Raw genomic sequence first — 57,671 nt, 5'->3', positions numbered from 1 at the left:
TCCCTAATCGATTCGGCCGATTTTTCCCGCGCTGTGCAAAAATACCTACTTTCGGATACTCCTTATTATTACGTGGATGCCTTGCTGCATATTGAATTTGGTCATCCTTTACTTTATGAAAATAAAAGATGATCTCAATATGTGAAAAGCTCTCAATCCCTTGTATACTTTCTTCAGAAAAGAAATCTGTTAATAGAATAGTAGATTGTGTTTTTCCCCAATCGTCATCCTTTATCATCTTTCTTTCATTTTGTACAAAAGCGATAGGCCGAAGTGAAAACATTTACATCTCCTCTTTTTGTAACCCCTTACATTATAGAATATTTTCTGAATCTTTTCCATATATATTTAGTTTACATAATATTATTATCTTATTCCAATTACATAAAACTGTATTTTTTTTCATTATCATTTCCTTCCTCCGGTAAGGCTAATAATTTTCATTACATGCCCCTTCCTTTGTTATCTCCTGTTTTTAATAGTAAAAATATACTCATCTTTTATTATGTAATTTCAACATAATAAAAGAGACTTCAAGAATAATAATCTTTTTATCTCTCCTTATACGATTCCAGTTAAACGATAAACACCAATTACTACAAAAACAGCTAATGTTTTAATAATCGTGATAGCAAAAATATCGCGATAGGATTGTTTATGCGTTAATCCCGTTACTGCCAATAATGTAATAACTGCTCCATTATGAGGTAATGTATCCATACCTCCTGAAGCCATTGAGATGATTCTATGCATGACTTCAAAAGGAATATCATATTGCTCAGCTGCTGCAATGTATTTTTCTGCCATCGCACTTAATGCAATTCCCATTCCCCCTGATGCTGATCCAGTAATTCCAGCAAGAACATTTGTAGTAACAGCTCCATTCACAAGTGGATTCGTAAATGTTGTCGAAATTCCATCTCTAATCATTCCAAACCCTGGAAGGGTTGCAATCACGCCGCCAAATCCGTATTCGGCACCTGTGTTCATAGCTGCAAGTAATGCACCGCCAATACTTGCGTTTAAACCAGCTTGGAATCCTGTAACTAAACGTTTCCAATTTAAAATAATCGTTGTAACAATTCCAATTAATAAAGCTAATTCCACAGACCAGACTCCTAGTACAGCCGAAAGTTCTACTTTACCAAAATCTTTTAATCCTACCATTGCAAAATCAAAACCTTTTGGATACCATATCGGGATCCATACTGTAAAAAATTTATTCATAACTCCTACCAATATGAGTGGAACAAATGCAAGTACTTGTCGAAGAGGAGTAATTTCAGAAACTTGAATGGCTGTTTTTGTATTTTGTTTAGGTTCTAAACTAGCTGCCATTTCTGAAGTTCCATCTCCAAATCCATCATATCCTTCTCCATTTTTAGCAGCTTGCTTACGTCTTCTTTCCAAGTAAAGCATACCGACTACAAAAACAAAAATTGCTCCGATTGTGCCGAGAACTGGTGCAGCATAAATATTTGTTTTAAAAAATGTAGTTGGAATCACATTTTGAATTTGTGGTGTTCCTGGAAGAGCATCCATTGTAAACGTAATGGCCCCAAGAGCAATTGTCCCTGGTATGAGTCGTTTTGGTATGTTTGCTTCACGAAATAAATTCGCTGCAAATGGATAGACTGCAAATGCAACAACAAATAAGCTAACCCCACTATATGTCAAGATTGCCCCCATAAGAACAATTGCAAGCATGGAACGTTTCACACCAACAAATTGAATAATTGTCTTTGCAATAGATTCAGCAATACCAGACATTTCTACTACTTTCCCAAAAATTGCTCCCAGCAAAAAAACTGGAAAATATAACTTAATAAAGCTAACCATTTTCTCCATAAAAACATTAGAGAAAAAAGGAAGTACATGGCTCGGTTCGGTTAACAATACTGCAAATAATGCACAAATTGGTGCAAATAATATAACTGAAAACCCACGATAAGCAACAAACATAAGCATACCGAGCGCTAATAAAATAATAATTAATTCCATCTTCTCCCCCCTCTTTTCATTTCCATGGAAATATTTTAAAAATTTTCAGACTTTTAAAGAACTACTAACCATCGGTTCATATTGGTAATCAAAAGAAATTTGATATAATTTCTTCACTTCATGATAGGATGGAATGCGCGGGTGATTGCTCGGACTTCCGCTAGCCAGTGCATCTTTTGCCATTTTTGAAAGAGCATTTATAAATTCAGTTTGATCAATCCCATACCCCTTTAAATTAGGAATATGAAGATCAAAACAAAGTTTCTTTATTTCCAAAATGATATGATTTGCAGCTTCTTCATCAGAATACGAACGTAACTCTGCATTTATATGTCGCCCGATGTCTGCAAAACGTTTAATAGCACAAACTTTTGTAAAATCTAAAACAACCGGTAATAACATCGCATTCGATATCCCATGAGGCACATGAAACAATGCTCCAATCGGACGGGACATTCCATGAACTAATGTAACTGAAGCATTCGAAAAGGCAATCCCCGCTTGTAATGATGCAATCATCATCGCTTCTCTAGCTTCCATATGATCGCCATCTTCATAAGCAATGCGCAAATTATTTCATAATACTTTTCATCGCTGAAAGTGCTAGCACATCTGTAAGCGGTTGTGAAAATCGAGAAATATAAGCTTCAATTGCATGACATAATGCGTCTATTCCTGTTGCTGCCGTAATAGGAGGTGGTACAGAACGTGTTAATTCCGGATCAATAATTGCTACTTGTGGTATAAAGTTTGGATGCTTAATCATCATCTTCACATCTGTTTTTTTATTTGTAATAACAGTAACACTTGTTACTTCAGAACCAGTTCCAGATGTTGTTGGAATCGCAATAAGCGGCAACGATTCATGTTTTATACTTACATGATTTTGTACGTAATCTTCAATCTGGCCTCCATTTGCAGCTAGAACAGCTACAGCTTTTGCTGCATCAATACAACTCCCGCCACCAAGCCCAATAATAAAGTTACATTTTTCCCCCATGCAAATCCTTAATGCCTCTGAAACATGGACATCTGTCGGTTCAGCATTTACATTGTTATACGTAACGACTTCTATCTTATTTGCTTTTAGCTGCTCTATACATATATCTATATAGCCAAGTTTTCCCATAATAAAATCACTAATAATAAAAGCCTTCCTTCCTAACTTGCTAGCTTGTTCCCCTAATTTTTCAAGCGAATTTCTTCCATATAAAACAATCTTTGGCATCCGAAATTCTGCTACTTCTTGCAAATGTCTCACCTCTTTTTCATTGATTCATCATTTATGATGTGAAATTTTTTCAATCCTATCGTTCCTCTTACTAAACAATCGTGATTTATATGTTAGTAGATTCCTGTTAAAGGATAAAACGCTATTACGGAAAAGATAGCAAATAAGGCGAAAATCAGTGCAAATAATCTAACAGAAAAACCAAGGTAAGCAACAAACATAATTAAAATAACTACCTCCAACTACACTTATATATTTAACTGAAAATTCAATCTTTTATTAGTAAACCTTTATCCAATCACGCTCCCTCCTTGCTTTACTACAAAATGTTTATAATAGAAAAACATACTAATTAGTATTCGATTCTATATAGAAAAATCCCTTTAAACGAATTTGCATCATATATTTCCCTTTATACATAGCACCTGCAATTTTTCGACATCTTTTATAATATACATTGCACTTAAAAATTTTATATATAGGAAATATACAAACAATACAAATATGTTATATGATAAAATAAAAGTTTTCTTCCTCTCACTCTTTACATACTGATGCATCATCTACCCTTACTTTTAAAGTACAGATATTACTATAGGATGATATAATTTAACAGAAAATGGTGAAATAGATGTCAATCACGCTCATTTTTATAATCGTTTTTACAATTATTATTCATGCAGTTGAAACAAGCTCATACAGCATTCGACTTGCTGGTGTTCGTTTAAAGAAAATCGCTGTTGCATTATCTGTAGTGGGGATGGTTTTGCTCATCTCTCGAACTTCTAACTTACTGCAAGCTTTTTTAATAGGTGGAATTGTAGATCAGGCTAAACTCGATTCTTCGATTCATTTAGAAAAGATGATTCGCCTCGTTCTATTATCCGCTTCTTTTGGAACATTTCTTGCCATCATTTTATATCCAACGTTAACAAAATTATTTGGATATGTGATTCAAAATTTTGAAGCAGATGGCTCATTTATGCGAATGATGAAAACAAATAATATACAAAAGCTAAAATACACAAAAAAGTATGTTCGTTTTCCAAAATTTGAAATGATTCACCGTATGCGTATTGGTGGAATTCCGAAACGTATTATGCTCATTAATATGTTTGCAACCGCCATTTATACAGCTGGTGTTCTTTCTGCTTTATATGCATCGTTTTTAAATCCAACGTATGCAACAAATGCTAGTACAGCTTCTGGCCTTGTGAATGGATTTGCTACTATTTTATTAACAGTACTATTAGACCCACGCATCGCTCTTTTAACAGAACGCGCCCTTCAATCAGAAAATGGTGCGGAGATGATGAATAAAATATACGGTTGGCTTATGATTTCTCGACTTTTTGGTACATTATTAGCACAGCTTTTATTCGTACCGGGAGCGTATTGGATATTATGGATTATTGAATTAATGCATTAAACAAAAAGGTGCTTCTCATATTTGGAAGCACCTTTTTTTCACTTTAAAAAGTCAATAATAGCCTCTGCAAATAAATCGGCCTTTTCATAATGCGGTGTATGACCACATTCTTCAAAAACAATGACTTTTCCACTTTGTACATTCTGATGAAATGCTTGCATTTGCTTTCCACAGGTTACTACATCATGCTTTCCTACCATAAGTAACATAGGGTTTTTCACAGTTTTTAAATTTGGTAATAATGATGTATGAAATGCACCTTCTTCTTTCAATCTGGCAAAATGAATCTCAGAGCGCCTGTAAAACTGTTCCCATTCTTCTTCACTATACAGACTATAATCTGTTTCATCCTCCCCATAATCATATATTTCCATTCTTTTCTCTCCTAATTCATTGCTTAACTTTGAATACGCTTCTAATAATTCAGCTGAATTCATATCACTTTCCGAAATAGCTATACATTCTTTCCCTATCTTTTCCTTGCCGTACTTGATTAACAGGGCACCCGTCTTTTTTAATAAAGCTCTACTTGTTAAAGAAAAATCAAAAGTAGGTCCTTCAAAAATAATTTTTTGAATAGATTGCGGGTATAACGTTGCGTATAACAATGCTAGAAAGCCCCCAAATGAATGTCCAATAACAGACCATTTCTCAATATGCAACATTTTCCTCAATTCTTCACAATCCTCAATGATATCTTGTAATCCAAATGGTTCTTGTTTTTCCATTTTCTCTGAGCGTCCTGCCCCGCGTTGATCAATCGCAATCAGTTGAAACGAATCTTGCAATCTATGTGCTTGATGATACGTAAAATCAAAACACATCTCTCCAGGCCCTCCATGTAAATATACAATAGGCATATTCTCAGAAGAACCGTATATTTCAACATATAATAATTTCCCTCTAATATTCATTTGCTTCCCTTTTGGAAAGAAATGATGTTTCGTTTCCACCTTACAATCCCCCCTTTTTACATTTAGAGAAAGCATTAAAATGTTTCATTGACTGAATTTTCTAACCAAATCACCTTAAATAATCCCCATTACATTCAAAAAGACAATGACAATTGCAATTGGTGCAACAAATCGAAGTAAAAATATCCAGCAAGTAAATAATCCTTTCGCATAATTCCCACCAACAAAGAACTCGGCTTCCAGTACCTTTTTCTCCATTTTAAATGATACAAAAATACTGATTAATAATGCACCTAGTGGCATTAAAATGTTACTAGATAAAAAATCTACTGCATCAAAAATATTCTTATTACCAATTGTGATATCGCTCCATACTCCAAACGACAGTGCTGACGGTATACCTACTAGAAAAATAGCCCCTCCAATCATCCAAGATAATTTCTTTCTTTTTTCTTGCTTGCCATTCGTTATAGCTGAAACAACTGTTTCTAGTAAAGAGAACGCCGAAGTTAACGTCGCAAATGTAAATAAGGCAAGAAATACCGTTAAGAAAAAACTCCCAAATGGAATTTGACTAAATACAGATGGCAATACGATAAATAGTAACCCTGGTCCTTCAGCTGGTTCCATTCCTAGTGAAAATACAGCAGGAAAAATAGCAAGTCCAGCAAAAAGAGAAACAAATAAGTTTAACCCAACAATTGTTACCGCTGATTTAGGCAAGCTTTCTTTTTTATTTAAATAGGAGCTATACGTAATCATAATAGAAATACCAATACTAATCGCAAAAAATGATTGCCCCATCGCAAACAAAATGCTTTCTGATGTAATTTTTGAAAAATCAGGTTGTAAAAAGAATGTAACTCCCTTCATTGCATCATCAAGTGTTAAAGATCGTATAATTAAGGCAAGAAATAAAATGAAAAGCGTTGGTAACATATACTTACTTGCTTTCTCAATCCCATTTTGTACTCCTTTTGATACAACCCCAATCGTAATAAACATAAAAACAAAATGACCAGTAATGGCCCAAGTAGGGTCTCCAATTGTTTCTGTAAATAGCAAACTATAATTTTGTTGCGAAGTAATAAGTTGTCCCGTCACTCCTCTGAATAAATAGATTAATACCCATCCACCAACAACACTGTAAAAAGAAAGTAGAATAAAACAAGTACCAACACCAAGGCGACCAATCCAGTGCCATCCCGTGTTTGGTGCAATGCTTTGAAATGCACCAATTGCCTGTTTTTGCGTACTACGACCAATCATAAATTCCGCTACTAATAAAGGGAGCCCGATTAATACCGTGAACAATATAAAAATTAAAAAGAATGCACCCCCTCCGCTCTTTCCAGCTATATAAGGAAACTTCCATATCGCTCCTAACCCAATAGCAGAACCTGCTGCTGCCATTATAAATCCTAACTTTGACGTCCATTGCTCCGTCTGTTTCATCTTCTTTCCCCTCCTAAATCATTTTATGTTAATAACCAAATTTCATTGACCAATCTAAAAGCAACCTCCATTTTCTTCTCTGTAATAAAAAATGGCTTAGCGTCTCTTTTTATCAAGAGACGCTAAGCCATTTACTTAACGCGATACCACTCTTATTGATTCCATTATGAATCCACCTTAGTAGCAATCATATGATTACAAACCCGTTATCGAAGGTTAACCGTTAAGATTTACTAAGAATTAGATTTCCGTTCCACCTTATTGCTCCTAGGCGAGTTCAGGATGTTATTTGACTATGTCACACCAACCCATAGCTCTCTGCACAAACACTTGACCTTACTACTCCTATTCAACGCAACTTAATATTCCGAATATATTTTCTTTTGAAATTAATACGAATTATATCGATTATATTTTAAACTGTCAATAAGATTTATATATTTTTTGTCAAAAAATGTTTTTAAATATGCACGCTGTACGTAAAGTCCTATCTACTTCTAAAATCTTTTATATCGCTCTTTCCTAACAATCCTCCATATCTCTTCACAACAAAGAGCAGAAATGGAACTAGGTTACTGCCTTTTTTATTCTTAATTTGTATGAATTCCTCTTGCTGCCCAAATTCGATCAATTTCTGCAGCATGTTGTCCTCCATAAAGAAGCGCATCCGCTTGTTTAATTGCTCGTCCTCCATCATGGAATGTCGCATTTGGTGTCAATGACCAATGGGATTGTAAAATGATTTTTGTCGCTACATCACGACCAAAGGCTTGCGCCATTTCATAATCTCCTTGCGCCCAAATTTCTCCGTCTGCATGTACCTCATTTTGCATATCTTTTGGATATACTTTGTTATTATCTAATCGACGAAGACATGTTGGATCAGAACTAGAATAAGCTGTTGCATCCCATTCTCCAACACAAGCTTTCCCATACTCTGTCACCGATACAGCATCTTCATATGTCGCACCTAAGAAATCACCAAATCCTTCCCCCATTGCTCCACCTTCTAAGGAACTTCCGAACCCTGGAACTTGATTATCTTGGATAGAGTGTCCATATTCATGCGCAATAATTCCGGCATCCTCTGCATCATCTACTCCACCTGTTCCAAATGTTAAAGCTTTCGTTGAGGGAGAATAAAAAGAGTTATCAGCCGTTGTTCCATTTACATTCGCTTTAATGGAGCGATTGTTAATATTCCGAAACCCCAATCCTTGAATATAACGTTGTAAAGTATCAATATGATAATATGCCATGACATCTTCAAAACTATCATTAGAACGTGTGTAATTGAATTGAAAATTTGTAGATTTTGTTTTTGCCTTAGAAGAAATTGTTACATAATCACCAATTAAAAAACCCGTTCCATCTAAACCTTTTAAAATAACCGTTTTCAATTGATTATTTAATTCTACTGAATCTTTATCATTGTTATCTTTCAAGCCTGTTAAGCTACCATTTGATACGACTGGATTCGGCAAAAATACTTTACCAGTTCCCTCTACTTTACGGTTTATATCCACCTTTTTTAATAGCTTTCCACTTCCTGCATCAATAAATGTTTCCCAAGCACCAAATGGTTTATTAGAATGGACAACAACTTTATATACCGGTATAGCAACTCCCTCTTCAATGATATATCCAAATTCTTTCGTCGTTGGTGCCCATACATTACTTTCATTTTCAGCACCATATATATATGATTTTGACTTTTGCTCAGCTTCTTGTTCACTCATCTTTTTCTTTATTTCTTTCACCTTTTGAACAGGCTGGTAATCAGAAACTACTAACACACTTTGTCCTGCCCCATTTATTGTCACCGTTATTTGTCGTGAAAATACAGGAGCATCATTTACAACTTGTTGAAATCTCACATATGAGGCTACTGACGTTTCAGTTGCTGAAATATATTGTAAATCCGATAAATCTTCCTTCAACGCATAATGCGTTGCATTTTCTTTCAAATATTCTATGGCCTTTTCTTTAGGGGAATACTTTTCTAGGCTTATTTGTTCTTTCTTCACTGCCGAAGCTGTAGATACCGTCCCTAACACAAGAGGTATAACCACCTCGAGCGCTATCACTTTCTTATTCATCAATAGAATCACTCTCCCTAATAAACGCAGAATGTACGAGTAATTCTATAAAAGCAATTCCATTACCTTTGTAAATGATCTTATAAAAAGAAAAAGTAATATTTTCTCAATGTTTTTTCGTGAAATAAGAAACTAAAGTCTCAATGAATATACCAAATCAAATATTAACGCAAAAAACCATAGCCAAAATACACGAATTTGACTATGGTTTCAACCTTTCTTATATTTTACTCTATACTAAAGAAGCAACATTAATTTCGGAATTTTCCACTCATCATGCGATTTAGCTAGCTGAATGCAACTGAATTCGCAACTTCTCCTCCCTTTCATTTATATTCTACCCCTTATCTCCTTTTACATCTCTTCTGGCGCACCAATTCCAAGTAAACGTAAGCCTTCTTTTAATACAATCGTTACCGCATACACAAGTGCAAGTCTGCTTTCTTTCTCATGATTGTCTTCTAAAATGCGTACATTTCCATAGTATTTATTAAACGCCTGTGCTACATTTAATATATACTTTGCAATATGAGAGGGTTCATTTTTTGTGAAAGCTGTTTCAATCACTTGTGGAAATTGATTTAATAATTTCAATGTATTCCAACTGTAAGCGTCATTTAATGCAAATGTTGCTGTTTCAAATTCTATATGTTCTTTTCTTAAAATAGAGCAAGCACGTGCATGTGTATATTGAACATATGGACCTGTTTCCCCTTCGAACTTCAACATTTTCTCTAATGAAAATTCAATATTGTGCATACGTTCGTTTTTCAAATCATGGAAAACGATTGCCCCTACACCAACTTGTTTCGCAACTTCTTCTTTCTGCTTTAAACTTGGATTTTTCTCTTCAATATGTTGCTGAGCAAGTGCAATTGCTTCTTCTAGTACTTCTTCTAGTAATACTACCTTTCCCTTACGTGTAGACATTTTCTTACCGTCTTTTAAAACAAGACCAAATGGTACATGCTGCATTCCCTCAACCCATGTGTAGCCTAATCGTTTTAATACGGTAAAAAATTGTGTGAAATGTAAGCTTTGTTCCGCTCCTACTACATAAAGCGCCTTATCAAATCCGTATGTGTTTTGACGATATACAGCTGCTGTTAAATCACGTGTAGCATAAAGAGTCGCCCCGTCAGATTTTCTAATTAAACATGGCGGCATATTCTCTTCATCTAAATTCACAACTTGCGCTCCATCTGATTCCTCTAATAACCCTTTCTCCTCTAGCATTTCAACAAATTCATCCATCTTATCGTTGTAAAAAGACTCTCCTTGAAAATTTGTAAACTCTACTCCAAGAAGTTCATAAATGAGAGAAAACTCTTTTAACGATTCATGGCGAAACCAATTCCATAAAAAGACAGCTTCTTCATCGTCATCTTCTAACTTTTTAAACCAAGTACGCCCCTCTTCTTCTAACTCTGGATTTCCTTTTACTTCCTCATGGAATTGAACGTATAACTGAAATAATTCACGAATTGGATCTTCTTTGACAAGATTTTCATTTCCCCACTTTTTATATGCGGTAATAAGCTTTCCGAACTGCGTTCCCCAATCACCAATATAGTTAATACCGACAACTTCATAGCCGCATTTTTCAGCAATATGGTTTAAAGCATTCCCAATCATTGTTGAACGTAAATGTCCCATAGAAAATGGTTTCGCGATATTCGGAGAAGAATAATCAATTACAACTGTCTTTTCCTGTCCAAAATGATGTTGCCCATATTCTTCTTTTTCAGCTAAAATGGTTTTTAATATATGATCACTGACAACAGAACGGTTATAAAATATATTTACATACGGTCCCGCCGCCTCTACTTTTGTGAAAAATGACCCTTTTAATTCTGAAGCAATTTCCTTAGCAATTTGTGCTGGTGCTTTTTTATATTGTTTTGCAAGCGTAAAACACGGAAATGCCGCATCCCCTAATTCATCTTGCTTTGGTGTTTCGATTAAAGCCGTAATTTCTTCTAATGACAATCCGTCATGTAAACTGTTTACTAATGCTTTTGCAAATTGTTTTTTGTATTCCATACATTACCCCTCCTTTTATTAAAAAACACAAAAAACTCGCCTCTAAAAAAGAGACGAGTTTTTACCCGTGGTACCACCCTTGTTGTTCAATTTGAACCACTTTCCCGTTTATAACGAGGACAGGGAACCCCGGCTTACCCTACTATTCGCTTCAAGCAGCGTCTCCGAAGTGCGCTTCATCCTCTTCTCCGTACTAGGCTTACACCATCCCTAGCTCGCTTCCCTTCTGAAGAAGGACTACTCTCTTCATCTACGACATCATATATAATTGATTATTGCCTATTATACATTTTTTCAAATAATTAGCAAGTTTCAATAACACCAAAATGAAATTTTGCACTTTTTCGCTTATATACAAAAAAATGATGTCGCTCAAATCTTTCGCTACGAAAATGATCTTTTAAAACAACTCGTTTCTTCGCAACACGCTTCGCTTCTCGAATCGTTTCATCTGCAATATCATGATATAACGCAAAATGTTTCAAACCGCGAATTCCATCTGATTCCACAATGGTTTCTTCAAACATTGGATCTAAATATACCACATCGTAACGATTGTCTTCACAGTGCTTTAGGAAATGAAAATGCTCACTTTTCTTCACGATAATTTGGCGCATCGCTTCATCCATTTCTGGAATGCCCGAACACCATTGTTTTAACCCTTTATCCATAATATAGGCCATGTAGCGATTCCCTTCAATTCCAGTTACAGCACCTTCTTTTCCAACAATATAACTTGCGACAATACTATCTGATGCCATACCAAGTGTGCAGTCTAACACTGTCATTCCTTTTTCTAACTTAGCAGCTTGTACAAATGGATCGTGCTCTCCTCTCATCAACCTTTTCACACGAAACATGGCTGAATTAGGATGAAAAAAGAATGACTCATCCGTTCCGTTTGGATAAATGGCTAATCGATTCTTCCCTACGACAAGTATATCGTCTTCAAACTGCTTATGTAATTGATGCACCGGCAGCTCATCTCGCATGGCAAAAGGGCATTGTAATTCTTTTGCTACCTCTTTTGCATACACTGTCATTTCTTTATTTGTTCGTCCTGCTGTTGTTACAATCATCTCTTTTCACCTCATATATAAAGAAAAAGGGAGAATTCCTTCTCCCTCGTTCCTTAACAATGCTTTTCGAAAGCTTGTTCTAAGTTATGAATAATTTCTTCCATCGTTGCACCTTCAATTTCATGACGGTGAATGAAGTGAACAACTTCTTTTCCTTTTAATAAAGCCATAGATGGTGAAGATGGTGGAATCTCTCCAAAATACTCGCGCATTTTTGCAGTTGCTCCTTTATCTTGCCCTGCAAATACAGTTACAAGATGATCAGGTTGTTTTTCTGAACGCACAACCGCCTGACCAGCTGACGGACGCGCTAAACCTGCTGCACAGCCGCAAACAGAGTTTACAACAACTAATGTTGTACCTGTTGCTTGTTCCATATATTCTGTTACAGCTTCTTCTGTTGTTAATTCTTCAAATCCAGCACGCACTAATTCTTGACGCATCGGAATTACCATTTGACGCATGTACTCTTCGTATGCATTTGACATCTTTCTTCTCTCTCCTTCAACTTTCATTCCAAGTTCATCATATCACGGTCTAATAATAGGTGCAAAAGAAAGATAGTAATCCTATCATTTTTTTGCAGGAATTTCACAAATTCCTTCCCCGCAATGTCCAACCGGTACTAGCTTCCTATTATTCGCAATATAATCGTATACTTTATTTCCAAACCTCAGCAACATTGATAACTTAATGAATGGAACAATAGGCCAATAAGATGGTACCACCTTTGCTATTACATAAATGCTATTGATTCCATCGTACCACTGATCGTCTTTCCAGACATAAAGCCTTTGTTCCATCTTATGTTGCAATGTTTCCGATAACTGATATTTCTTCACTACTTCTTTATCACGAAAAGAAAGAAACGTTATACGTCCCTTTTTATCAAGTTTCTTTGTGCGCTCTGTAATCGCAGCACACATTGGACACCAGCTATCATAGAAAACAATCATATTATTCTCCTTTACGAGCTTCTGTCATTTGCTTCCAAACAGACCCTTTCGCTTCTTCGCCGCCCTCAATGCGTTCTAATGCTAGACGCGCTTGCATCGCTACTTCAAATTCTGGATCATCCTGTGCGGCGCGCAAAGCTGGTATTGCACTTTCATCACCAAGCTCAAATAAGAACATCGCTGCACGCCAACGCACTAACTTACTTGGATCTTTCAATGCCTTAATCATCACAAACATCGCTGCTGGATCTCCTACATCTGATAAACAATCCCCTGCCGTACGTCGTACACTGACAGAACGATCTAACATCGCTTTATATAGTAATGGTAGTACCTCTTCTCCTTTAACCATCCCTAAATATGCTGTTGCTAAACGACGAATCGATACTTTTTCATCTTCTAGCGCTTTCTTCAAGACAGGGATATCGTCTTCAGTAGGATCCATCTGTTCTAATGCAGCATACCGTTTTTTCCAATCTAGATCTGACATCATTTCTTCCGTTACTTTATATGGCGTGCGCTTTTGAATTGTTACTTCTACTGCACCGGCTTGCTCTAACAACTCTTTCACTGTTTCATTTATGCGCTCTTCAGGATATGCCGCGACAATTTCTTCGACAACTTCTGTTCCGATTTCTTCAAAATTACCATAGCGTGTACTCTGTTCCACCCATTTTCGTTCTTTCACAACATTTGGAGCAGACATTTGGACTTTCATAATCGCTTCTTTAAATCGGTCTGGTAAACCAACTCGTTCTTCTGTTGTTCCATCTGTTAATTTCACCTGCATTGGAATGGTAAAAAACATTTGAATAAATACTTTCACTTCCCCAAAATGAGAAAGCTGCTCTCTCCCATCATCTTCTACTACCTCTTCTCCAAATACAGTGCGAACTTGTTGTAAAAGAACTTTCCAATCATACTTCGCATTTCGTTCGACGGCTAAAAAATCAGCAACATGGTATACGCCTTTAATACCTTCGATTTTCAAAATATGTTGTACTTGCTCAGGAGCTTGATCTGCATTTTCTTTCGTATAATTGTTACGTGCTCCTGCTGGTAATACTTCATTCAAAATAACTTTCATTGTATTCGGACTTGGCGTCGGTTCAATTGCTTTAATCTTCACGTAAATATACTCTCCTTTATTGCTTGTTCTTAGCTGTATTGTAACATGTCCTATTCCTATACTCCTACTAGGATGCTTATTTTTACGAATTCTTCTTATACTGTGAATCAATCAACTACAATCTTGCAAGCTCTTATATCATATGCATTTTATTTTTCACCCATTTGAAATCTCTCTTTTCCTTTCTAAAAACGTGATTCTTTCAATTACAACTTCTGTTCTATATATTCTCTTTCCTTGGTCATTCTCGTAATTGCTCGTATGAATACGGCCCGTAATACCAACGAGAGCACCTTTTCGGCAATACTCTGATACATTCTCAGCTGACTTCCTCCAAACAACACAATAAATATAATCTGCTTGTTGTTCCCCTAAACTATTTCGAAATCCTCTTTTTACAGCAATACAAATACGTGCATAAGGAATTCCTTGCTTTGTATAGTATAATTCTGGGTCTTTTGTTAATCTTCCAACTAATACAACTCGATTCATCATACATATATCACCTCACATTTTTTCTCCATTGTAGAAAAAAAGAGAAAATAGGTAAAAAATGCAAAATGATATATTTCCATTCAGAAATCATAACTTTCAATCCAATAAAATAAAAAAAGAAATTCTATATGATGCAATCATGCAGAATTTCCTGAAATATTTATGCTTCTCGGCAAGAAATATAATATCCTCCACGAGCCATTCGTATATCAGCACGATATAATGTATTGTTTAAACGAAAAGTAATCGGCTTCACTTTGTTTACAAATTCTAGCTGTTCCTGAGATTCTTTCGCATACTTCTCAACAGCTGTACAAATGATTTCGGCGGATGGATACGTTAAAGCGTCAGCTAATTCAATAAAAAAACTTTTTCTTAATATTTTTTTGAAGAGTCCTTTCTTTTCTTTCATCACAAACACTCTCCCTTCACACATAAAGTGAAACTTTAATCCGTGGGGGTTTTCTTCATCCCCCACGGATTATGAGCCCTCACCAATCGGGCTGCCCTAAAATAGCGGGATAAAATAAAACTTTCATTTATAGTTCTATTTCATTTTCCATCCATATTATACCATAACAAATTTTCATGAGCTTTAGAAAGAGAACAACAAAAAAACCTGTATGCTTGCAAACATACAGGTTTTTCTACTAATCATTCTTTGCAAAGTAAGAAACGAAGCGAAGAATTTCTAAGTATAGCCATACTAGCGTCATCATTAGGCCCATTGCGCTATACCACTCCATATATTTCGGAGCACCGCTATGCGCACCATTTTCGATTAAATCGAAATCTAGTAATAGATTTAATGCAGCAACGACAATAATAACCGCACTAATGATTATACCGATTGTTCCCCCTTGGTGAATATATGGAACTGTTACACCAAACATATTTAATGCGAAAACAATTAAGTACATAATCGCAATTCCAAAGGTTGCAGCCATAATACCTGTGCGGAATTTATCCGTTACTTTCACTACGCGAGTCGCATATAACACTAACATTGCAAATAAAATAGAAACAGTTAGTAGTACCGCATTTAAAACGATAGAATCTCCAAAACGCATTGTGTATATAGCTGAAACACTTCCTAACACAACACCTTCTACCGCTGCATAAATTGGCGCACCAATCGGTGAGATACGCGGAATAAACATTGATGCAAACGCGATAATAGCAGCAACAATTAGCGCACCAATAAATACTGGCATTTTCATTACACCATTCATCATCTGTATGTATGAATAGACAGACGTTGCAAGAAGCAAGATAAGCATAATAAAAGTTTTGCCTACCGCTCCGCTAATTGTCATGGCAGACGCACTTGCTCCTTCTTTACGAAATGCCTCTTTTTTCAACATTGGATTCGATGTTCTCATTTTTTCCCTCCTATAATAGGTTCTACCAATAGTGTAAAGTTTTTCTCTTTATATTTCAATATATGCAGCTTGTTTTTATTTTAATCCTTCAACAATATCTGAAAGCTCACTCCATCGTTCCATCGCTTTCTCTAGTTGTTCTTCAAGTTGTTCCTGTACTTCAGCAAGTTCTTGCGCCTTCGTAAAGTCGGAACCTACATTTGCAAGTTCTTCCTCAACTGCTCCCAATTTTTCTTCCAATTCTGCAATCTTATCCTCAATTGTGTCCCACTCGCGTTGTTCATGATAAGATAGTTTACGTTTCCGTTGTTGTTTCGGTACTTCTTCTACTTTCTTCTCTTTTCGTACTTCGGCTTTTTCAAGTAGTTCCTTTGTTTTTTCTATTTCTAAATAGTCACTATAACTTCCTAAAAATTCACGAACTTCACCATTTCCAGTAAAAATAAATAACTCATCTACGACTTTATCTAGAAAATAACGATCATGCGATACGGTTAACACTACGCCTGGAAAATCTTCTAAATAATCTTCTAATACCGTTAATGTTTGTGTATCTAAATCGTTTGTTGGCTCGTCTAATAACAGTACATTCGGTTCTCCCATTAAAATGCGCAATAAATACAATCGTCTTCGCTCACCACCAGATAATTTCCCAAGCGGCGTTCCATGTGAATGTGGTTCGAATAAGAAACGCTCTAGCATTTGTGAAGCGCTAATGATTTTGCCATCTGTCGTATGAATGACTTCTGCAACCTCTTTAATATATTCAATCATACGCTGATTTAAATTCATTTCTTCATTTTCTTGTGTATAATACGCAATTTTTACAGTTTGACCTACTTCAATTTCACCACTATCCGGAGATAATTTACCTGTAAGCATGTTTAATAATGATGATTTTCCGCTACCATTTGCTCCAATAATCCCTATGCGGTCGCCTGGTTTTATAATATGACTAAACTTATGAAGCAACGGCTTATCTCCAAACTGTTTCGTTACATCTTTTAGTTCAATCACTTTCTTTCCTAATCTGCTGCCGCTAAGTGCAATATCAACAGTCTGCTTCGCAGCAGGCCCTTCTTGATTCTTTAAATCTTCGAAACGTTGAATACGAGCTTTTTGCTTCGTTGAACGGGCTTTTGCTCCGCGGCGAATCCAAGCTAATTCTCGGCGATATAAATTTTGTCGTTTTGCTTCTTGCGCTAGTTCTTGTTCTTCACGAAGTGCTTTTGCTTCTAGAAATGTACTGTAATTCCCTTCGTAGCTATATAACTCCCCTTTATCTAATTCAAAAATGCGGTTTGTTACGCGGTCTAAGAAATACCGATCATGTGTAACAAGTAAAACGGCTCCTGTATATCTTGATAAATACTCTTCCAACCACTCTACCGTTTCATGATCTAAATGGTTCGTTGGCTCATCTAGTATGAGTAAATCTGGTGTTTCAATAAAACATTGCGCCATCGCAATACGTTTCTTTTGTCCTCCAGATAAATTTCCAACTCTTGCAGTAAAGTCTGTAATCCCTAATTTCGTTAAAAGAGACTTCGCATTCGCATTTGCTTCCCATGCATTCATTGCATCCATACGCTGTTGCATCGCAAATAATTGCTCTTGTACTTTTTCACTATTTGGATTTTGTTCAATCTGCAATAGTGATTGTTCATATTCACGAAGAAGACGAATAAGGGGGGTATCTCCATGAAATACTTGCTCAAGAACAGTTAAATCTTCCTTAAAGTCTGGCTGCTGTGGTAAATAGCTAATTGTATACCCACGCGTATGTGTCATATCGCCTGTATCTGGAATTTCTACACCAGCGATAATTTTTAACAACGTTGACTTCCCTGTACCATTTACCCCAATAATTCCAGCACGTTGTCCTTCCGCTATGCTAAATGATAATCCATTAAATAACGGCTTATCTCCATATGATTTCGATACATTTTCAACTGTTAACATTTTCATATTTGCCCATTCCACTCTTTCATAAATTGTTCAATAAATTCTTCCATATAAAGATGACGACTCTCAGCCTCTCGCTTCGCTGCATCTGTATTCATTAAGTCTTTTAACTTTAACAGCTTTTCGTAAAAATGATTTAAAGATGGATCATTATTTTTTCTATACTCTTCTTTCGTCATCGATTCACGCGGCGGAATATTTGGATCATACATTAATCTACCCTTTGCTCCTCCATACGCAAATGTACGAGCAATGCCGATAGCGCCAAGAGCATCTAAACGATCCGCATCCTGAACGATTTTTCCTTCTAGCGATTCTACCTTACCACCATGTCCACCTTTATAAGACATATTTGCAATAATATGTAGAATATGTTGCCTTATTTCCTGTTCTACACCTAACTTCTCTAGCCAGTCAGAAACCTTTTTCATTCCAGCTTCTTCACTTTCATTCAGTTTCTCATCCGCAACATCATGAAGCAAAGCTGCCATCTCAATAACAAAAAGATCTCCACCTTCTTGCTTGGCTAAAGAAATCGCTAATTTATGTACACGCTCAATATGATACCAATCATGCCCGCTTGCATCTTTTTCTAAAATATTTTTAACAAACGTCACTGTTTTTTGAATTTGTTCCTGTTTTGTCATTTATCTTCACCCAGTTTCTTATTGTAACACGCCCTTATTTTTTCATCACATATTTTCTTGTCTGCCCATAGACTATTTTGTATGTATGATGATGAAGGAGGAAATCAAATGTTTTATCATAATCAACAGCCTTACCCAGGGCAACCATACTACCCTCAAAATGAAGAACGACATACTGCAATCAAAGAACAGGAGTTTCACTCGGCATCACAACCTCAGTATGCAAACCACTCAGACTTCGCAAAAAATTTCCAAGAAAACCAAATCTCACAAAATCCATATTTCACTCAACAACATCAAGAGCCTCAATATAAGCAACATTCATATACGCCGCAACAATCAGAAGAAACGCAGTATCTCCCAAATACAAATCAACAAAATCAAGAGTTTGTACAACAACCGTACGAATCACAAAATCAACAAAATCCATACTTATCAGAGCAAGCTACCTATCAGCAGCCTCAAATGTATCAACCATATCCAAACTTTCGCGTTTCGCCACCAGCACCAACATTAAACCCGATACAACCACAAATCTTACCACCAGGCCCAGCGACACCAATTCCCACTGAACCGACACAAGAACAAATTCAACAAGTTGTCGGCACACAGTTTCTCTCTTTAAAAAAACCTGTCCTTGATTTTGTAAAACCTTGGGTTCAATACGGTATGAATGAAGCGAAGCATACATCCCACGAACACGCAATGACCGAAATTGCTGCGATTATGTTTTTAGTTGGAAAAGGATTTAATCCAACGATTGCTCATTATATTGTAGAATCTTGGGAGAAGAACGAGCAATTTTAGAAATATTTCCCACCATAAAAAAGAGCACCCTAAATGTTTGAAATACAAGCACTTAGGGTATTCTTTATTTATAACTACTGTCTTACTTCATAATACCATCCACGCGCTTTTAACCATGCTTCAAACTTTGCAAGCGATTCTTCACTTAAACCACCTGTTGTTGCAAATGGATTGTTTCCTTCCCCTGGAAACTCAACCTTTGCCCACCAATTATGATCTAAAAAGTACTTTGAAACTTCCAAAATTGCATTCACACCTAATCCGCCTGTGACAACATATTTATTTACTGGTGCTAGATCTACTCCTGTAACAGCTGATACAAGTGCACGTGCCGCCTTGTCCACATTTTGATTATATTTTTTCATATCACTTTCATTATCTATAAACAATAGTTCAAAATAATAATCTGTTTTTGTTTTATTTAACCACCCTAAATCAGGACGAGATTTTACCCCGCGCCAGTTTGTCCCAAATGCATTCGCAACAACTTTCCCAAGTTGTTCACACTTCGCTAAATTTCCATAACTCGGATGATATAACACTTCCGTTCCACTTGCAGAACCGTTGAAAGAATTCAAATGAAAAGTGGCATCAAAAGTACTTTTCACGCGTAAATGATTATTTGCACAATTGGTCCATACAGCCGTTTGTGTTGTTCCGACGTTATCTGTACAATCTACTACACTCCAACCTACCTGTCTAAAATAATGCCCAACTCGCTGCACAAAATCCCGAGCAATTAATTCTTCTCTTCCGTAAGAACTGCTTGCCCCAGGAACGATGCTATTATGACCTGCTGAAATTGCCGCAATTGGCACTATAAATCATCTCCTTTTCTATTATCATATTCAGAACTTGTCTTACGGTCAGAGCAAATGCCTAAAATGCTGCGATATTCCTTACACATTATGATTCCCTTTTTTGATCAGCTCACTAATCTCTGCACATTTAATAGATTTTTCAAACTTTATTTTTCACTGTAGCTTTGAGTAAAATCACAACGTAAAAATATATTACAATGTTCTCAATCTCGTTTAGCCTCTATGTTATAAATTAAAGAGACCGTTTAATTGAAGATGATATAATGAATCTAATTATCCTAAGGGGGCATTATTTTGTACGGAAAATGTATTACATTTCATGAGTTCGGTAGTCCTAAAAACGTGTTAAAAATTGAATATAAAAATATAGAACCACCAAAAAACAAAGAAATTATAGTTCGAATGTTAGCGAGACCTATAAATCCATCTGACTTAATTCCAATAAGAGGAGCATATGCACATAGGATTTCTTTACCTAACATACCTGGTTATGAAGGAGTTGGTATTGTAGAAGATATAGGCTCTTTAGTTTCTAAAGACCTTATTGGCAAACGTGTCTTACCTTTACGTGGAGAAGGTACTTGGCAAGAGTTTGTTAAGACATCAGCAGACTTTGCTATTCCTATACCTGATTCAATGCATGATTTTACTGCAGCACAAATGTATATCAATCCAATTACAGCATGGGTGACTTGTACGGAAATTCTAAAATTAAAACTGAACGATGTTTTATTGGTTAACGCTTGTGGTTCTTCCATTGGGCATCTTTTTGCCCAACTATCGCAGATTTTAGGTTTTCGATTAATTGCAGTTACAAGAAACAAGAAATATACAAAGGCTTTACTTCACCTCGGGGCTTCTTATGTAATAGATACTTCTACTGCTTCACTCTATGAATCAGTGATGGAATTAACAAATGGAATGGGGGCAGATGCTGCTATTGATTCCATTGGAGGCTCAGATGGAAATGAATTGGCTTTTTGTTTACACCCTAATGGTAATTTTTTAACCATAGGGCTTCTATCAGGAATACAAGTAAATTGGGTAGATATTATAAATAAAGCGAGAGTGAATGCTAATATGTTTCATTTACGAAATTGGAATAAAAATGTCTCAGTACATAAATGGCAAGAAACCTTTCATCGTTTGATTCATTTAGTAGAGGGTAAAAAATTACGTTTTATGACAGTTGATTCTACCTATGATTTAACAGATGTAATAAAAGCTGTCGATACAGTCGAATCCTTAAAAAAAACAAAAGGGAAAGTATTTTTAACAAGTGATTAACTTATGAAAGCAAGAGTTAAAAAACAAAACATAATCAAATTTTTTATTTTAAACTACATGCAATACAACAAAAATCTCCCATTAACAGGAGATTTTTGTTGTATTATTTTACTTTTCGATATAGACCGACTGAATCATTGTACGCGTATACACCTTTCCTTCCTTATTTAGACCTTTTATATCAAACGTTACGTTATAGACACCTGGTTCTGTCATATTCTTCAAAAGCCCTGTAACCATATTATCATTTATTTGTTTCCCATCATTTGACGCAGAAACTAATGTTCCCTCCTTATTTATGATCCGTACCGTAACAGATACATCCTTTTGAATTTCCGGTGCCTTAGCAGACTTCTCCAATTGATATTTCGCTGTCCCAGCTTTCATTTTATTCGGTATTTTCAAAGTAAATGGAGCATCATCTTGCTTATAATTAACAACCATCATGTACGCATCTTGTTGATGATTGCTTAACATTTTAATATTCCATTCTCCTTCTTCCATTTTAGAAAGTTGAAATGTATGAATGGATGCTCCTTTAAAGTATGATTCCTCTTCTCCAATCGTAGTCACACTATCTTTATTTGTATATATCTTTCCTGATGGAGATAGTAATTCTATCTTCACTTCTGAAGAAGCAGTTAAAATTGAAACAGTCCCTTCTGTTTTTCTGTCTACTACAAATGGTTGATTCACCCAATTATGTTGCGGTAACGCACCTCCCAAAATGGTTTGATTAGAAGGAGGATTGGTATTGTTACTTATTTCATTAGAAACAGAATGAAAGTTAGACGGAACTTTCACTTGAGAGGTGCGTAAATAAGGTTCAATTCTAGAAAAAACAGCAGAACCTTTTCGAATATTATCATGATTGAGTCCCGAATCTGTAAATAAATGGATTCCATACGGTAACTTCGTGCTCCATTCATTCACTAAGCCATCATTTGAACCATAATTTGATAAGTATAGCCCGCCTATTGATAAAGCCGAAAAACATGGCCCCCAACTTGTTCCGGTCGCCGTATAGTAACCATTTAATCTACTATTTGGATTCTGATCTATAATGGATCGAAAATGCGCCATCTCACCTATTTGCAAAGAATATGTACCCTCATCTCTTTGCCCTAATAATGAAGCTAACCAACCGGCCCACCAACTATATGATAAATCAGCTAAATTGGAGCCATAATGTGGTGAAGCAAGCATGATCACATTTCCCACAAAACGGTTTGCTCCATATTGAACAAGGGCTGCTTGTGTGTCAATTCCTCCTTTACTATGAGCTACTATATTTACTTTTTTCCCAAAATAGGTATATATCTCTTCTAGCTTTTCAGCTAATAATTGTCCATTTTTCCATTGAGTAGCGGATCCCTTACCAGCCGCATCATATAGTTGAATAAATACGGTTTGATATCCAGCTCGAAATGCATATTCGTACATATCATTCATTTCATGATACACCGTTTCTCCATACCAAGTATCTGCACTTCCATTTCTCCCTTGCACAAAGACAATGGGTGGTCTATTTTCATCATAATTGAAAGGTTTCTCACCTAAAAACCAATCCCCTGGTGTAAATGCCTCTGAAGTAGGAAACCATTTTCCATTTATCGTTCCTATGTTTGCTTGCACATTCTTACTATTATACATAGAAAAAATAAAAAGAAATGCAATTAATAAAACAATACACCTTTTCATGATTTTCATAAAAACTCCTCCTTTGGAAATAACGGCACTTTCTTATACTAATATAAATTCAAACTTAATTATTTTATCTTTTCAAATTGCTAACTATATAAAGTGAAACTTTAATCAGTGGGGTTTTTCTTCATCCCTCACTGATTATGAACTCTCATCAATCGGGCTGCCCTAAAATAGTGGGATAAATAGCATCTCTGAAATAAAGCAGCGCCTCCTACTTTACCAATGCTATTCTTCCTTTCAGTTTGAACTCCTTTTAAAAATAAACTAATATAATGTTTCTCAATAAAAATATTTTTGTATACAATACAAAATAAAAAAAGCAGATTCATTTTTGTTAGAATCTACTTTCTTAAATATCCTTCATCAAATGAAAACATAGAATATTGCTTCACATAGTTCCGTTCATAATTAATCCTAAAATTGCTACAATAATGGAACTGATAATAATCCGTAAAATCCAAGTTGTATTCAAGCTTATTTTTTCTAATTGTTTATTTATAGTAGAAATATCTTTTTCGTTAATCGTTGTACGAGTTTCCAAATTACGAACATCTCTCATAATTTCCTTTTGATTTGACTTTAAGTCTTCCATTTTGGACTTTAGATAATCAATTTCTTCCATACTTTCACCACTCTCATAAAAAGATGTATACTTATAACTTGCCTATCTTGTTTATCTTGCATCAAAATCTTCATACATCATTATCTACTTACTAATACGGAATCCTTCTACTATATATTCATCGTCATACTTATCATAGTATAGGCCACTACCTATTTTCTGCCTTGTAACTTGATCTTGTAAGAATAGAGAACTTTCATCCCTATCTGTCCCGATTTCAATTCCATATTTTTTTGTTAAGTAGGCCAACTCTACTAAAAACCATTCTCTTCGCAATTCTATCGGCAAGTTGTATGTTAGTTTTTTCATCTCATTTATCACCTCATCTATTTTTCAGAAAGGAGTTCGTTCATTTCTATACTATTGGATTACTTTCACATGCTTTATAGCACTATACTATATGCATGTCCGCACGAAATTGTTCCACCTTTCCAAATCAGACAATGCAGCAGGAAATCAGAATGAAGAAATGTAAACGATATAGAAATCGCAAATATAAAAATAGAAACCCGCACTTCTTTTCTCTTTTTCATTTCACATAAAAACCGTTTTAGTATTATATATATTTAGTTAACATAAAAATATTATGTATTAGTAGGAAAGCGGAGTTCTCTCACACCTTCCTACTATACTACTTCATATTAAGAACATCTTGGTACACCTAGCGCTAGAAATAAATTTGCTAAACTTTCAGTAATTGGCACTTTTAACGTAATAACATCATCCACTTTTGTAACTAAGAAGAACGCGCCATTTTCTTCTAAAATACAAGTCACTAATAATTGTAAGTTCATTCCATTCCCCTCCTTTCAGACGAGATACTATACTCTATGAATGAACACCAAAAAAGTAATAGTGTTTATATCTATTTTTTATGATATAAAGAAAAAATAATATTAAAACCTATTAAATAACTTATTTTTTTGATTTTTGTTTTAAACTATATATCCTTAATATATTGCTATATAATTAAACCGGTCATATTTTACAAATGGAGGTAAAAACATGCTTTTTTGGAGTAATCTTAGTACAATTTTATTTTGGATCGCTATCATTCTACTCATTTTATGTATCATTGCATCCTTTAAGAAAAATGGGAAAGCAATGAAATACGGGAGGCCTGCAGTTGTTTGTTTTATGATTTCGTTTTTAATATTTGGAATAAGCGCAGCAGAAACAGAGCATCCTATCGTTAATTTCTTTGCTAATCTATGCTTCATTCTATTCATTTTCTTTCTTGTCTTATCCATTCTATCTGTCATTAAAAAAACTGGTATGGCAAAAAAGCAATTTTTCATTACTGGTATCCTATTTATTCTTTTCGGGGTACTATCAACTATAGCAACACCTTCCACTCCAAATGTAAATGCTAACGAAAAAAAAAGTTGCAACTGAAAAAACAGATAAAAAACTTACAAAACAGAATGAAGTAGATGAGCAAGCTCGTAAACAGCAAGAAGAAGAGCAGCGTCAAGCTGAAGAACAGGCTCGTAAACAACAAGAAGAAGAACAACGTCAAGCTGAAGAACAAGCTCATAGAGAACAAATAAATTCTACAGAAAACAATAATAGTCACGTATACTATAAAAATTGTAAAGAAGTTAAGAATGCTGGAAAAGCGCCTCTATATGCAGGACAACCTGGATACAGCCGAAAATTAGATCGTGATAGTGACGGGGTTGCTTGTGAAAGATAATATGTAGAAAAAGAAGCTCTATTCATATTCATACGCTTCTCATGAATAAAGCAATAAAATACTAGGTAGTGAACTCCCCCCCCCACTTAAAACCTAACGATTTTTGAAGTGTGGGCTTCTCGACTTATCGTTGCTTTTAGTAGCTAACGAAAACTGACCGAGCTATCCCTCTCGTTCCAAGAGTTCTTTTTGCTATACGAACGCTAATAAGCGTAATCCTTCACGTTTAGAAGTGGGAGACTTCTTTCGGAGGGAAGTTAAAAAGACCTATCAAGGGCCATAGTCATCAAGTTACGATTATAGAGACTGGGACAAAAATATTTTAGCTAAAGTAAAACCCGAACAAATTTGCAAGACACTCATACGGTGTTTTGCCATTGTTCAGGTTTTTTAAATATAATGCTTAATTTATCTGAAAGTGATTCGGCTTTCGCAAAGAGCTAATTAGTTATGTCCCAGCCTCTTTTTTATATCCTCATGACAGTTAGAAGACCTATCAAAATTCACTTCAACAGACTGCTAAAAAACAAATTATATGGAAGTCTTATTTGAGCACGCCGAATCATTCATTTAATGATAATCCTAACTTTTCACTAAATACTTCACATAAATAGTCTTCTAAGATCTTTGTTGTAAATTTTTCATTACGACCTAAAGCAAATAATTCTCCATCTTGTACAATAATTGTATCAAGAGAAGTAGCTACTTTATCAACAATTTTTGTAATTTCAATTATATTATGTTCAGTATTCACTTCCGTTTTAAATTCGATATTTTCCACTACTATATGCGAACGTAGACCAGATGTAAAAAAAGAAAAATCGGGATTCCTTACAACCCCTATTTTAATTTCTAGTTGATATAAATATCGAAAGATCACATCTCTATGCCCATCCTTAATCATTTTTTCATTCTTCTCGTTTTCTAAATACTCTTTAACTCCTCTGGCAAATTCATCTAGGAAGCTCACTTTTTGATGCCCCTTTCTATATTTAGTATCAGCGCGATAAACTAATACAATTGTATCATAGCGAAAAAACATGTACCTATTAAATGAAAAATAAAAAGAGCAACTGTACATAAAGTGCTCTTTCTTCAAAAAATATATTTTTACAACCTATCTTTCCTATAATAAATATCATATCGTTACGTTCTACTAGGTATTCAAAAATCGGTAGCAGAAAAATGGAATAAGCTGTTTAGATGAGAAGTTTTTCAATTTCTTTCTCCAATTCCTCTGGCTTTATTTGCGGAGCAAAACGATTCATTACTGCTCCATCACGACCAATTAAAAACTTTGTAAAATTCCATTTTACAGCTTTTATTCCCAATATGCCCGGCGCTTGTTCTGTTATATGTTGATATAGTGGATGAGCATGTTTACCTTTCACATCAATCTTTGCAAACAATGGGAAGGTCACATCATAATTCATTTCACAAAAATTTAAAATCTCCTCTTCTTCTCCTGGTTCTTGTCCTCCAAATTGGTTACATGGGAATCCTAAAATTTCAAATCCTTGCTCTTTATACTTCTCATATAAAGATTGTAACCCTTTATACTGTGGTGTAAACCCACATTTACTAGCGACATTTACAATTAAGAGTACCTTTCCCTCATAATCTCGGAGCGACTTTTCTTCTCCAGTCATTGTTTTAACAGAAAAATGATAAACAGTCATCTACTTCCCCCTTTCTCTTCTCTCCAGTTCATTCCATCGTATGTATTTTATTTTCTTTTTAATGAAAACGCTTTAATTTTGTTCAAAAATTCGACACAAAATACTAGACATTTCCTTTGGAAAGTTTTACAATTAAATTGTGAACAAAATGTGACAGTTTACATTCTAAATTGTGACATTTTCAATTCCATTATAAATCATAAAAGGATGGTGTTGATAATGAAAACTGCACAACATAAAATGCTTTCCAATCGTGAGTTTTATTTCGTACTATATATGATGTTATTATTTGTCGCTGGCTGGGTAATGGATGTAAATGGACTATTTTTAAGTAAATACTTTACTTTAGCTGGTATGATTACACTTCCACTTGTTGGAGGAATTGTTGGATTCTTCATTATGTCAATCAGTAAAAACCAATCAAAATAATAGCATTACATAAAGGGAAGAAAATGTTTTTTCATTTTCTTCCTTTTTCTTTTATAATAAAAAATATAAACTTATAAGAAGCGGTTAAGGCAATTTAAGTAATGAGGATTTCTTCTTGAGAATAATCATGTAGATATCTTAATATGATGACTTATTTTAATTTATATGGAAGCTTTCTAGCATAAAAAAAGACATGGCTAATAGTAAACTTAAACTATAGCCATGTCTTCTTTCCTTTATCTCGGTTTTCTTTTCCCAGTAAATGCAGGTTTCTTTTTCTTTTGTGCTTTCGGCTTCGACTCTACGAATGTGCCTTTAAATATTTCTTGTTTCTTAAACACGATGCCTAATTTGTTCGCAAATTGCAGTAATTTACGTTCTTCTTGTGGTGTGACAAGAGAAATAACAGTTCCTTCTTTTCCCATACGCCCTGTACGCCCTGAGCGGTGAATGTATTGGTCTAACGTATCTGGTAGTTCCAAATGAATGACATGTGTTAAGTCGTTAATATCCAACCCACGAGCCGCTACGTCTGTCGCAAGTAAAATTTCTAGTTTCCCGCTGCGGAATGCGCGCATTGTTGCTTCTCGTTCTTGTTTACTTGCTTCTGCATGAAGAGCTGCTGCTTTCATTTTGCGATACTTTAATTTCTCTGCAATTTCGTCTAAGCGGTACGGATCGTTTAAGAACGCTACCGCTTTCACATGACCTGTATGCATAATTCTTCTTATATACTCATTTTTCTCACGGCGCTCACAAACGATATACATATGCTCTACTAAGCTTTTTGTTTCTGCACGTTTCACGCGTATGAATTGTGGTTGCACAGCAAAATCACGCGCTACCTCTTCCGCCTCTTTTGTCATGGTTGCCGAGAAGAATACTAATTGACGATCACGCATTGTAGCTTTAACAACATCATGCACAGCGTCAACCATCTTTTGTTTTACGATTTGATCAAACTCATCAAATACAATTGTTTTCACTTCGTGCATTTTTAATTTTTTCATGCGAATTAATTCTAAAATACGTCCAGGTGAACCGACAATTACTTTCGGATGTTTCTTCAATTTCTCTACTTGACGCTTTATATCAGCACCACCAATTAAAGATGCACCGGAAATCTCCGTTCCCGCTGTAAACTTTTGCACTTCTTCATGAATTTGCATAACAAGTTCGCGTGTTGGCGCTAAAATCACAACTTGTGGCTGTTTTACTTCCGGATTAATCTTATGTAAAAGGGGTAATAAATACGCTAATGTTTTTCCTGTTCCTGTTGGAGATTCAGCAATAACGTCTTGTCCGTCTAAAATCGTTGGAATTGCTTGTGTTTGAATTTCAGTACACTCTTTAAAACCCGCCTTCTCCCAAGCTTGTTGTAAAAATGGTTGCATATCTTTTATCATTCGTTTTTCTCCTTTATCTCTATTTTTGAAGAAAATGCTGTATTTCTCGCACTGTTTCTATCATGTGAGAAACAACAGCTATTAAATCATCAACATGGTCTTCTGTAATCGCTTTTTGAAATAGAACTTCTGCCTTATTATAATATGAAGTCGCTTGCTTATTATATTCGTATGAAATTGTTTGCACAATCATTCGTTCTTTTCCCCATATCGACTGTAATAGTGTTTCCGTTTTAGGACACATTACTTCTGGTTGTTCTACTGGAAATGAAAATGCTAATTTCATTTCGCATCCCGGTATAAATTGCGGGACTTCTAATATTTCACCAGACAAATTCTTCGCATCAACAGATAGCGAAAACGTTGCTTCAACCGCATGTTCTAATCGTTCTGTTAATTGAAATGAAATATTGTATATACGGCGTAATGACGCAAGATCCATCATATCTTTTCGATTCGTAACAAGAATATCTCCGTGTAAATCGAAATCATAAATAGCTCCCTCTACGATTACTTTTAAATTTTCAAAAGCAGTTGGATCAAACATAATTTCCTCCAAAAAACAGGCGCCTTTCCATCGAAAGGCGCCACTTGATGTATATATAGTTTACAGATAAACGAGATGAATTACAACCTTTTAGAATAAACCTACTGCTTTCCCATCTTCATTTACATCCATTTGAAGCGCAGCAGGTTGTTTTGGAAGACCTGGCATTGTTAACATTGTTCCTGTTAACGCAACGATAAACCCTGCACCAATAGATGGTTTTAGTTCACGAATTGTCACAATAAAGTCCGATGGACGCCCCAATTTTGTTGCATCGTCAGAAAGAGAATATTGTGTTTTCGCCATGCATACCGGCAAGTTCCCCCAACCCTCTCCTTCAAATTGAGCTAACTGCTTACGTGCTTTCGGAGCAAATTCAATATCTTTTGCGCCGTACACTTTTTGAGTAATTGTACGAATTTTTTCTTCTAATGATGCGTTTAAATCATAAAGTGGTGCGTATTTATTTTCACCTTTTTCAATTACTTTCAATACTTTCTCAGCAAGGTCTACACCACCTTGGCCACCTTTCTCCCAAACTTCTGTTAAGGATACTTCGTAGCCACGTTCGTTGCACCATTCTTGTAAATATGCAACTTCTGCATCTGTATCTGTAATAAATTTATTAATTGCAATCACGAATGGAACTCCAAAACTTTGAATTGTTTCAACGTGTTTTTGTAAGTTTTCCATTCCTTTTGCTAATGCATCTACATTTTCTTCTTTTAACTGATCTTTCGCTACACCGCCATGCATTTTCAGCGCACGAATTGTTGCAACAATAACAACCGCTTCCGGTTTAATTCCTGCCGCACGCGCTTTAATATCAAGGAACTTCTCAGCACCTAAATCCGCACCAAAGCCAGCCTCAGTAATGACATAGTCACCTAATTTCGCAGCCATTGTTGTTGCGATTACACTGTTACAGCCATGAGCGATATTCGCAAATGGACCGCCATGAATAATAGCAGGTGTATTTTCTAATGTTTGTACTAAGTTTGGTTTTAATGCATCTTTTAATAAAAGTGTTAATGCACCTTCTACACCTAAATCTTTCACTGTAACTGGTTGGTTTTCAAAATTATAAGCCACTACAATGCGAGATAAACGTGCTTTTAAATCTTGAATATCCGTTGCAAGACAGAATACAGCCATAATCTCAGATGCTACTGTAATATCAAACCCATCTTCACGCGGTACACCTTGAACTGGTCCACCAAGGCCGATTACGACATTTCGAAGAGCGCGATCGTTTAAATCAACGCAACGTTTCCAAACAATTTTACGCGTATCAATTTGAAGGGCATTTCCTTGTTGAATGTGGTTATCGATAAATGCCGCTAATGCATTATTCGCTGTTGTAATCGCATGAATATCGCCTGTAAAATGAAGGTTAATATCTTCCATTGGCACAACTTGCGAATAGCCTCCGCCTGCCGCACCACCCTTTAAACCCATTGTCGGTCCAAGTGATGGTTCACGAAGAGCGATGACTGCCTTTTTACCAATCTTATGAAACGCTTGACCTAAGCCGACTGTGACCGTTGATTTCCCTTCTCCTGCTGGAGTTGGGTTAATTGCTGTTACTAAAACAACTTTTCCGTCTTTTTTCGTTTGTAAGCGCTTAAAAATATCGAGGGATAATTTTCCTTTATAATGACCGTAAGGTTCCAGTTCTTCTTCTAAAATATCTAATTCAGCTGCAATTTCTTGAATTTTTTTCATACGAGCTTCTTGTGCAATTTCAATATCAGATTTAACTGTCGTAGTAGTTGTCATATACCCTAGTCCCCCTTTAATTGGTTCTGACCATATTGTATCAGTTTTTTGTATTTTCTGCACTTATTTCCCTCCTAAAACTTAGGCCTTTCTTTAGATGTCATTTTTTCAACATAAATACCCATAAAAAAGTTAATGCTTGCCGTAGTTCTACAGATAATTGCTCAAGCATTTTTTCATTTACTCCCCGCTTATAAACACCCATACCATCCACGACTTGGAATCCTTGCTCCTTCGCTAATTTTTCAAATTCCCACGGCATCATCGTATTACAAACCACATTTTCACCATATAAACGGGGATAGCTATTTTCACGCGGTTTTGCTGTTGGTCCTAAAAGTGCTATGCAAGCATATCCACCACTATATAAAATACGCTTAATTTCACGCAATGACTGCAATGGATCTTCTGTCCATTCTAAAGAATTAATAGCTACTATCGCTGAAAAACGCTCATTTTCAAATGGTAATGCTAATAAATCTCCCTTTATAAAAGATAAATTTTCTCCCTCTCCTCGTTCTTTTGCTTTTTGAATCATCTGCTCTGATAAATCAATTCCGCATACTTTATACCCTGCTATACTTAATTTATATGTACCATACCCATCACCACAACCAATATCTAAAACCGCCTCTCCTTTTTCTACATACTTTTCAAAAAACGGAATAATTGTACTGCGGCTACCATAATCCCACATTTCTTGACTATTTCGATTCCAAGATTCTGCATTACGATTCCATTGTTTCTCTGCTGATTTATGCCAGTTAAACTTCGTCATCCCTTCCCCTACCTTCCTTTATTTTCATTCATTGTCTTTCTACACATTTTTCCTCAATTCCTGTTTATTCTTCCAAAGAGCTGGACATGATAGCAACAGACTCTATATTCACCAATTTTTTCTTCATTTGGATATAACTCATATTCATGTTCTCTTCTTTATGAAAAATAATAAAGGTACACCCAATTGAAAGAGGGGGATGTATATGCCAAGAAAACGAACACACCGCTTTAAAAGTGGTCAAAAAAACGAAGAGTATGCAACTGAAATTGCACCGCATCATCTTCCTATAAGAAAAAGGCATAAAGAAACCTCAAATGAAGTGGAAGGAAGTAATACAAGTACAATTATTGGTTATGTTGCTTTATTTCTTTCTTTATTTTCAATCGCCTTTTATCCTGTTACACTCGGTTCCCTTTCTATTTTAATTGGTTTGTTAGCTGTTAACTTCGGAGCGAAAACTCTCGGATATACAGCGATTGGGTTTGGCAGTTTTTCTGTCTTGTTTACTTTGTTATACCCATTCGTTTTGTCAGCATTATAAAAAACACACCAAGTTTCACTTGGTGTGTTCACTCATGATATAACATAATATGTCCACATACACAGCAATGTTTTGCGGTAATTTCTTGAAATACAGGATAATTTTCCTCATCTCGCTGTTCGATAAAGACTTTCTCAAACCGATACATATTCGGCGCATACGCCCAGTCTTGTTTTGTTCGAGCATATAATGTAGATGTAAAAAACTCCTCTCCTCCGCAAACAATACATACTTTCTTCATTCATACCCCTCCTATGCTTGTCTTACTTTATCTATATGAACAGGAAGATAAAAAAAAGACCTTCTATCATGAGAAAGTCTTTTCTGAAACAAACAAAAATGTACCAAATATACCAAATCCGCTATATTCTTTCTTTTTGCCTGCCTCTGTTTCGAATTTTTGTTTTATTGTTAGAAAGAATACACCATTTCGTGTATCCGTACTTACAAATTGCATTTTTTCTTCTTGTTTTCCTACATTTTGTATACATGTAAAGTCATCTTGATTGCAGTTTAAATCATATTTATCCTGTATATATAAGCGAAAATCAGCTTCTTTCGGACAAGTTAAGAGTAATACTGCAATAAGAATAAGACTCACAATGCCTACAATCGTATAATATTTCTTCATTTGCTCTCCTTTCAAAACAGAAGAAAAACTTGACCAACCCCGTCAAGTTTTTCTTAGTCCGCAATCCATTGCCATTCTTGTTCTTTCTTATCAAAAATAAGCCAGCCCGTTTCTGTTGCATTTTCTTTTAATTCCTCAATGTTATCCACTACCTCATCCGTACTTTCATACGAACCAATTACATATACAGGAATCTCTAGCCCTCTTCTTGACTCGATCTTTCCACCCAAATCAATATACAATCCGTCTTCCATGAGCGGAATCAGTTCAAGAATCACTTCTTTTGAAATAGCTGGGAAAATTTTCGATTTTTGAAAGAACGGAAACCGTTTCTTTCCAAAAGAACCGAACTTATACGGAATCACCTTGCTGAGCATCCCTACAAAATCGGATATTCTGCGGTAATATACTTTGTTATACCAACCATCATCATGTGAAAAATACACAAACCGATTTTTAAGCAATGGAAAGAACGCTCTTCCAAGCGGCTCTTTCTTATGAGCCAAGTATAATAACTCCGCAATTTCTTTCGGCTCTAATTCATCTAAATCGTTTGCATCATCAAAATCAACCCAACAAAACTCATCAAATTCATCAATTTCAGCTTTTATTAACTTATGTATATTGTCTTCTTCAACATATTCAAATAAAGTATGATAATGAAAATCAGTCCACTCAAAATTATGCTTCAAAAGCAATACTTGATGAAGAGGTGAAGGGATATTATTTGCAAACTCTTCAAATGTAATTCCAGAAGTAATAAAACAATGACCTCGACGATTACCATTAATATATATCATATTCTTTACTTGGTCAGATCCTCCAGACAAAGCACCTAGCCACCTTCGTTTTATATGTTTCAATTCTATAGCATATTTTAACATGAAAAATTTTAGAAACATAGAAAAAACTTCAAAAACTATTTACAATTTCGTAAGTTTTATTACATAGTGATTACAATTAAAAAAACCTGTTAAAAAACAGGCTTTTTTACGCAATTTCATCTGGATTTTGCGGGTGATGTGGCTCAGCCTGTTTTTCATTCTTTTGAAAAATAGACTGGATTTTATCAATGGTTTGCGGTGCTAGTTCAATTACTTTTTCAGCTAAATGCGTCGCATTTTGTAAGTGGAGAATATTTACACCGTCCTTATTCACAACAAGAAACGCAACTGGTGTAATAGAAACCCCCCCTGCGCTTCCGCCACCAAATGCAGCATTACCGTTCGCTTTCGGCCCATCATTGGTTTGGAAGTCAGACCCTCCTGCTCCAAAACCAAATGCTACTTTAGATACTGTTAATACTACACCACCGTCAGCCGTTTGAACAGGCTCTCCAACAATTGTATTAACATCGACCATTTCCTTTAAATTTTCCATTGCTGCTTTCATCAATCCTTGAATTGGATGTTCCACCGTTCATAACCTCCTTTGTCATATCTTTCCTAGTTTTTCCGAAACTTCATGAACTAAACATACATTTTCATATTGTATTTAAAACTGATAAGTAATAATATTTAGAAAAAAGAAAAAGAGGGAATTATAATGATACGGAAATTAACAAAGCGTGATCATGAACAGGTCCTTATATTTCTAAAAGAGGAAATATCCATTAACCTATTTATCATTGGTGATATTGAAGCATTTGGATACGATGCAGACTTTCAAGAATTATGGGGGCATTTTACAGAAAATGAAATGTTGCAGTCTGTATTACTGCGCTTTCATGATTCATTTATCCTATATGGAAAGGATAACTTTTCTATTGTGGACTATGAGGTTATTCTCTCCTCTCACAAACCACTTAAAATCTCTGGTAAATCAGACATTGTAGAAAAAATTGAAGATGTACATGGTATACATCTTGGAACAAAAAATAAAACATATTTTTGTGAGTGTAAAGATGATACTGCCTTACCAAAAACGATGATTCATACGACAATTAAACAAGCAACAATAGCGGATGTCGAGCGAATTATGCATCTTCGAAACAACATTGAAGAATTCCCACAGTCAAATCAATCTGAAAAAATATTGCGCCAATCACTCGAAACAAATACAGGACGTACATATTACATTGAAGAAAATGGAGAAATGGTCTCTTCCGCTTCTACATCAGCCGAAAATTCTTTATCTGCAATGGTTGTTGGAGTATGTACACATCCGAATTATCGCGGCAAAGGATACGCTTCGCTCATACTCCAGCAAATGATTCAAGATTTTAAGAAAGAAGGAAGAACACTTTGCTTGTTCTATCATAACCAAGCTGCCGGGAGAATTTATAAACGGTTAGGATTTCAAGACATTGGAACGTGGACAATATATCGATAATAACAAAATCCACCTGGCTATATCGCCCCCCTTTCCCTCTACACAGATTTGAGGTGGGGGGCTCTGTCTTTTTACTAAGGACCAACCATTTCACCGATAAACTTTTTCTTGGCATCTTAAGTTTCATAATGCTTCCTTTTTGCTAGTCATACACTTCGTCTTTTCCTAAAGGAGCTTCGTTATTTACGTATTTAATATTGAAGACACTTTGGTCATTTAATAGCATGGCGATGATAATCGCTGTTCGTTTCCTTCGCATTTTCAAGTTGAAGTCTGCCAATATCTACAGAATAATAATATACTCACTTAACTTATTGTTCCTAATTATTAGAAATAGGATTCCCAACAATCATGCACCGCGATACCTGTAAATGCAGGCAATACCCTAATCGCATTCATGGCAACAGTCCCACGTTTTGGATGAATATATCGAATGGTGAGCTCAGGGGTACTATAGGGCACCCATTCTGTTTTTCCTTGATTACGAAGTCCTGTTTCATCACAATGAACAATCGGAGAAGCTACAATTTTAGAACGGATTTCTTCTTTTTCTTAAAAGCTTTCACCAAAAGAGTGAATGAGGCGGTTGATTGTGCCTTAACTGATTTAATGTTGATATACATCTCGAAAGAATTCAGACATCCACTGAAGGGATAGATACAAATATTGTGTGAAATAGTTCACCATCAATTGAATATTCAGCCCATATTAAGTCGCGTTTGTCACATCTTTTGGAAATGGAGCTTCTTCGATATGAAGACAATGTAGACACATTTTTCGTTCTACTTCATGTTGAAGTACCTCAAAAGAAATCCTCAAATCAAGAGGGTACCTGAGTAGTTACCAATTAAAACCAAAGGGAGATGGGGTGATATGATAAGCTCAAAAGAAACTATTAAAGTTGTTGAACAAAAGGGACAGCAAACTAGCTCGTTTAACAGAGAAGAGATACTAAAGAGAACAAAGGAGTTACTACAGCTAAGTAGTGGCTTTATAACTACTCCTCAAGTTGCAAACTTCTTCGGTATAACCCTTAAAGAGTTGAACAAAACAGTCAAAAGACACAAAGATTAGCTATTAGAGAATGGATATTTCAACAGGAGAGCAATTCTATTTCTAGAAATATTACTAGGTAAAAACAAAGTCGCCGAAGAGGTTCGAACTCAATTGATAAACATCGAAGGACACTCAGCAAAAGAAGATAAACTCAGAGGATTGAATATGAAGAGTGCTCTAATTAGTAAAGTTATAGAAGCAATGTCTAGCGAGGATACTAAGGAGTTAGAATAGGCTAACTCTAATTTAGAAACTTATATGAGAAATAATTACGCAGTAGAACTACCAAAAGTAGCAAACTTAAGAGTTGTTAAGTAATACTACCGAGCTGTCGGCTCTTTTGTTTTCCTCCTCAGGGTACATCAAGATCAACACTAATATTTACCAAAAAATAAAGCAAGGATTTCTCCCCGCTCCTGTTAGTCTCTTTAATGAAAAGATGAATCATTAATATTTTTATCTGCCATTCCGTACAATCAATATCTATTTTACTCCCTTCTTTTTACGGTTTCTAAATATAATCTCTAACGTCACTACTGCGAGAAAGCCTACAGATAGCTGTAAACCTATAAACACAAGTTTATCATTTAGAGGAATATCAGGTACACTCCGCAACAATACAGGAGGTACAAGTATACCGATAATTACAAGGATTCTCGTTATCTTTCCCATTTCGTTTCCCCTATCATATTTTTTAACATTTATATGTATCTTTTAAATTAATTTACATTTCTAATAATTTCTCACGTAAAACTAATTCACTTTCAGTCATATATCCTCTATGCATTTCCTCTATAATTTTATCGTGATTAAAGCACAATACTTTTTCATCACCTAAATAGCCCACTGGGTAAGGAACACCCACATAATCAAAATCACGTTTATCTGCTGATACAACCATTCTTCCAATAATCATAATAATCGGTTCTACACCTTCTAGTTTTACAACGGTTCCAATCGGTAAAAGTTTCATTAATTTATTCTCTTTTTTTATTTTTTAACCCTCAAATAATATTAAAGTACCACTAGATCTCCTACAAAAAGTACAATTTTCTGCGTCTGTGAGTGCAGTATCCATGTCTCAGTAATAAGTGGAAGTCTACCTAGAATAATTAAAATTCTTTTTTTCTAAGCAAACTACTTATCTCGATTCTTTTTAAATTTATTAGTTATAGATTCCAATAATTTTGTTGTACCAAAAGATAAAACGGCTAGTATAAGCACAAAAGCAATAAGTGCTAATTTTCTCCCCACCTATAAGGAGCAAACAAACTAAATATAAGTAAGGTTGAAAAACCAAAAATTTTTATAATTCTCGCTTGTTTAAACACAACTATTCTTCTCCCTGCTTAACAAATTTAGCAAATAAACCGCCACCGACATACGCACCAGTTTCTTGACCTGCATGAAACCTATAACCAATTGTTCCTAATCCTAATTCCCCACACACTTCAAGATCATATTCACCTATTATAGGAATAAAATCAGGGATATCAACTTTTGTTGATAGTTCATATTTTTGGACTGTTAACTCCGAATTATCTTTTCACTCCCCTCATCTTCATGCTCTATAATTGTCATTCGGACGTACGTCCTTTCACTCCTTCACCGCTTTTAATTCTTCCCACTCTTCACGAATAACCCCCATTCGAATAGAATCATAATAGGTTCCATTATAATAACGGCATTTTCGCATTCGCCCTTCTAACTTCATTCCGATTTTCTCAGCCACTTTCATCATTCGCTCATTTCCAGACCAAGTTGTTAATCCCACTCTACCAATCACCATATTTTCAAATAACAAATCTCTATATAATTGTAAAGCTTCTGTACCATAGCCACCGTTCCAATATGCAGGATTATAAATGACAATACCCATCTCTAACCAGCGCGTCGGTTTATACTCCCAATAAAAACCAACTATTCCGATGATTTCACCTTTAACCTCAATAAGGAGTTGAGACAAGGGTTCCTCTTTTAACTTAGATTGTAACTTCTCCTTGTATTCCGAGTACTCTTGCATAGAAAATGGAAAATAGGGAGCATCCCACTTTTTCCATTCCGGCTTTTCTTCTTTATATATTTGTTCATATAACGAATGAATATCTCTCTCGTCTATCTCTCTCACAATCACTTTTTTACCTTCTAAATATATATGTTCCATACTACCTCCTACATCAACCTAAATATTTGAATTTATTATATTACCAATATACAGTGTACCATTGTTCGAAAATTCCAACAACATTTTACATTTTGTTGTATAATATTGTAAAAAGTTAATGGAGGGGGTTTCATGTTACATAAAATATTTTCATTCATCAGCAAACTTTTATCGATTATTTTATCACTCTTACTATTATTAAATTTACCTTACTTGTTTATCACACAAGAGAGATTTACCTTTCAGCCACTTCAATTTTTCAAGCACTTCTTTACTATGTTAAAAGAAGTTTTCTCTCCCACGTCTTTAAGCGTTTTATCATCAGAAGCGCCATTCGGTTATTTTAAAAAAATACCATTATTTCCAACCGTATTAGAACCTTACATATATTCTTTTACTGTTTTGTTCGCAGCTTTTCTTCTTGCGCTCTTTCTTTCATCTAGCATGGCATTTTTCTATTTTTCAGCAAAGGATTCTATTAAAAAGTGGATAAACAGATGTATTTTTGTATTAGAGGCTATCCCTGATATGATGATAATGATTTGTTCACAAATGTTTTTCATCTGGTTTCTTAAGCAGTTCGGGGAATCTCCAGTCACCATTATATCTTTTCAAGAAAATCGAGCCTATTTACTTCCTATTTTAGCTTTAGCAGTGCTACCTACTATACAAATGTTTAGAATGATGATTTTATACATATACGAAGAACATAGGAAGCAATATGTAGAAGTGGCTTATGGAAAAGGCCTGTCATCCAGTTATATACTATGTATTCATTTATTCAAAAATATATCCATTCACCTCTTCCACCATTTAAAAACAATTTTTGTTTTCTTACTTTCTAATTTGTTCATCTTAGAATTTATTTTTAACATGCAAGGGATTGTTCAGTTTTTATTTAGAAAGGCATTTATTTCACCCTCTGCTATATTTATCATACTTATAATGATTATCTTACCGTTTTATATTATCTTTCAAATACTCTCTTTTATGATGAATAGATTGCAAAAACAAATGAAAGGAGAACTGTTATGAGGGGAATTTGGAAATCAAAACGCTTTTTAATCGGATTCATTTATCTTTTCGTCTTCATTACAGCTAGCTTTATTTATAGCTTCTTCTTTAAAGATAGTATACCAGAAGCACCCTTGCTACTTTATAATGACAAGAACGAATTAATTGGAAAAGCTCCTTTTCCTCCATCTGTAATGCCACCTTTTGGCTCTGATCGTTTTGGAGAACCTATTTTCTTACAAATTTTAGATGGGGCAAAATTTACAATTTTATTTGCTATAACAATTAGTTTGTTACGTATTTTATTTGGAACATGTATAGGAATCTTCTTAAGTTTATATGCCGCAAAATTCAAAAGATTTTCCCGATCATGTTCTGAAGTATTTTACTATATTCCAACTTTATTTATCGCGTTCATACTCATAGCACCCCTTAATATTGTCATCACATCAAATACCGATCAACTAAACCCTAATATTTCATTTGCAGTTTATCAAGCGATTGTACTCATTTTTATTGCTTTACCTACAATTTCTTTATACATTTCTTCGGAAGTTGATGAGTTTATGCAACAAGACTATATATTAAGCTCACAACTCATGGGAGCAACTCGTTTCCATATTATAAAGAAACACTTACGAGTCTTATTACTCGGTCGCATATTCGTTCTATTTATGGAGCATATTGTTCAAACACTCATACTCATGATGCATCTAGCATTACTTAACATTATAATCGGTGGAATACAGATGAAAGAACTAAAGGAAGGTGAGTTCAAACCTGTTTCACTCTCAAATGATTGGGCAGGTCTGATTGGATTAAATTATTATGAAATGAACCTTTCATTATGGATTATTTTTTATACACTCGTGACATTCTTTATTACGATTCTTTTTATTAAACTTATGACAACAGGAATACAAGATGCACGAAAAGCAAGATATTCTCAAACAATTGTAACGTCCTCTGTTCCAGATCAAAAAACATATGCGAAAAATAAAGATTCCTTTTCATTTGCTTCTTTAGAAAAAAGAAAACAATCTTCGCCTCATTTATAAAAAAAGGAACACACGAAAATTACTTCGAAGATGATTGAAGTAAGAAATTAAATGAAATAAAGTGAAACTTTAATCAGTGGGGGTTTTCTTCATCCCCCACTGATTATGAACCCTCACTAATCGGGCTGCCCTCAAATAGCGGGATAAAAATTCGATATCAAAAATAAAGAAGGAGCTTAAGTAAAGATGCCCCTTCTTTATTTTAATTCCTTCCAGAACGAATAACTCACTTTTTTATATTTTGCTCTTTCATAAAAACGATGTGCATCTACACGCTGCATAGATGATGTCAGAGCAATGCACTTACAGCCTTGTTCTTTTCCCCATCGCTCTATATATGAGAGTAATGCTTCACCATATCCTTTTGATCGGTACGTTTCCGCTGTTACAAGGTCATATACAAAAACGTGCTTGTTATTATAAAAGTTCGTACCCACAGCTACACCAGCAAGACTAACCGCTTCACCATTTTCATTTATTAAAGAAAATAGCTGATAATGTCCTTCTTTCATCCGGCGAAATAAAACCCGTGCTTCCTCTTTTGTAAGAGTCGTTCGTAATTGTTGTAAAACGGGTAATACCTCATCTAATTGTTCTTCTGTTTTTATTTCGATAATATTCATCTAATCTCTCCTAACTATTTATAAAACTTTCTGAATGTTATATCATTACTTTAAATCGAAACTGTCCTTCATTTAAGTGACAGTTCATTTCTTTTTTATAAGGCCAGTTATTGAAGGAGAGTAAATACTATGGATTTAATCATTCCTATACAAATAGAGAGTCAGGTACCTATTTATATACAAATTTACGAATTTATAAAACAAGAAATTTCAAAAGGCACCCTCCCTGCTGGGACACGTCTTCCTTCACATCGAAACTTAGCATTACAGCTTGGAGTTAGCCGCATTACAGTTGAGTCAGCGTATCAGCAATTGTCTGCAGAAGGATATGTGGACAGTAAGCCGAAGCGTGGTATATTTGTAACTGAAGTAGATGTAGATGTTATCCCTACTAAACATAAAAAACCATCTTACTCATTCGAAAAAATAGAGAAAGAATTCATTTATTTTGATTGTAGTCAAGGAAATATTGATCAAACAGCCTTTCCTCTCTCAAATTGGAAAAGGGCACTTCAAGAGTGCTTACTACAATATGAAAACGATTTATTTACAAAAGAAGACCCTCAAGGGGAACTTATACTTCGTAAGCATATTTCAAAATATTTGTATCACGCTCGCGGGGTTCACTCTTCACCTGATCAAATTGTTGTTGGCGCTGGTATACAGCCCCTTCTTTGGCTGCTTATTCAATTGCTTGGACGACAAAAAGCGTATGCAATAGAAAACCCTGGATTTCATCGTGTAAAAGCTATTATTCAAAGCTGCGGTCTTCCTATTCATCCTATTCCATTAGATGAAAAAGGAATAGACATTTCATTTCTCAGCAATTGTGATGCAAATGTTGCTTATGTTACGCCTTCTCATCAATTTCCATATGGGATGATTATGCCCTTATCAAGGAGACTGGAGTTATTAAAATGGGCAACCGATCGGGATGGCTATATTATTGAAGATGATTACGATGGAGAATTTCGCTATGTCGGAAAACCCATCCCCTCACTGCAAGGACTTGATACAAATGAACGCGTCATTTACATGGGTACTTTTTCAAAATCATTTTTACCATCTTTAAGAATAGGGTATATTGTTCTTCCGAATCATCTTTTAGAAACTTACAACAAACTTGGTGGCATTTTCAAACAAACCGTTTCCAAATTACAACAGCTTGCTCTTGCTCACTTCATTCAAAAAGGAGACTGGGATCGACATTTAAACCGTGTTCGTACACTATATAAGAAAAAACATCATACATTAGTGAAATCGCTTGTAAATCAAATGGGTACCGATGTTGATATACTTGGAGATCAATCTGGACTTCATATTGTGCTCCATGTTCATAATGGCATGAATGAACACGAACTCATTCATGCCGCTGCTGAAAAATATGTAAAAGTTTACCCCTTATCCATATACGATTCAATATATGATTTACGAAAGGAATCTTACGTTCTACTAGGGTTCGGAGGGATACCAATCGATGCAATTGAAACGGTTGTAACATTATTAAAAGAAGCTTGGTTTACTAAAAAAAGCTGTTTCTCGCAACAATAATTGCAAAAACAGCTTTTTCATACTTAATTATTTTAGTTTTCTCTTGAACATTTCACTTCATTTGTTTCCATTGAATAGAAACCTTCTATTTATTTCATAAAGAACGAGATAGCATCTCTTTTTTCAAATCCAATATTTCATCTACCGCTTTTTGATAACCTCCTGCTTTCCGTAAACTTAACCCTACTGTTCTACTTCCCTCTTTATAAACTTCATTATTAAGGAGATGGCTTACTGCCTCTTGTAATGCAGCCGGTGTGATATTTTGATAATCTAAAACAATACCAGCATTTAATTCTTCAACCCGTTTTGCTACAAAAGGCTGATCATTTGTAATTGGTAACACAAGAAGTGGTGTATCATAATAAAGCCCTTCATTCACACTGTTCATACCACCATGAGTAATAAATACATTCGTATATTGTAAGACTTCTAGTTGTGGAACGTAAGGACGCACAATAAAATGAGATGGAATATTTGTAAGTTTCGTTATATCCGTGTCCTTACCAACAGAAATTACAACTACTCCATCAAATTCTTCTAAAGCACGGAAACATGTGTTATATAGTTCGATTTGTTGATTCAGCTCCGTTCCCATTGAAAGGTAAATTACTTCTTTTCCTCTTAGCTTATCAAATGGAAAATCCACATTCTCCTCACGTGCAATAATAGAAGGACCTATAAACTTTACATTACTATGAAATTGCTCTGCATGTGGTTGGAAATATTCAGAAGTAAAAACGAATGTCATATCACTCTCATAATAAAAAAGTTGTTCCAGAGAAGTAATTTGCAGTCTATAGCGATTACTTATTCTATCTAAAATCTTTTGACATTCCTTATATAAAGCTGAGTCTGTATCTACTTTACTTTTTTGGACAGATAATTCCGTAAACATCTCCTTGCTTATCGCAAATGTTGTACAAGAAGCTATCGTTGGTAATTGTAGGATTTTAGCTAAAATTCTACCTAACAAAAAATGTTGGTCGTAAATAATATAATCAAACTTTTCACAGTTCATCTCTTCCAAAAGAAAAGGAAGCGCCTTTTCAGTTGCATTTAAGAATCTATATACCATTTGCACTGGATTAAACATATCCTTCATTCTGTTTTGCAAACGAATTTCTTTCAAATAATCCTTATAATTTCGAAATGCAACACCAGTATTTTGCAATTTAGAACGATATTCTTCCTCACAATAGTAAATAACCTCTTCTCCTCTATTCACAAGTTCTTTAACAAGAGCTATTGTTGGGTTAATATGACCTTCTGCTGGGAAATTTATTACAAGTACTTTTGACATCAAAATCACTCCGTTTTCTATACATTTTCATTAGAGTAGATTTCTAGTTGTCACTTCCTATTTTTTAATTGAAATCATGATTTATGCATAGCAACTGAGGTGAATGTTACAATTTCATCGACAGCTCGTCTATATCCACCTGCCGCGTGTAAAGACTCCCCAATTTCACGACTTCTTTCTCTAAAACTTTTATTATCTAGTATTATTTCTACCGCTTCACGTAATATTTCAGGGGTTATATTTGTACGATCCAATTGAATTCCTGCTCCTAATTCTTCGACTCGTTTTGCTACAAAAGGTTGATCCCCCATAACAGGGATGACAACTAGTGGAACTCCATAATATAACGCTTCACTAGAACTATTCATTCCTCCATGTGTAATAAACACATCTGTATGTTGTAATATTTCTAATTGTGGTACATAATTATATACATTAAAATTCGCTGGAATTTCTTCAAATTGACTGATATTTATTTTCTTCCCTATTACTAACACCACAGCTACATTTAAATCTCGAAATGCTTTGAAACATGTTTCATATAGTTCTGGTTGTTGGTTAAAAATCGTTCCCATCGAAATAAAAAGGACTGGCTTCTTTTTTGAAAATTGGAGTGGAAAGCTTTCCACATCTTTACGCGGTGCGATTGAGGGCCCAACAAATTTATATGATTCATCAAATGTATGAGAGTAAGGTTGATATTGTTTTGACGTATAGACAATCGTAATATCTCCTGGATGATTCATAATATCCAATAAGTCATTGCATTTTACTCCATATTTTTCTTCCCATTTTTTCATGCCTAATACACAAGACTGATAAAGCGGAGAACTTTCATCTATTTGTCTACGTTCATTTTTGTCATGAAGAGAGGTTTCTTTATTAAAAGCAAAAGTTGTGCAGGAAGAAACTTTTGGTACCTGTAAGATTTTCGCAAGAATGGATCCGACTGCAAAATGATTATCATAAATTAAATAATCATATTGTTCTTCTTTTATTTCCTCTAGAATATTCTCTACAATACGATCAGTAGCTTCAATCATCTTTGACAACATCTCTAGAGGGCTATTCCCTTGTTTTATTCGCTCCATAATATTGATTTGAGGAAGAAAATTTTCATATATTCGAAATTCAACACCTGTCGTTTCAATTTTATTTCGATACTCTTCAATACAATACGAAACAACTTTGTCTCCCCTTTTTACTAATTCACTTAGCACTGCCAATGTCGGATTGATATGCCCTTCTCCCGGAAAATGAATTACAAGAACTTTCGCCATCATATTCTCCTTTCTTAACTATTAATAAAGTTAATTTAATAATTAATCTTATTAATGATTTGCTATTTATTATATATGATAATCTATTAACTTTTCATATATTCAAACCACTTTTATTATTGAGAAATATTTTTATAATCATACTCTTTTTCACTTTACATATCATTTTTCAACATTATATCCTTTATATATCTCTAAATTCCTATTCAACACAATTTATAATTTCCTTATCATATCCTTGCTAATCATACAAAAAAATTGAAAAATATTATTTAGATAATTCCTATAGAAATAGAGAAAATGATATAATTCTCCCCAATCCCCTCCTTCAAAATTGCAAAACAACATTCTTATTTACTATTCTTATAAAATGGAATGTATACTCGAACACTAGGAACAAAGATTTTCATTATTTAGCGTCTTATTTCAATTATGCTATATAATGAATGTATGAATATGCAAAGAAAGGAGCATTTTTTATGTTTCAAAAACTATTTTCTTCACCTATTCTATCTATAAATACATTGGACCCAGGTTATGAAGATCATGCAAGTGATGTCTGGCTCATACAAACAAAAGAGGAAGAAGTCATCGTTCGTTCTTCTAAAATGACATCAGAACCTAACAATGATTTTTGGTGGGGATGTAAATACTTATTTGGAATTGATCCAAGAAACGTGCATGCTCTTGAAATTATACATACATTATTGCAAAAACATACTACGCTCCCTATTCCAAAAATATTACAGAAACATAGATTCGAACGGGAATATGTTGTTGTTGAAAAATTAAGCGGTCAAGCGCTCGACTCATTTATCGGCCAACCGAATTCTCTCTTATATAGCCTTGGAAAAGGATTAGCACAAATTCATCAATATACAGCAAATTATATTGGGAATCCAACTGAAACTTTTAAAATTCGCCTCAATCAATTTTACAAACACATTGAAAAGGTAAGTCAGCAACTCGTAGAAAAATTTCATTCTCATAACCCCAAAATATGTAATACATTAAAAAACTTTCAAACTCAGCTTCATGCTCTTCCAACACCGAAAGAAGCAACTCTTGTTTTAATTGATATGGACCCCACTCAATTTTTAACAGACGGTTCTAGAATTACTGGTTTAGTAGATACCGAAGCTTACGCTATTGCCCCAAGAGAATTTGATTTTATTGGATTAGAATACGTATTTACAGAAAAAGAAGCTCGTACTTTTCAAAAAGGTTACGAAACAATCATGCCCATTCCTGATTTAAAGCAGTGCAGAGCACCATATCGATACTTATATCGATTATTATCCGTTCAAGGGAATATTGATTTAGATGAATGGTTACAACATCCTTCTTATTTTTAATTGTTGTAGATTACAACAGTTTTCGCTCTAATATACATATTGATTTTTAAAAATGAAAAAGGACTAAATTGCATTGCTACAATTCAGTCCTTTTTCTTAATTATTTTTTTCTTAATATATTCACAACCGCAGTTGTTTCACGATTTTCTTTATAAACGCGTGGAATTCTTCGATCTAACATACACGTCACTTCATAGTTAATCGTATCTAATAAATCCGCAACTTCCTCAACTGGAATTTCTTCATCTCCTTGTTTTCCGTAGAAAACTACTTCATCACCTACACGTACAGGCATCGCCTTTGTAACATCAAGCATTAATTGGTCCATACATACACGTCCAAGAACAGGTACACGAATACCATTGATTAATGCATGACCTTTATTTGATAACTGACGATTGTAACCATCCGCATAACCAATCGGAACGGTTGCAATCCATTCTTCGCCCGTTGTCATATACGTATTCCCATAACTCACACCACGATTTTTTTTCGCATGTTTAATATGAGCTACTTTCGACTTTAACGATAATGCTGGCTGCAAAGATACAACTGTATGATCTACATCTCTTGAAGGATACATACCGTAAATCCCAATCCCAACGCGAACCATATTTTGAAACGTATTGCTAAGTTCCATTGATCCTGCACTATTAGAACTATGAATATAAGGAATTTGCATCCCTAGTTCTTTCGCCGTATTCACTGCTTTCTCAAATAACTTTGTCTGCATATTCGTATATGTTTTATCTAATTCATCAGCTGTAGAGTAATGCGTAAACATTCCTTCTACTTCTATATGATTCATCTTTTGTAATTCTTTTAAAAAAGGAGCAACTTCCTCCTCTTGTAAACCGATACGACTCATGCCAGTATCAATCTTCACATGAACACGTGCTTTCGTTTGAAGCTGTTTCGCAATTTCATTTATACTTGATAATTCTTCTATTCTATATACTGTCATCATAATATCATATTCGATTGCATCTTGAGCAGCTTCTACAGGTGTATATCCTAAAACTAAAATTGGAACTGTCACGCCAGCTTCGCGTAGCTCAATTCCTTCATCCACAAATGCAACAGCAAGTTGCTGAACACCTGCTTCAATCGCTGCTTTTGCAACTTCCACTGCTCCATGTCCATATGCATTTGCTTTTACAGCTGCCATCATCGTGATATTTCCATTATGAATTCTCTTTTTAAATTCTTTCACATTATGTTTAATAGCATCTAAATTGACTTCAACAATTGTATTTCTTCCATATCTCGAACTCATTGGTCTAAACTCCTAACTCAATAATTGCTTTCGATTCTATTTCTCGTTTCATACGACCTTTTACAATATAATACTTTTCATTTTCCTAGTCAAACTACTAGAATCTTCAGAATTTTAAGTATGATATAATACTCTTAGAAAACTATTATATACGGAGATGAGAAGAATTACAATGTTTGTTCAAGCTGCTTTACATCAATTAAAAATTGCGATTCATACATCTATCAAAATGCTGAATCCACTCACTGAATCAGATTTAAACATAAAACCAATTCAACATAAGCGATCGTTATTTGAAATGTACGCTCACCTTTCTCTTATTTGTCATGCAGATTTACTCATTTTAAATGAGACTCCACAAGAGGAATTACAGACTTTTTATCGTAAACATACACCAAAAACCATTCATGAAATACAGCAAACCATGCTTCAGGGATATGATCTTCTTTCTGAAACGTTTCTATCTTATTCACACGAAGAGTTGGCTCATATAACAACTGCATATTGGGGTGTTTCTTATTCTCGATTCGAATGGTTACTTGAAATCATTGCACACGTTTATCATCATCGGGCTCAAATTCACATATTAGTAACCGAGCATATTCAAGATCCTTCAGTTGCTTTGTTCGAGTAAATTTCCTACTCGGATAAAGCAACTATAGAATCTTTTTCCTATTCTTATCAAGCTCTTATTTCTAGATGACTTGTATCATTCATAAAGTGAACCATTCTTTGCTTTCCTGTCAATTCAAGCAAACTGATTCCCGTATCCCCCATTTTAAAGTAATAATCTTTATTTATTGGCATTTGAAAAAAAGCACTCAATATACAAGTGATTACTCCACCATGGGCTACAATCGCAATTCTTTCATGGTTATTTTCCGTTATAATCTTTGAAAATATCGCCTCAATTCTCATGCGAAACTCTATAAAAGATTCTCCATTTTCAAAGCGATCATAAAGATATTTTGGCTCTGGATATTTTTTTGCTTCTTCAAAAGACATACCAGCCTGTACACCGTTATTAAACTCCATTAATTCTTCTTCAAATTTCACTGGGCATCCAACTGCTTCTGCCAAAGTTTCCGCTGTTTCCTTAGCTCTTTTCAATGTACTAGCCCATATGTAATCTGGAGGAAATTCACTTTTTACTTTTTGGACTAACTTTGCAACTTGCTCTCTTCCTTTCTCCGTTAGTTCAAAGTCTGCTCGTCCCTCATGTACATGTAAAATATCTGCTTCTGATTCCCCATGCCGTATTAATAGTATTTGCATCATGATCCCATCCCTTTTTTTCAATATTTCCAAAATAAAACTCCATCATGTTTTCTCTTTCACTTCAAACCCAAAAAAGAGAAATGGAAACCCATTTCTCTTTCTTCTTATTATTACTCTTTTGGCGCGTCAGAAGAAGGCAATGTCTTCGCTTGTTTTTCTTTAAAGATTTCTCCGATTGCACCAAGAGTTCCAAGTGTTTCAATTGCATTTGAAGGGATAAATACTTTATTAGCTGGTCCTTTTGCTACTTCAGCTAATGATTCAAACGATTTATACGCAAGGATACGTTCATCTAGATTAGCTTCTCGTATGAATTGAATTCGATTTTGTTCCGCTTTTGCGATAATTTCAATCGCTTTTGCTTCCCCTTGCGCCTCTAGTTCTTTTGCTTCTCTTACGCCTTCCGCTTCTCGAATACGCGCTTCCTTATCCCCTTCAGCCATTAATATTTTACTTTGTTTTTCCCCTTCTGCTCGAAGTACTTTATCTTGTCTCGCAGCTTCTGCTTCTAAAATAATAGCACGCTTATTACGCTCTGCTTTCATTTGTTTTTCCATTGCTGCTTGCACATCTTTTGGAGGGTTAATATCAACTATCTCTACACGTTCGATACGAACGCCCCATTTTTCTGTTGCTTCATCAAGAGCTAGACGAATTTCTGTTGAAATTTTCTCACGTCCTGATAAGGTTTCATCCAGTTCCATGTTCCCAATGATTTGACGCATTGTTGCAGATGTAATATTACGAACACCGTATTCATAATTTGAAATACCATATGTTGCAAGTTCGGGTTCAACTATTTGATAAAAGATAATTGTATCGATTTCTACTTGTACGTTATCACGTGTAATTACTTTTTGCGGCGGTACATTCGTTTGTTGAATACGTAAATCATGATAAACACGAACACGATCAACAATTGGAATGATAAGGTTTAGTCCCGGGTTCAGAATACATCGAAACTTACCAAACCTTTCAACGACTCCAACCTTTTGCTGTGGAATAATTTTAATCGTTAACGCGATAAATATAATAACAATTAATGCAAAAATAATCGTTAATGTTAATGCTACCATTTTATTCACTCTCCTTTTTCACATATAAAACTGTACTATTCCTCTTTATAACAATGACTTTCTCTCCAATTGAAATAGGTACATCAGAAATAGCAGTCCAAGTGTCTCCATCTACTTTCACAATTCCATTCTCTTCATTTGTAATCGCTTTCGTAACAATCCCTTGTTTTCCCTCAAGTTTATCGACAGTATCAGTAAATCCTTTTGCTTCTCGAAAATTTTTAGAAATTCTTTTTGTAAAGAAAGTTAATGTCAAACTTACAATTGCCCCTACAACAACTTGTAGAAATAATGCTTCTGGAGCAAACAGTGCAATAAGACCTCCAACAACCGCTCCTATCCCAAGCCAAAGCATATAAAAAGTAATGGATAACATCTCAGCGATAAATAAAATTCCAGCTATAATAAACCAAACAACCCATGCGGCCATATACAACCCTCGCTTTCTATTCTATTTTCTATATGTATATGAAAAAAAGAATGGTTTATCCTCTATTCACAGGCAGTAATTCTCATTCCTAAATATTCAAGCAAGAACAAATCATTTCTTCCATTCATAATGCTCCATACTGAATATAAACAACCATTAGCTGATAGCTATTATACTATTCACTGTTACAATAAGTTATCATTAAAATGTTATATTAATATATTCTTCATTATACATGAAAAATCCTTGTATAAAAGTTACAAAAAATATAATTCTTTCGAAATTTTTGTTTACAAATTAAAATGAATATAAAAATAATTATTTATAGGAGGTTACCCCATTGTGTAAGCAGCCATTGCCCTTTTATTGGATATCTAAAATGTGCATGACCCTGGCTGATGTTGTTTATATTATGATTCTAACTACTCATATGTATATAACAACAAAATCTGCTACTATCACAGCCCTATTTCCATTACTACAAGCTATTGTAAACTTGATTGCAAATGCTTCTGCACCACTTCTCATCAATCGTTTCTCATCTTACTCTCTGCTCTTTAGATTCCAATGGATAAAAACGGTCTTTCTCATTCTCTTAACACTTCTATTCCCAATTATATCATCAAATATTATTGCTCTTTTGGCATTTATTACTTTTATTTCGTTTTGTACAGGATGGAGTTCTCCTCTGCTATACACTGTTATTCCACGATTAACACAGCAAGAAAGACTAGTAAAAGTAAATAGTATCTTTTCTTTTTCAACACAAATTGTACAAGCAGCAGCTTATTCTTTTACAAGTATGATTGTCCTTATCATCGGAGCAACGCCTACACTAATAATTAACAATATGTTCATGATTTGTGGATGTATTACACTGTATTTTTCTTTGCACTCTATACAAATTGAAAAAACTGCTAAAAATTCCAGCACTCATTCTATCTCTGCATTACTTGAAGGATGGAAACTTTTATTTCAACATCCATCTCTTCGCACAATTACATATATGGATTTAATTGAAACATTGGCTGGAACCGTTTGGATGGGAGCGATTACAATGGCCTATGTCACAACTGTTCTTCATAAAGGCGAAGAATGGTGGGGATATATTAATACAAGCTATTATATTGGAACATTATTAGGCGGCCTCTTAGCATGGCGATTCAGTTCCTATATTCAGCATCATTTAATACGCTCAATGGCTATTGGATCTCTTATATTCAGTGTACTTACTTTCTTATATGGCATAACAAGCCATGGATTTATCGCACTAGCTCTCTGCCTTCTCATAGGTCCTGCCTATCAAATTCGCGATATTTCTCAAATGACCGTTCTACAATCAAGTGTACCTTCAGCCTTATTATCCAAAATTTATACAGCTCATGGCACACTCATTTCTAGTGCTTCTGGACTTTCCATACTAAGTGTCGGAATCATTACGGATATGTTTGGGGTTCGGACAATCTATATCCTAGCGGCTTTCCTTATTTTATGTTCTGCTTGCCTTTCTTTTATATTATTAAAGTATATAAAAATACGTGAAAAGGATCTTTCTTTTCAATCCGACCTTTAAACTTTTCAAAATAAATAAAAACCCGCCTTAGATGAATACACTTCACCTAAGGCGGGTTTCATTTTATATACATCCCTTCAAGCAAGCGATAAATAAATTCATCTTGCTTTCCTGTTAATACAGGACATCCCTCTATATCAACCCATTCATAGCAAAATGTTATGTTTTCGTTTTCTTTAATTACTATATGTTCCCATATATCCTTCACTTCCGTTAACAATGACATATGAAAAAAGTGATGTTTTTCGTACTCCTGTCTTTCCTTCACATAGATCATATAGTCATCGATAAAACGCTCAATATACAAATGACGTAGTCCTGTTTCTTCCATTACTTTACGTAATATAGCAGCTTCCAAACTTTCTTCCGGCCTTACTATACCACCAGGAATTTGTATCCTCTCTTTTGGCATATCACGATGTTTAGAAACAAGCAATTGCATCATTCCTTCTTTTTCTCTTGTAATATATGCATATACTTTCTTCCTATATAACATAGCCATTTCCTCTTCTCCCCTCACTCTATTACTTCATCGCTTCCTCTAAGGTGAGATTATTTTCATATAAATATGTAGCTTGCGGGTTTCCTACATACCGTACATGCCAAGGTTCATAACGATATCCTGTAATTCCTTCTTTTTCTTTTGTATATCTAATAACAAACCCAAATTTATGAGCATTTTTAGCGAGCCATTTCCCCTCTTTTGTTTCTCCGAAAACAGATTCTAACTGAAATTTTGCCGATTGCGATGTAATATCCATTGCGAGACCTGTTTGGTGCTCACTCGTTCCTGGAATTGCACTAGACATCGCCGTTTTCGCTTCTCCATCTTGCATTTTATACATGGTGTTTAACGCCTTTTGCCGATCAAACGATCTAAATCCAGAAGCTGCAAATAGAAATATCCGCTCCTTGTCTCCTTGCTGAAACATTTTCTCCAGTGCTACAGCTGCTTCTTTCCGCATCTTTTTTTTCTCGTAATTTCCCTCACTTAAAAAACGTACATTCGGAATAACTAAGTCTTGCGGCTTATAGTGATCTGGTAACCGCCTACTCTTATTTACAAGCACAAAGATAGAATTCGCATTATTGACAACTGCGATATTTCCTTCCATCTTTGAAATTGTTTCTTCAGATTTTGGAAACATTACAGTCGCATTCACTTCTTGCGCTTGCTTTTCCTTATACATTTTGTAATTGATACCCGATATCCCAACGATAACTACAACTACTATAATACCTAGTAGGATCCATCTTTTTTTCATAAAACGACCTCTTATTTTAATAATTTAGCCATGCAATACTCATCGACACACTTTCCATTAATAATAAGAGAAGCTTGTTTTAACCCTTCCTGTTCAAATCCTACTTTCTTATAAAGTGCCTTTGCTCTTGTATTGTGGGCCATTACTGTTAGCTCTAAACGCCATACATCATGTAATCTTGCCCATTTTTCTATCTCTTTAAACAAAGCGGTTCCTATTCCACGTCCACTATACTGCCATAAAATCCCAATGACAACTGTTACGACGTGCTGTTTTCGTTGAACATCCATTCCATTCACTAAAATAAAGCCTATTATTTGTTCTTCATGTGTCGCTACAAGTATTGTAGAATTTTTATTGTTTATAACGTTCAATCATTTTTTGTTGCTGCTCTACTGTCATCTTACGTTCTCCTGGTTCAAATAACATAAAAGCAGTTTCTTCATCTAATTTCTTCCCTAACTGCAAAAACGATGCCGCATCTTCTACTCGGATTTCTCGAATCATCTCTATCATCCCATTCAGTTAATCTCATAAAGTTTTGTTTATAAATAAAATTTCGATATTTCACAAAGGAATTCCTGTCTATTTCCTTTTGAAGAAAGAGACAAATTTCGATATTAATATAGTGAAATTTGCGCCATTTTGATGAACTTCTTATTTATTTCTAAAAGAAAAAAAGACGCAAGACTATATGCTTCCGTCTATCCATTTACCTTCTCTGCTTGCCAAAAATATTCGCTAAATGCCTTCGCAAGCGTATCAATAGAACGATTTAATTCTTCAGCTGTATTATCTACACCACCTACTTCAATTAAAAGCGCCTGTCCCGATAAATCTTGATTGTAAACCCCATTTCCTGTTTGAAATCCTTTTTGAATAACGCCTCGACTTACTCCTGGATATTTTTTATTAATGGCCTCATGCAGTGCAGTCGCTAATTGTAAATTTTTTACGTAGTTTTTATTTCCTTTTCCGATAACAAATGCGAGCCTTGCATACGATTTATCTCCAATTACCTTTGTCGTTACGTTTTTCCGAGCACTGTCTCGGTGCAAATCAAAGAAATATTGTAACTCTTTATTCGTTGCCATTGCTTCCTGTACAATTTCACGTGATTCTCTATATGAACTATTGCTATTTAGACCTTTACTAATTAGTCTTTTCCCAACATCTGTTTTATCCTCAATTGCTCCTATTCCCTCGTTTTCTAATTGCTCACGAAGCCGCTCACCTAATATTGAAATATTTGTAACCGAACTTGTCGCTTTATTTGGATTTGGATCATTTGTTAAATTTAATAACGGTAAAAATGATTCCCAGCTATGCGTATGATAAATAAAAGCAACCTTTCGTTCTCCCGTTGTTTGATCCGGTTGTTTCTTTTCTACATTTGAATTTTTCTTCTGAGCTTGTCCTGCTTCACCAGTCCGTTCTTTCACAACTTCTTCAAGTGGGACACTCGACTCTATTGGAAGATTAGAATAGTTTGTTCCTTCTCCCGCAATAACAATTTCTGTATCATACTTTCCAAAACCCGGAAGTTCTCTCCCAACAAAGCTTCGGACATCGTCGAATCGAATATTGGTAGCTACAGAAAATAAAAAGGATGAAATAGAAAAATCTTGATTTAAATTACGATACTCCTGTGTAAAGTAATGATTTTCCTTTCCAATCACATACATATATCCGTTCATTGACAGCTCATTTAACCAATTATATAAATAGGTTGACTTTGTTTCTTTCAATAAAGTAACTACCACTCCGATTAGAAAAAAAGTCGCTAACAGTGTACTAACAGTAAATAAAATTAGCTTTCGAACGCTTGTGAAATTCACATAAAAAAAGCCTCGATTCATAATATCACCCTCTCTATTTCAACTTATGTACAAGCTTTATAGAATAGACCGCCTAAATTTGGGCAATATTGTATGAGAGGTGAAATGAATTGAAGCTAATTATCGGTATAGTTCCCATTATTTTGTCAGGTGTGTTTTTATTATTTGCAGCACATCCTAAAGTCCGTGTTTTCTTAGATATTTGTGCATACCTTTCATTATATATACTTGGTATACTAACCGCTTTTAACATTTATGATGTTGTACTGCACGACTTAGTATTTATGACAACCATTCACGGTATCTTGTTAAATCCACTCTTTCTCATCACCGGAGCTTATATTGGAGTGTATTCTTTATATCTCCTTATTTATAAACTAGTAACCAATTTAAGAAGGACATAATGCTTATGTTTAATGGAGTGTAAAAAATGCGACCAACTTTTATATGTCATAAATGCCAGAAAAAAATCGTCAGAAAGCAAGATCTTCTTACCACAATGCTCTACGTACGCATCTACTTATTTCACAATACTTGTTTTAGCCAACAATTTTTCTTTTCTCGTTTTATCCCTATAAATACGGTATTAAGATCATATTTCACTTGGTATACCCTCGCTGTAGGGATTATTTTAACCATAACTGAGCCATCAGTTATTTGAATCTTCTTTTTAGTACCTACTCTATCCCGTTTCATGTCTTACTATTATATTGAACGTCACTTTTTGAGATAACGATTAGACTGTTTCTTTGGAATACTTAAATACTCCCCCTCTTTTTCTTTCAGCAATTTTCCAACATAAATCATTTGTCCGATATGTGATGAATAATGAACAATCTGTCTCTCAATCGCTTGCATAACACTATGCGCTTCCCCCCGAATATGCACAACCTTTAAAAGGTCTTGCGGAGTTAATAATTGCAGCGCTTGAAAAACATACTCCCATCCTACTTTCCACGCTATTAGTGCTTCTGCTTTTGAAGCATAGCCTCCTTCGAATTCACCATCACGATTTCGATTTAACTTTTCACCATCTGTCGTTAAAAAATCTGTCCATCTTGAGCGCATATTTCCATGTAAATGTTTGATTATAATCGCAATACTATTTGCCTCTTCATGAGGTTTCCAACTTATTTGTTCATATGATAACTGTGAGAGCGTCTGGTCTCCTTGCTTTTGCATTGCCTTAAAGTTTTGAATTGCACATTTTAAATAGCTTTTTCCAACATCCATTCTTAATCCTCTCCCCTATTAACTAATTGGTGTTCCATTAGGGATGTCTATATCTGGCTGCAGTAAGGTTCTATCTCCTTGCTCTATTACTCCACCTAGCACAAGCACTTCTGCTTTTTTTATCGTTCCCACACGTACATTGCATTGTAAAAAATCCAAAACCAACTGTTTTTTCACTCTTTCCAACCTAATATTTAGACAAAATATATGAATTTTCTCTAAAAAAAGAAAGATGCCTAGGCACCTTTCTTTTGTAACGTATTTGATTCGTTTGGTCTATATAAAAAGTAACCAATAATTCCACCAATACATGATGGCAGTAACCAACCAATTCCTTCCTTATATAAAGGAAGCATTTCTAGCACATTTGTTACGGCATCAAACTTAATATTTGCACTTTCTAAACCGT

Annotated in this window: 60 protein-coding genes, 5 pseudogenes and 2 other annotated features (2 of these 67 running past the window's edge); of the genes and pseudogenes, 16 read left to right on the top strand and 49 right to left on the bottom strand. The window is 34.9% G+C overall.

Annotation, left to right across the window (positions count from 1 at the left end):
• The 3 genes and pseudogenes from MR058_RS15120 to MR058_RS15110 form a co-directional block, all read right to left on the bottom strand.
• Positions 1 to 283, bottom strand: partial view of an SAM-dependent methyltransferase gene (locus MR058_RS15120; RefSeq protein WP_242144771.1) — the 5' portion only. Its footprint begins 191 nt before the window's first position; 283 of the gene's 474 nt are visible here — the first part of the coding sequence; the start codon lies at positions 281 to 283; its stop codon lies beyond the left edge, outside the window.
• Positions 284 to 561: 278 nt separating this feature from the next.
• Positions 562 to 2,001, bottom strand: a complete 1,440-nt coding sequence (locus MR058_RS15115; protein WP_242144770.1) for a GntP family permease — start codon at positions 1,999 to 2,001, stop codon at positions 562 to 564.
• Positions 2,002 to 2,046: 45 nt separating this feature from the next.
• Positions 2,047 to 3,253 (bottom strand): annotated as a pseudogene (locus MR058_RS15110) (iron-containing alcohol dehydrogenase).
• A gap of 610 nt (positions 3,254 to 3,863) precedes the next feature.
• Here MR058_RS15110 and MR058_RS15105 point away from each other — a divergent pair.
• On the top strand, positions 3,864 to 4,661 hold the full coding sequence (locus MR058_RS15105) for a lipid II flippase Amj family protein (protein WP_242144769.1): 798 nt from the start codon (positions 3,864 to 3,866) through the stop codon (positions 4,659 to 4,661).
• A gap of 38 nt (positions 4,662 to 4,699) precedes the next feature.
• Here the strand turns inward: MR058_RS15105 and MR058_RS15100 are convergent, their stop codons facing one another.
• The 13 genes from MR058_RS15100 to MR058_RS15040 all read right to left on the bottom strand — a co-directional run bounded on the left by MR058_RS15100 (position 4,700) and on the right by MR058_RS15040 (position 18,825).
• Complete coding sequence (locus MR058_RS15100; RefSeq protein ID WP_242144787.1) at positions 4,700 to 5,575, bottom strand: alpha/beta fold hydrolase; 876 nt, start codon at positions 5,573 to 5,575, stop codon at positions 4,700 to 4,702.
• Between the two features lie 114 nt (positions 5,576 to 5,689).
• Complete coding sequence (locus MR058_RS15095; protein WP_242144768.1) at positions 5,690 to 7,030, bottom strand: sodium-dependent transporter; 1,341 nt, start codon at positions 7,028 to 7,030, stop codon at positions 5,690 to 5,692.
• 112 nt (positions 7,031 to 7,142) lie between these two features.
• Positions 7,143 to 7,392, bottom strand: a binding site (T-box leader).
• 228 nt (positions 7,393 to 7,620) lie between these two features.
• Positions 7,621 to 9,132 (bottom strand): M36 family metallopeptidase, encoded by a 1,512-nt coding sequence (locus MR058_RS15090; protein WP_242144767.1) that lies wholly within the window; start codon positions 9,130 to 9,132, stop codon positions 7,621 to 7,623.
• 351 nt (positions 9,133 to 9,483) lie between these two features.
• On the bottom strand, positions 9,484 to 11,172 hold the full coding sequence (gene argS / locus MR058_RS15085; protein ID WP_242144766.1) for an arginine--tRNA ligase: 1,689 nt from the start codon (positions 11,170 to 11,172) through the stop codon (positions 9,484 to 9,486).
• Positions 11,173 to 11,218: 46 nt separating this feature from the next.
• Positions 11,219 to 11,434: a binding site (T-box leader), on the bottom strand.
• A gap of 40 nt (positions 11,435 to 11,474) precedes the next feature.
• Entirely contained in the window at positions 11,475 to 12,251 is a 777-nt protein-coding gene (locus MR058_RS15080; protein ID WP_242144765.1) for a class I SAM-dependent methyltransferase, read from the bottom strand.
• 53 nt (positions 12,252 to 12,304) lie between these two features.
• On the bottom strand, positions 12,305 to 12,739 hold the full coding sequence (locus tag MR058_RS15075; protein ID WP_242144764.1) for a BrxA/BrxB family bacilliredoxin: 435 nt from the start codon (positions 12,737 to 12,739) through the stop codon (positions 12,305 to 12,307).
• A gap of 84 nt (positions 12,740 to 12,823) precedes the next feature.
• Positions 12,824 to 13,207: a thiol-disulfide oxidoreductase DCC family protein gene (locus MR058_RS15070; RefSeq protein WP_242144763.1), complete on the bottom strand. Its 384-nt coding sequence runs from the start codon at positions 13,205 to 13,207 to the stop codon at positions 12,824 to 12,826.
• Between the two features lies 1 nt (position 13,208).
• The gene (locus MR058_RS15065; RefSeq protein ID WP_242144762.1) at positions 13,209 to 14,336 is read right to left on the bottom strand and encodes a conserved virulence factor C family protein; all 1,128 of its coding nucleotides are present in this window, start codon (positions 14,334 to 14,336) and stop codon (positions 13,209 to 13,211) included.
• A gap of 156 nt (positions 14,337 to 14,492) precedes the next feature.
• Positions 14,493 to 14,831 (bottom strand): single-stranded DNA-binding protein, encoded by a 339-nt coding sequence (locus MR058_RS15060; RefSeq protein WP_242144761.1) that lies wholly within the window; start codon positions 14,829 to 14,831, stop codon positions 14,493 to 14,495.
• A 160-nt stretch (positions 14,832 to 14,991) separates the two neighbouring features.
• Positions 14,992 to 15,246 (bottom strand): DUF4318 domain-containing protein, encoded by a 255-nt coding sequence (locus MR058_RS15055; protein WP_242144760.1) that lies wholly within the window; start codon positions 15,244 to 15,246, stop codon positions 14,992 to 14,994.
• A gap of 235 nt (positions 15,247 to 15,481) precedes the next feature.
• Positions 15,482 to 16,213: a Bax inhibitor-1/YccA family protein gene (locus MR058_RS15050; protein WP_242144759.1), complete on the bottom strand. Its 732-nt coding sequence runs from the start codon at positions 16,211 to 16,213 to the stop codon at positions 15,482 to 15,484.
• A 75-nt stretch (positions 16,214 to 16,288) separates the two neighbouring features.
• On the bottom strand, positions 16,289 to 18,181 hold the full coding sequence (locus tag MR058_RS15045) for an ABC-F family ATP-binding cassette domain-containing protein (RefSeq protein ID WP_242144786.1): 1,893 nt from the start codon (positions 18,179 to 18,181) through the stop codon (positions 16,289 to 16,291).
• A complete protein-coding gene (locus MR058_RS15040) occupies positions 18,178 to 18,825 on the bottom strand; it encodes an HD domain-containing protein (protein WP_242144758.1) in 648 nt (215 codons plus the stop codon). The genes MR058_RS15045 and MR058_RS15040 overlap by 4 nt, the downstream gene beginning before the upstream one ends.
• Before the next feature lie 108 nt (positions 18,826 to 18,933).
• Here MR058_RS15040 and MR058_RS15035 point away from each other — a divergent pair, with 108 nt between their 5' ends.
• A complete protein-coding gene (locus tag MR058_RS15035; RefSeq protein ID WP_242144757.1) occupies positions 18,934 to 19,632 on the top strand; it encodes a hypothetical protein in 699 nt (232 codons plus the stop codon).
• A gap of 74 nt (positions 19,633 to 19,706) precedes the next feature.
• Here the strand turns inward: MR058_RS15035 and MR058_RS15030 are convergent, their stop codons facing one another.
• Positions 19,707 to 20,450: an N-acetylmuramoyl-L-alanine amidase gene (locus MR058_RS15030; RefSeq protein WP_242144756.1), complete on the bottom strand. Its 744-nt coding sequence runs from the start codon at positions 20,448 to 20,450 to the stop codon at positions 19,707 to 19,709.
• Positions 20,451 to 20,747: 297 nt separating this feature from the next.
• On the opposite strand from MR058_RS15030, the gene MR058_RS15025 reads away from it, so the two are divergent.
• Positions 20,748 to 21,740, top strand: coding sequence for a zinc-dependent alcohol dehydrogenase family protein (locus MR058_RS15025; RefSeq protein ID WP_242144755.1), 993 nt, complete (start codon positions 20,748 to 20,750; stop codon positions 21,738 to 21,740).
• 108 nt (positions 21,741 to 21,848) lie between these two features.
• Here MR058_RS15025 and MR058_RS15020 read toward each other — a convergent pair whose 3' ends face one another.
• The 4 genes from MR058_RS15020 to MR058_RS15005 form a co-directional block, all read right to left on the bottom strand.
• Positions 21,849 to 23,450, bottom strand: a complete 1,602-nt coding sequence (locus MR058_RS15020; RefSeq protein WP_242144754.1) for a lipase family alpha/beta hydrolase — start codon at positions 23,448 to 23,450, stop codon at positions 21,849 to 21,851.
• A gap of 385 nt (positions 23,451 to 23,835) precedes the next feature.
• The gene (locus tag MR058_RS15015) at positions 23,836 to 24,069 is read right to left on the bottom strand and encodes a hypothetical protein (protein WP_242144753.1); all 234 of its coding nucleotides are present in this window, start codon (positions 24,067 to 24,069) and stop codon (positions 23,836 to 23,838) included.
• An 84-nt stretch (positions 24,070 to 24,153) separates the two neighbouring features.
• Positions 24,154 to 24,378, bottom strand: coding sequence for a hypothetical protein (locus MR058_RS15010; protein WP_242144752.1), 225 nt, complete (start codon positions 24,376 to 24,378; stop codon positions 24,154 to 24,156).
• A 332-nt stretch (positions 24,379 to 24,710) separates the two neighbouring features.
• Entirely contained in the window at positions 24,711 to 24,863 is a 153-nt protein-coding gene (locus MR058_RS15005) for an exosporium protein G (protein WP_242144751.1), read from the bottom strand.
• A 211-nt stretch (positions 24,864 to 25,074) separates the two neighbouring features.
• On the opposite strand from MR058_RS15005, the pseudogene MR058_RS15000 reads away from it, so the two are divergent.
• Positions 25,075 to 25,765, top strand: a pseudogene (locus tag MR058_RS15000) (excalibur calcium-binding domain-containing protein).
• Positions 25,766 to 26,327: 562 nt separating this feature from the next.
• Here the strand turns inward: MR058_RS15000 and MR058_RS14995 are convergent.
• Together MR058_RS14995 and MR058_RS14990 are read right to left on the bottom strand one after the other, a co-directional pair.
• Positions 26,328 to 26,735: a DUF3942 family protein gene (locus MR058_RS14995; protein ID WP_242144785.1), complete on the bottom strand. Its 408-nt coding sequence runs from the start codon at positions 26,733 to 26,735 to the stop codon at positions 26,328 to 26,330.
• Between the two features lie 229 nt (positions 26,736 to 26,964).
• Entirely contained in the window at positions 26,965 to 27,444 is a 480-nt protein-coding gene (locus MR058_RS14990) for a glutathione peroxidase (protein WP_242144750.1), read from the bottom strand.
• A gap of 207 nt (positions 27,445 to 27,651) precedes the next feature.
• On the opposite strand from MR058_RS14990, the gene MR058_RS14985 reads away from it, so the two are divergent.
• Positions 27,652 to 27,873 (top strand): DUF3925 family protein, encoded by a 222-nt coding sequence (locus MR058_RS14985; protein WP_242144749.1) that lies wholly within the window; start codon positions 27,652 to 27,654, stop codon positions 27,871 to 27,873.
• A 236-nt stretch (positions 27,874 to 28,109) separates the two neighbouring features.
• Here MR058_RS14985 and MR058_RS14980 read toward each other — a convergent pair whose 3' ends face one another.
• The 4 genes from MR058_RS14980 to MR058_RS14965 all read right to left on the bottom strand — a co-directional run bounded on the left by MR058_RS14980 (position 28,110) and on the right by MR058_RS14965 (position 32,383).
• Positions 28,110 to 29,279: a DEAD/DEAH box helicase gene (locus tag MR058_RS14980; RefSeq protein WP_242144748.1), complete on the bottom strand. Its 1,170-nt coding sequence runs from the start codon at positions 29,277 to 29,279 to the stop codon at positions 28,110 to 28,112.
• A gap of 19 nt (positions 29,280 to 29,298) precedes the next feature.
• Positions 29,299 to 29,826: a hypothetical protein gene (locus MR058_RS14975; protein ID WP_242144747.1), complete on the bottom strand. Its 528-nt coding sequence runs from the start codon at positions 29,824 to 29,826 to the stop codon at positions 29,299 to 29,301.
• 90 nt (positions 29,827 to 29,916) lie between these two features.
• Entirely contained in the window at positions 29,917 to 31,605 is a 1,689-nt protein-coding gene (locus MR058_RS14970) for a formate--tetrahydrofolate ligase (protein WP_277926578.1), read from the bottom strand.
• 100 nt (positions 31,606 to 31,705) lie between these two features.
• Positions 31,706 to 32,383, bottom strand: coding sequence for a class I SAM-dependent methyltransferase (locus tag MR058_RS14965; protein WP_242144745.1), 678 nt, complete (start codon positions 32,381 to 32,383; stop codon positions 31,706 to 31,708).
• Positions 32,384 to 32,588: 205 nt separating this feature from the next.
• Here MR058_RS14965 and MR058_RS14960 point away from each other — a divergent pair, with 205 nt between their 5' ends.
• A complete protein-coding gene (locus MR058_RS14960; protein ID WP_242144744.1) occupies positions 32,589 to 32,927 on the top strand; it encodes a permease in 339 nt (112 codons plus the stop codon).
• Between the two features lie 28 nt (positions 32,928 to 32,955).
• Here MR058_RS14960 and MR058_RS14955 read toward each other — a convergent pair whose 3' ends face one another.
• The 4 genes from MR058_RS14955 to ytfJ form a co-directional block, all read right to left on the bottom strand.
• Complete coding sequence (locus tag MR058_RS14955) at positions 32,956 to 33,168, bottom strand: hypothetical protein (protein ID WP_242144743.1); 213 nt, start codon at positions 33,166 to 33,168, stop codon at positions 32,956 to 32,958.
• 66 nt (positions 33,169 to 33,234) lie between these two features.
• A complete protein-coding gene (locus MR058_RS14950) occupies positions 33,235 to 33,558 on the bottom strand; it encodes a hypothetical protein (protein ID WP_242144742.1) in 324 nt (107 codons plus the stop codon).
• Between the two features lie 53 nt (positions 33,559 to 33,611).
• Positions 33,612 to 34,388: an oxalate:formate antiporter gene (locus tag MR058_RS14945; RefSeq protein WP_242144784.1), complete on the bottom strand. Its 777-nt coding sequence runs from the start codon at positions 34,386 to 34,388 to the stop codon at positions 33,612 to 33,614.
• A gap of 160 nt (positions 34,389 to 34,548) precedes the next feature.
• Positions 34,549 to 34,974, bottom strand: coding sequence for a GerW family sporulation protein (gene ytfJ, locus MR058_RS14940; protein WP_242144741.1), 426 nt, complete (start codon positions 34,972 to 34,974; stop codon positions 34,549 to 34,551).
• Between the two features lie 129 nt (positions 34,975 to 35,103).
• On the opposite strand from ytfJ, the gene MR058_RS14935 reads away from it, so the two are divergent.
• Positions 35,104 to 35,889, top strand: a complete 786-nt coding sequence (locus tag MR058_RS14935; RefSeq protein ID WP_242144740.1) for a GNAT family N-acetyltransferase — start codon at positions 35,104 to 35,106, stop codon at positions 35,887 to 35,889.
• A gap of 327 nt (positions 35,890 to 36,216) precedes the next feature.
• Here the strand turns inward: MR058_RS14935 and MR058_RS23700 are convergent, their stop codons facing one another.
• The gene (locus tag MR058_RS23700) at positions 36,217 to 36,429 is read right to left on the bottom strand and encodes an IS66 family transposase (protein ID WP_396021449.1); all 213 of its coding nucleotides are present in this window, start codon (positions 36,427 to 36,429) and stop codon (positions 36,217 to 36,219) included.
• Between the two features lie 333 nt (positions 36,430 to 36,762).
• On the opposite strand from MR058_RS23700, the gene MR058_RS14930 reads away from it, so the two are divergent.
• Positions 36,763 to 36,963, top strand: a complete 201-nt coding sequence (locus MR058_RS14930; protein ID WP_242144739.1) for a hypothetical protein — start codon at positions 36,763 to 36,765, stop codon at positions 36,961 to 36,963.
• 465 nt (positions 36,964 to 37,428) lie between these two features.
• Here MR058_RS14930 and MR058_RS14925 read toward each other — a convergent pair whose 3' ends face one another.
• The 3 genes from MR058_RS14925 to MR058_RS14915 form a co-directional block, all read right to left on the bottom strand.
• Entirely contained in the window at positions 37,429 to 37,617 is a 189-nt protein-coding gene (locus MR058_RS14925; RefSeq protein WP_242144738.1) for a hypothetical protein, read from the bottom strand.
• A 52-nt stretch (positions 37,618 to 37,669) separates the two neighbouring features.
• On the bottom strand, positions 37,670 to 37,918 hold the full coding sequence (locus tag MR058_RS14920; RefSeq protein ID WP_242144737.1) for a DUF4176 domain-containing protein: 249 nt from the start codon (positions 37,916 to 37,918) through the stop codon (positions 37,670 to 37,672).
• Between the two features lie 624 nt (positions 37,919 to 38,542).
• Positions 38,543 to 39,109 carry a GNAT family N-acetyltransferase gene (locus MR058_RS14915; RefSeq protein WP_242144736.1) on the bottom strand — a complete coding sequence of 189 codons (567 nt, stop codon included), beginning with the start codon at positions 39,107 to 39,109 and terminating at the stop codon, positions 38,543 to 38,545.
• A 132-nt stretch (positions 39,110 to 39,241) separates the two neighbouring features.
• Here MR058_RS14915 and MR058_RS14910 point away from each other — a divergent pair, with 132 nt between their 5' ends.
• Together MR058_RS14910 and MR058_RS14905 are read left to right on the top strand one after the other, a co-directional pair.
• Positions 39,242 to 40,144, top strand: coding sequence for an ABC transporter permease subunit (locus tag MR058_RS14910; protein WP_242144735.1), 903 nt, complete (start codon positions 39,242 to 39,244; stop codon positions 40,142 to 40,144).
• On the top strand, positions 40,141 to 41,181 hold the full coding sequence (locus tag MR058_RS14905; protein ID WP_242144734.1) for an ABC transporter permease: 1,041 nt from the start codon (positions 40,141 to 40,143) through the stop codon (positions 41,179 to 41,181). The genes MR058_RS14910 and MR058_RS14905 overlap by 4 nt, the downstream gene beginning before the upstream one ends.
• A gap of 197 nt (positions 41,182 to 41,378) precedes the next feature.
• Here MR058_RS14905 and MR058_RS14900 read toward each other — a convergent pair whose 3' ends face one another.
• The gene (locus MR058_RS14900) at positions 41,379 to 41,804 is read right to left on the bottom strand and encodes a GNAT family N-acetyltransferase (RefSeq protein WP_242144733.1); all 426 of its coding nucleotides are present in this window, start codon (positions 41,802 to 41,804) and stop codon (positions 41,379 to 41,381) included.
• A 129-nt stretch (positions 41,805 to 41,933) separates the two neighbouring features.
• Between MR058_RS14900 and pdxR the strand changes: the two genes are divergently transcribed.
• A complete protein-coding gene (gene pdxR, locus MR058_RS14895; protein ID WP_242144732.1) occupies positions 41,934 to 43,355 on the top strand; it encodes a MocR-like pyridoxine biosynthesis transcription factor PdxR in 1,422 nt (473 codons plus the stop codon).
• Between the two features lie 94 nt (positions 43,356 to 43,449).
• On the opposite strand, the gene MR058_RS14890 is transcribed toward pdxR, so the two are convergent.
• On the bottom strand, positions 43,450 to 44,658 hold the full coding sequence (locus MR058_RS14890) for a macrolide family glycosyltransferase (RefSeq protein ID WP_242144731.1): 1,209 nt from the start codon (positions 44,656 to 44,658) through the stop codon (positions 43,450 to 43,452).
• A gap of 74 nt (positions 44,659 to 44,732) precedes the next feature.
• Entirely contained in the window at positions 44,733 to 45,938 is a 1,206-nt protein-coding gene (locus MR058_RS14885; RefSeq protein ID WP_242144730.1) for a macrolide family glycosyltransferase, read from the bottom strand.
• Between the two features lie 479 nt (positions 45,939 to 46,417).
• Here MR058_RS14885 and MR058_RS14880 point away from each other — a divergent pair, with 479 nt between their 5' ends.
• Complete coding sequence (locus MR058_RS14880; protein WP_242144729.1) at positions 46,418 to 47,293, top strand: phosphotransferase; 876 nt, start codon at positions 46,418 to 46,420, stop codon at positions 47,291 to 47,293.
• A 100-nt stretch (positions 47,294 to 47,393) separates the two neighbouring features.
• Here MR058_RS14880 and alr read toward each other — a convergent pair whose 3' ends face one another.
• Entirely contained in the window at positions 47,394 to 48,569 is a 1,176-nt protein-coding gene (alr, locus tag MR058_RS14875) for an alanine racemase (protein ID WP_242144728.1), read from the bottom strand.
• A gap of 172 nt (positions 48,570 to 48,741) precedes the next feature.
• Between alr and MR058_RS14870 the strand changes: the two genes are divergently transcribed.
• Positions 48,742 to 49,203, top strand: coding sequence for a DinB family protein (locus MR058_RS14870; RefSeq protein ID WP_242144783.1), 462 nt, complete (start codon positions 48,742 to 48,744; stop codon positions 49,201 to 49,203).
• Positions 49,204 to 49,250: 47 nt separating this feature from the next.
• Here MR058_RS14870 and MR058_RS14865 read toward each other — a convergent pair whose 3' ends face one another.
• From MR058_RS14865 to MR058_RS14855, 3 genes are all read right to left on the bottom strand, one after another.
• Positions 49,251 to 49,844 (bottom strand): histidine phosphatase family protein, encoded by a 594-nt coding sequence (locus MR058_RS14865; RefSeq protein WP_242144782.1) that lies wholly within the window; start codon positions 49,842 to 49,844, stop codon positions 49,251 to 49,253.
• Between the two features lie 113 nt (positions 49,845 to 49,957).
• Entirely contained in the window at positions 49,958 to 50,923 is a 966-nt protein-coding gene (locus MR058_RS14860) for an SPFH domain-containing protein (RefSeq protein ID WP_242144727.1), read from the bottom strand.
• 1 nt (position 50,924) lies between these two features.
• Complete coding sequence (locus MR058_RS14855) at positions 50,925 to 51,353, bottom strand: NfeD family protein (RefSeq protein WP_242144726.1); 429 nt, start codon at positions 51,351 to 51,353, stop codon at positions 50,925 to 50,927.
• 379 nt (positions 51,354 to 51,732) lie between these two features.
• On the opposite strand from MR058_RS14855, the gene MR058_RS14850 reads away from it, so the two are divergent.
• The gene (locus MR058_RS14850; RefSeq protein WP_396021450.1) at positions 51,733 to 52,926 is read left to right on the top strand and encodes an MFS transporter; all 1,194 of its coding nucleotides are present in this window, start codon (positions 51,733 to 51,735) and stop codon (positions 52,924 to 52,926) included.
• A 58-nt stretch (positions 52,927 to 52,984) separates the two neighbouring features.
• Here MR058_RS14850 and MR058_RS14845 read toward each other — a convergent pair whose 3' ends face one another.
• From MR058_RS14845 to spoIIP, 4 genes and pseudogenes are all read right to left on the bottom strand, one after another.
• Positions 52,985 to 53,428: an NUDIX domain-containing protein gene (locus tag MR058_RS14845; RefSeq protein ID WP_242144724.1), complete on the bottom strand. Its 444-nt coding sequence runs from the start codon at positions 53,426 to 53,428 to the stop codon at positions 52,985 to 52,987.
• Between the two features lie 22 nt (positions 53,429 to 53,450).
• Positions 53,451 to 54,191, bottom strand: a complete 741-nt coding sequence (locus MR058_RS14840) for a M15 family metallopeptidase (RefSeq protein WP_242144723.1) — start codon at positions 54,189 to 54,191, stop codon at positions 53,451 to 53,453.
• An 11-nt stretch (positions 54,192 to 54,202) separates the two neighbouring features.
• Positions 54,203 to 54,698: pseudogene (locus MR058_RS14835) on the bottom strand (GNAT family N-acetyltransferase).
• A 197-nt stretch (positions 54,699 to 54,895) separates the two neighbouring features.
• The gene (spoIIP, locus tag MR058_RS14830) at positions 54,896 to 56,050 is read right to left on the bottom strand and encodes a stage II sporulation protein P (protein WP_242144722.1); all 1,155 of its coding nucleotides are present in this window, start codon (positions 56,048 to 56,050) and stop codon (positions 54,896 to 54,898) included.
• Positions 56,051 to 56,139: 89 nt separating this feature from the next.
• Here spoIIP and MR058_RS14825 point away from each other — a divergent pair, with 89 nt between their 5' ends.
• Both MR058_RS14825 and MR058_RS14820 read left to right on the top strand, forming a co-directional pair.
• Entirely contained in the window at positions 56,140 to 56,433 is a 294-nt protein-coding gene (locus MR058_RS14825; protein WP_242144721.1) for a hypothetical protein, read from the top strand.
• Positions 56,434 to 56,459: 26 nt separating this feature from the next.
• A pseudogene (locus MR058_RS14820) lies at positions 56,460 to 56,762 on the top strand (permease).
• Here the strand turns inward: MR058_RS14820 and MR058_RS14815 are convergent.
• From MR058_RS14815 to brnQ4, 3 genes and pseudogenes are all read right to left on the bottom strand, one after another.
• Positions 56,747 to 57,262 carry a DUF1572 family protein gene (locus MR058_RS14815; RefSeq protein ID WP_242144720.1) on the bottom strand — a complete coding sequence of 172 codons (516 nt, stop codon included), beginning with the start codon at positions 57,260 to 57,262 and terminating at the stop codon, positions 56,747 to 56,749. The pseudogene MR058_RS14820 and the gene MR058_RS14815 sit on opposite strands and share 16 nt — an antisense overlap.
• 18 nt (positions 57,263 to 57,280) lie before the next feature.
• Positions 57,281 to 57,379, bottom strand: a pseudogene (locus MR058_RS14810) (tRNA-binding protein); the annotation flags it as partial.
• Between the two features lie 119 nt (positions 57,380 to 57,498).
• On the bottom strand, positions 57,499 to 57,671 hold the end of the coding sequence (brnQ4, locus tag MR058_RS14805; RefSeq protein ID WP_396021451.1) for a branched-chain amino acid transport system II carrier protein BrnQ4. It continues 1,165 nt past the right edge of the window; only the last 173 of its 1,338 coding nucleotides appear in the window; the start codon falls outside the window, past its right edge; it ends in the stop codon at positions 57,499 to 57,501.

The organism is Bacillus cereus group sp. BfR-BA-01430 (genome assembly GCF_022663115.1).
In the GTDB taxonomy this organism is placed as follows: Bacteria; Bacillota; Bacilli; order Bacillales; family Bacillaceae_G; genus Bacillus_A; species Bacillus_A cereus_BD.
Note: the sequence above shows the minus strand (reverse complement) of the source record. Positions and strands in the feature narration are given on the sequence as shown.

Bases quoted from the DNA above. Each gene is read 5' to 3' on its own strand.
- MR058_RS14870 (WP_242144783.1), top strand. From the start codon at position 48,742: ATGTTTGTTCAAGCTGCTTTACATCAATTAAAAATTGCGATTCATACA.
- MR058_RS14905 (WP_242144734.1), top strand. From the start codon at position 40,141: ATGAGGGGAATTTGGAAATCAAAACGCTTTTTAATCGGATTCATTTAT.
- MR058_RS15010 (WP_242144752.1), bottom strand. From the start codon at position 24,378: ATGAAAAAACTAACATACAACTTGCCGATAGAATTGCGAAGAGAATGG.
- argS (WP_242144766.1), bottom strand. From the start codon at position 11,172: ATGGAATACAAAAAACAATTTGCAAAAGCATTAGTAAACAGTTTACAT.
- MR058_RS14815 (WP_242144720.1), bottom strand. From the start codon at position 57,262: ATGGATGTTGGAAAAAGCTATTTAAAATGTGCAATTCAAAACTTTAAG.
- MR058_RS14845 (WP_242144724.1), bottom strand. From the start codon at position 53,428: ATGGCTATGTTATATAGGAAGAAAGTATATGCATATATTACAAGAGAA.
- MR058_RS14850 (WP_396021450.1), top strand. From the start codon at position 51,733: ATGTGCATGACCCTGGCTGATGTTGTTTATATTATGATTCTAACTACT.
- MR058_RS15080 (WP_242144765.1), bottom strand. From the start codon at position 12,251: ATGATTGTAACAACAGCAGGACGAACAAATAAAGAAATGACAGTGTAT.
- MR058_RS15040 (WP_242144758.1), bottom strand. From the start codon at position 18,825: ATGACAAAACAGGAACAAATTCAAAAAACAGTGACGTTTGTTAAAAAT.
- MR058_RS15005 (WP_242144751.1), bottom strand. From the start codon at position 24,863: ATGAACTTACAATTATTAGTGACTTGTATTTTAGAAGAAAATGGCGCG.
- MR058_RS14915 (WP_242144736.1), bottom strand. From the start codon at position 39,109: ATGGAACATATATATTTAGAAGGTAAAAAAGTGATTGTGAGAGAGATA.
- MR058_RS14900 (WP_242144733.1), bottom strand. From the start codon at position 41,804: ATGAATATTATCGAAATAAAAACAGAAGAACAATTAGATGAGGTATTA.
- MR058_RS15045 (WP_242144786.1), bottom strand. From the start codon at position 18,181: ATGAAAATGTTAACAGTTGAAAATGTATCGAAATCATATGGAGATAAG.
- MR058_RS14920 (WP_242144737.1), bottom strand. From the start codon at position 37,918: ATGAAACTTTTACCGATTGGAACCGTTGTAAAACTAGAAGGTGTAGAA.
- MR058_RS15075 (WP_242144764.1), bottom strand. From the start codon at position 12,739: ATGTCAAATGCATACGAAGAGTACATGCGTCAAATGGTAATTCCGATG.
- MR058_RS14985 (WP_242144749.1), top strand. From the start codon at position 27,652: ATGGTGTTGATAATGAAAACTGCACAACATAAAATGCTTTCCAATCGT.
- MR058_RS14880 (WP_242144729.1), top strand. From the start codon at position 46,418: ATGTTTCAAAAACTATTTTCTTCACCTATTCTATCTATAAATACATTG.
- MR058_RS14980 (WP_242144748.1), bottom strand. From the start codon at position 29,279: ATGATAAAAGATATGCAACCATTTTTACAACAAGCTTGGGAGAAGGCG.
- MR058_RS15095 (WP_242144768.1), bottom strand. From the start codon at position 7,030: ATGAAACAGACGGAGCAATGGACGTCAAAGTTAGGATTTATAATGGCA.
- MR058_RS14960 (WP_242144744.1), top strand. From the start codon at position 32,589: ATGCCAAGAAAACGAACACACCGCTTTAAAAGTGGTCAAAAAAACGAA.
- MR058_RS15015 (WP_242144753.1), bottom strand. From the start codon at position 24,069: ATGGAAGAAATTGATTATCTAAAGTCCAAAATGGAAGACTTAAAGTCA.
- spoIIP (WP_242144722.1), bottom strand. From the start codon at position 56,050: ATGAATCGAGGCTTTTTTTATGTGAATTTCACAAGCGTTCGAAAGCTA.
- MR058_RS14855 (WP_242144726.1), bottom strand. From the start codon at position 51,353: ATGGCCGCATGGGTTGTTTGGTTTATTATAGCTGGAATTTTATTTATC.
- MR058_RS14935 (WP_242144740.1), top strand. From the start codon at position 35,104: ATGATACGGAAATTAACAAAGCGTGATCATGAACAGGTCCTTATATTT.
- MR058_RS14865 (WP_242144782.1), bottom strand. From the start codon at position 49,844: ATGCAAATACTATTAATACGGCATGGGGAATCAGAAGCAGATATTTTA.
- MR058_RS14955 (WP_242144743.1), bottom strand. From the start codon at position 33,168: ATGAAGAAAGTATGTATTGTTTGCGGAGGAGAGGAGTTTTTTACATCT.
- MR058_RS14840 (WP_242144723.1), bottom strand. From the start codon at position 54,191: ATGAAAAAAAGATGGATCCTACTAGGTATTATAGTAGTTGTAGTTATC.
- MR058_RS15060 (WP_242144761.1), bottom strand. From the start codon at position 14,831: ATGATGAATCGAGTTGTATTAGTTGGAAGATTAACAAAAGACCCAGAA.
- MR058_RS14910 (WP_242144735.1), top strand. From the start codon at position 39,242: ATGTTACATAAAATATTTTCATTCATCAGCAAACTTTTATCGATTATT.
- MR058_RS14860 (WP_242144727.1), bottom strand. From the start codon at position 50,923: ATGGTAGCATTAACATTAACGATTATTTTTGCATTAATTGTTATTATA.
- MR058_RS15105 (WP_242144769.1), top strand. From the start codon at position 3,864: ATGTCAATCACGCTCATTTTTATAATCGTTTTTACAATTATTATTCAT.
- MR058_RS14990 (WP_242144750.1), bottom strand. From the start codon at position 27,444: ATGACTGTTTATCATTTTTCTGTTAAAACAATGACTGGAGAAGAAAAG.
- MR058_RS14930 (WP_242144739.1), top strand. From the start codon at position 36,763: ATGATAAGCTCAAAAGAAACTATTAAAGTTGTTGAACAAAAGGGACAG.
- MR058_RS14970 (WP_277926578.1), bottom strand. From the start codon at position 31,605: ATGACAACTACTACGACAGTTAAATCTGATATTGAAATTGCACAAGAA.
- MR058_RS14925 (WP_242144738.1), bottom strand. From the start codon at position 37,617: ATGGGAAAGATAACGAGAATCCTTGTAATTATCGGTATACTTGTACCT.
- MR058_RS15050 (WP_242144759.1), bottom strand. From the start codon at position 16,213: ATGAGAACATCGAATCCAATGTTGAAAAAAGAGGCATTTCGTAAAGAA.
- pdxR (WP_242144732.1), top strand. From the start codon at position 41,934: ATGGATTTAATCATTCCTATACAAATAGAGAGTCAGGTACCTATTTAT.
- MR058_RS14890 (WP_242144731.1), bottom strand. From the start codon at position 44,658: ATGTCAAAAGTACTTGTAATAAATTTCCCAGCAGAAGGTCATATTAAC.
- MR058_RS14975 (WP_242144747.1), bottom strand. From the start codon at position 29,826: ATGTTTGATCCAACTGCTTTTGAAAATTTAAAAGTAATCGTAGAGGGA.
- MR058_RS14950 (WP_242144742.1), bottom strand. From the start codon at position 33,558: ATGAAGAAATATTATACGATTGTAGGCATTGTGAGTCTTATTCTTATT.
- MR058_RS15115 (WP_242144770.1), bottom strand. From the start codon at position 2,001: ATGGAATTAATTATTATTTTATTAGCGCTCGGTATGCTTATGTTTGTT.
- MR058_RS15100 (WP_242144787.1), bottom strand. From the start codon at position 5,575: ATGAATATTAGAGGGAAATTATTATATGTTGAAATATACGGTTCTTCT.
- MR058_RS14885 (WP_242144730.1), bottom strand. From the start codon at position 45,938: ATGGCGAAAGTTCTTGTAATTCATTTTCCGGGAGAAGGGCATATCAAT.
- MR058_RS15035 (WP_242144757.1), top strand. From the start codon at position 18,934: ATGTTTTATCATAATCAACAGCCTTACCCAGGGCAACCATACTACCCT.
- alr (WP_242144728.1), bottom strand. From the start codon at position 48,569: ATGAGTTCGAGATATGGAAGAAATACAATTGTTGAAGTCAATTTAGAT.
- MR058_RS14965 (WP_242144745.1), bottom strand. From the start codon at position 32,383: ATGACGAAGTTTAACTGGCATAAATCAGCAGAGAAACAATGGAATCGT.
- MR058_RS15020 (WP_242144754.1), bottom strand. From the start codon at position 23,450: ATGAAAATCATGAAAAGGTGTATTGTTTTATTAATTGCATTTCTTTTT.
- MR058_RS15070 (WP_242144763.1), bottom strand. From the start codon at position 13,207: ATGATTGTTTTCTATGATAGCTGGTGTCCAATGTGTGCTGCGATTACA.